A 56322-nucleotide genomic window follows, 5' to 3' on the forward strand; every position below is an offset into this window, starting at 1 on the left:
CAGCGGCGCGGGCCGCGGCGCGAGCGCCCCGCCGCCGCCCCCGCCGCCGGGCCTGCGCGCCGGAGCGGACCAGTCCGCCCCGCCCGCGCCGGTACCGCCCGCCCCGCAGACGCCCCAGGGCGCCCCGGGGGGCGCATCCGGCGCCGCGGTCGCCTACCAGGCGACCCAGCTCGCCCACGGGATCGACCAGCTGCCCGGCGGCCCCGGCCTGCCGCAGCCCGGTCCGGGCATGGCACCGGTCGGCTACGGCTACCCCGGCGCCGCGTCACCCGGCGCGCCGGGCCCGGCCGTCGCACCCGCCGCGATGGCGCCCCTCCCGGCGCCGCCCGCCCCCGTCCCGGGCGTCCCGGTGGTGGGCCCCGGCTACTTCGCCGCGCTCAGCTACCGGGCCCCGGACGGCTCCGAGCAGAAGCTGCTCCAGCGCAGTGAGCCGGGCACCCCGCACCCCGAGTGGAAGATCCTCCAGGAGCTGCGCCGGCTGAACGTGCCGCCGGAGCAGGTGCTGGAGCTCTACACCGAGCTGGAGTCCTGCGACCTGCCGGGCGGCTACTGCGCCCGGATGGTCCGTGCGTCCTGGCCGAACGTCCGCCTCACCCACACCGCGGCCTACGGCCGTGACCAGCAGGCCCGGCAGACCGGCATGGCCCACCTGCTGGACCACCTGGACGAGCTGCACCAGCTGGCCGCCGCCCCGCAGCGCCCGCGCCCCGTCCGGGTGCCGCCGCCAACGCCCGGCAGCATCGCGCCGCTGCCGCCGCTCCCGCCGCAGCAGCTGGCGGCGGAGCTGGGCCAGGCCTTCGGACCGGCCGTGTTCCGCTTCGAGCAGCGGGCCGTCTCCCGGCAGGGCGTGCCGGAGCTGGTCGCCCAGACCCTGATGTGGGCCGGCCTGCCGCGTGACTTCGGACCGTTCTTCTGGGCCCAGGCACAGGAGGGCCGCCCGATCCCGACGCTGGCCGAGCTGGCCGCCGAGCGCGGGATCCACGGCGGACCGGACTTCGGCGGCTACCTGGTGCTCGGCAACGACTACGGACGCCAGCTGTGCGTGCAGTACGGCACGGCGGCCGTGGTCGCGGTCGACCTGGAGGGCGGCGGCGAGCCGCCCCGCTTCGTCAACACCGGGGTGCCGGAGTTCGTCCGCTCGCTGGCCCTGCTGGGCCGGATGTGGCGGCTGCGGTTCTCGCTCACCCCGGACCAGGCGGGCCGTTGGACCACGGACTTCCAGGTGCAGCTGGCCGCGATCGACCCGGCCGCGCTGCAGTCGGCGGACACGTGGTGGGCGGTCCTCCTCGAACAGTTCTGGGACGGTCTGCTCTGAGGGATCGCCGCAGGTGGGAGGGGTCGTCGCGGTCGGCAGGGCGACCCCTCGGGCGGGTCGGTACGGCGGAGCCTCGTTGGGGTTTCGCCACGATCTGCGCAAAATAGGTCAAGAGGATGGGCCTATCCGGGCCGGTTCCCGCACCATGTCCAGAAGCGTCCGCGTCCGGCGTCCGCGCCCGGGCGTCCATGTTCCGAGCCGGCCCGGCTCCGGGCGCCGCAGCCCGTGACACGAGGGGAAGAGCCCATGAGCGATGCCGTCTCCCAGTACGGCTTCACCGCTGCCCGGCGTGGCTACGCGCCCGAGCAGGTCGACCGCACCCTGTCAGCGCTGACCGCGCAGCGGGACGAGTCGTGGGAGCGGCTGAGCGTCCTCGGTGCGGGCCTGCGCGAGATGGAGAAGCGGCTCGCCGAGTTCGTCGAGGCCGCCGCCGACGCACCCGAACCCGACTACGCGCTGCTCAGCGAGCAGGCCGCCGGCCTGGCCGTCAGCGCCGATAACGAGGCCCGCGCCGTGCGCGAGGCCGCCGAACGCTTCGCCGAGGACACCCGCGACGAGGTCTACGAGGCGGGCCAGGCCCTGGCCCGTGCGGCCAAGGAGTACGCCACCGCCGTCCGGGCCGAGGCCGACCAGGCCACCCGGCGCAGCGAGGAACGCACCCGCGCCGAGGCCGAGAAGCTGCGCGGCGAGGCCGACCGCGAGGCCCGCGGGGTCCGGGACGCCGCCACCGCGTACGCCGCCGGAGTGCGGGTCGCCGCCGCCGAGGCCTCCGAGCGGGCCGAGGCGAGGCTGGCCGAGCTGCGCCGCAGCGCGGACGAGGCCTTCGCCGCCGCCGTGGCCGAGGAGGAGGCGAAGGACGCCGCCGTCGCGGTGACGGCCGAGCGCCGGCTCAAGGAGGCCGAGCAGTACCGCGAGACGGTGATCGGCCAGGTCAAGCAGTCCGACGCGGAGGCACAGGCCAAGGCCGACCAGCTGATCGACAAGGCCCGCCGGGAGGCGCAGGCGATCAACGCGGCGAGCGAGAAGGAGCAGGCCGAGTCCGCCGCCCGCCACGAGGTGGTGCAGCAGCACCTGGACCACATCAAGGGCACGCTGGCCTCGCTCACCGGTGCGGCGGTCGGCGCGATCGAGCCCGACCAGACGCCGGTGGACGCGAAGCCGGCCGCGATCGCCCCGCCGGTCGACCCGGACGCGGACACCGGCGAGATCGCCGTGGTCGCCGATGCCGTGCCCGCTCACGCCGTGCCCGGTGACGCCGTGGCCGGTGACGCCGACGTGGCGCCGTCCGACGCCACCACCGTCCTGCGCATCACCGTGCCGGCCGCCCCCGGGCCGGCTCCCGTGCCCGACTTCGTCCCCGGGCCGGTGTCCGCCGCCCCGCCGGCGCCCGTACCGCCCGCCCCGGCTCCCGCCGTGCCCCCGGTGCCCGCTCCCGGCGCCCCGCCGAGGCCGGCCGCCGCGCCGGAGCAGGCGGCGGCTCCTCCGGAGGTGGAGACCCGGATCATCCCGAAGATCGTCATCGTGGACGACGGCTCCGACTACGCCACGCCCCACACCGTCCACCGCCGTACCTGACCTCGGCACCCGGCGGCCGGCGGGGCTACAGCACCTCGACCGTCCCGCCGGTCAGCCGCCGCCGGCAGTCCAGGACGTACCGGGAGTGCGTCGCCACGGCGTCGTAGTCGAACTCGTCGTGGTCGGCGAGCAGCACCACGGCGTCGGCCCCGGCGAGCTCCTGCGGTGTCGCCTCCACCCGCCGGACGGCGGCGAAGGGGTCGCCGTGCAGGTCGTGCTCGGGTGCCCGCTGGCCCGGGACGACGGGCTCCGGGGCGTGCACCCCGACCACCACGTGCGGGTCGGCGGCCCGGACCTCGGCGCCCATCCGGGTCAGCAGTTCGGCGATCCGGGCGGCCGGGGTCTCGCGGGCGTCGCCGGTGTTCTTCTTGTACGCGAGCCCGAGCAGCAGCACCCGGGAGCCCTTGACCGAGCGCTGCCGTTCGTTCAGGGCCTCCGCGAGCCGGCGCACCACGTAGTCGGGCATGTGGCTGTTCACGTCGTTCGCCAGCTCGACGAAGCGGAACGACTGTCCGAGCGCCCGCTCCACCCGCCAGGAGAGGTAGGACGGGTCGATCGGCAGGCAGTGCCCGCCCACCCCGGGACCCGGGGTGAACCGCAGGTAGCCGAACGGCTTGGTGGAGGCGGCGTCGATCGCCTCCCAGACGTCGATGCCGAGGTCGTGCGCGAACATCGCCAGCTCGTTGACCAGCGCGATGTTCACATGCCGGAAGGTGTTCTCCAGCAGCTTGGTCAGCTCGGCCTCCTTGCAGGAGGACACCGGCACCGTCCGCTCCACCAGCTGCCCGTAGAAGGCCTCGACCGCGGCGAGCGCCGCCGGGTCGACGCCCGACACCACCTTCGGGGTGTTCTCCAGCCGCCAGTGCGGGTTCCCGGGGTCGATCCGCTCGGGGCTGTAGCCGAGGTGGAAGTCCGCGCCGGCGGTCAGGCCCGAGCCCTCCTCCAGCAGGGGGGCGACCAGCTCCTCGGTCGTTCCCGGGTAGGTGGTCGACTCCAGCACCACCGTCGCGCCCGGCCGCAGGTGCCGGGCCAGCAGCCCGGCCGAGGCCTCGATGTACGAGAGGTCGGGGGCGCCGTCGCGCAGCGGCGTCGGCACGGTGATCACCGCGACGTCGAAGCCGGCCACGTCCGCCGGGTCGGCCGACGGCAGGTAGGCGCCGCTCTCCAGCAGCGGCCGCAGCCGGGCGGCGGGGATGTCCTCGACGTACGACTCACCGACCGCCAGCCGCTTGATCCGCCGCTCGTCCACGTCGTACCCGACGACCCGGTGCCCCACCTCGGCCGCGCGGACGGCCAGCGGCAGCCCCACGTAACCCTGACCGGCGATGACCACGCGCATGACGAAGTCCCCCCTCCATCGCGTGCCGCCCACGCCAGGTTCGGGGCAGCCCCAACACCGCGTTCACGAACAGCGTAGGGAGCGGGCCGGGTCACCGCCGGGCTTCGCACAAAGAGCCGGACGGCTCGGGCCGGTCCGGACAGCGAAGGGGCCGAGACCCGTGGCGCCCTCCAGGAAAGGGCGCCACGGTTCCCGGCGCTTGGGCGGGCGCCCCCACCCAGGGTCGCCCGGCCTCGCATCCCGACCCCCATCGGGCTGCGACTGTGCCTGCTGCAGCCATCCCCCACGGTTGGGTGCGGCGGGCACATTCACCATGCTGCGCGATCTCCATGGACGGCCAGTGACAGGAGTATGTCCATTTCGTGGCATTCATCAACCTGTCACGAACGAACGACCGGCCGTGCCGGGACGGGTGCGCCGCGTGAGCGTCGGCGGTCCGGCGTACGCTGGAGACCCCCGGTCGCATCGCGTGCCGGGCCGTTCGCGTTGCCCGGCCGGCCCTTCGGCGCCAGGGCACTCCAGCTACGGGACGAAGAAGAGACGCCACATGAGCCTGACCGGACTGCTCGATGTCGTCGCGCGGGACGCCGCCCTCGCCGAGGCGATCGAGGCCGCCACCGCCACCGGCGCCGCTGCCGGAGCACGCCAGCACCTGGACCTGGTCGGCCCGCCCGCCGCCCGCCCGTTCGCCGTCGCCGCCCTGGCCCGCGCGCTGGCCGGCCAGGCCGCCGACGAGCGGGGCCGCCCCGTCCTCGCGGTCACCGCCACCGGCCGCGAGGCCGAGGACCTGGCGGCCTCGCTGCGCTCGCTGCTGCCCGCCGACGCGGTGGCCGAGTTCCCCGCCTGGGAGACGCTGCCGCACGAGCGCCTCTCGCCGCGCTCGGACACCGTCGGGCGCCGGCTGGCCGTGCTGCGCCGGATCGCCCACCCGCGGGCCGACGACCCGGCGGCCGGGCCCGTCCAGGTGATCGTCGCGCCCGTCCGCTCGGTGCTCCAGCCGCAGGTGAAGGGCCTGGCCGAGCTGGAGCCGGTGGCCCTGCGGCGCGGCGGGTCGCACGACCTGTCGGAGGTCGCCCGCCGGCTCGCGGCGGCTGCCTACGCCCGGGTCGAACTCGTCGAGAAGCGCGGCGAGTTCGCCGTCCGCGGCGGCATCCTGGACGTCTTCCCGCCGACCGAGGAGCACCCGCTGCGGGTGGAGTTCTGGGGCGACGAGGTCGAGGAGATCCGCTACTTCAAGGTGGCCGACCAGCGCTCGCTGGAGATCGCCGAGCACGGCCTGTGGGCGCCGCCCTGCCGCGAGCTGCTGCTGACCGACGCCGTCCGGGCGCGGGCCGCCGAGCTGGCGGTGTCGCACCCCGAGCTGGGCGAGATCCTCGACAAGATCGCCCAGGGCATCGCGGTGGAGGGCATGGAGTCGCTGGCCCCCGTCCTGGTGGACGACATGGAGCTGCTGCTCGACGTCCTGCCGCCCGGCAGCATCACCGTGGTCTGCGACCCCGAGCGGGTCCGCACCCGGGCCGCCGACCTGGTCGCGACCAGCCAGGAGTTCCTGCTCGCCTCCTGGGTCGCCGCCGCGGCCGGCGGGGAGCGCCCGATCGAGGTCGAGGCGATCGACGTCTCCGCCGCCTCGCTCTGGTCGCTCGCCGACGTCCGCGAGCACGCGGCCGGCATCGGCCTGCCCTGGTGGTCGGTCAGCCCGTTCGCCACCAGCGACTCCTCCGTGAGCTCCGTCCTTGCCCGCGGCGGAGCCGCTGATGAGTACAGCGACACCAACACCCTCACCCTCGGCATGCACGCGGTGGAGGCCTACCGGGGTGACACCGCCCGCGCCATCGCCGACGCCAAGGAGCGCCTCGCCGCCGACTGGCGGGTCGTCATGGTGACGGAGGGCCACGGCCCGGCCTCCCGGCTCGCCGAGGTGCTCGGCAACGAGGGCATCGCGTCCCGCCTGGTCGCCGACCTCTCCGAGGCCCCCACCCGGGACGTCGTGTACGTGTCCTGCGGCTCGATCGAGCACGGCTTCGTCGACGAGACGCTCAAGCTCACCGTCATCACCGAGACCGACCTGTCCGGCCAGAAGTCCTCCACCAAGGACATGCGCCGGATGCCGTCCCGCCGCCGCAACGCCATCGACCCGCTGGCCCTGGCGGCCGGCGACTTCGTCGTCCACGAGGCGCACGGCGTCGGCCGGTACGTCGAGATGGTGCAGCGCACCGTCCAGGGCGCGACCCGCGAGTACCTGGTGCTGGAGTACGCCCCCGCCAAGCGCGGCCACCCCGGCGACCGCCTCTTCGTGCCGACCGACCAGCTCGACCAGGTCACCAAGTACGTCGGCGGCGAGGCCCCCACCCTGCACCGGCTCGGCGGCGCCGACTGGGCGAAGACCAAGCAGCGCGCCAAGAAGGCCGTCCGCGAGATCGCCGGCGACCTGATCAAGCTGTACTCGGCCCGGATGGCCGCCCCCGGCCACACCTTCGGCCCCGACACCCCCTGGCAGCGCGAGCTGGAGGACGCCTTCCCGTACGCGGAGACGCCCGACCAGCTCACCACCATCGCCGAGGTCAAGGCGGACATGGAGAAGTCCGTCCCGATGGACCGCCTGATCTGCGGCGACGTCGGCTACGGCAAGACCGAGATCGCGGTCCGGGCCGCCTTCAAGGCCGTGCAGGACGGCAAGCAGGTGGCGGTGCTGGTGCCGACCACGCTGCTCGTCCAGCAGCACTTCTCCACCTTCGCCGAGCGGTACGCCAACTTCCCCGTCGTCGTGAAGGCGCTGTCCCGGTTCCAGAGCGACGCCGAGGCGAAGGCCGTCCTGGAGGGCCTGTTCGAGGGCTCGGTGGACGTCGTCATCGGCACCCACCGGCTGTTCTCCTCCGAGACCAGGTTCAAGGACCTCGGTCTGGTCATCGTCGACGAGGAGCAGCGCTTCGGCGTCGAGCACAAGGAGCAGCTGAAGAAGCTCCGCGCCAACGTCGACGTGCTGACCATGTCGGCCACCCCGATCCCGCGCACCCTGGAGATGGCGGTCACCGGCATCCGCGAGATGTCCACCATCACCACCCCGCCGGAGGAGCGGCACCCGGTGCTGACCTTCGTCGGCCCGTACGACGAGAAGCAGATCTCGGCCGCCATCCGGCGTGAACTCCTGCGCGAGGGACAGGTGTTCTACATCCACAACCGGGTCGAGTCGATCGACAGGGCCGCCGCCCGGCTCAAGGACCTCGTCCCCGAGGCCCGGATCGCCACCGCGCACGGCCAGATGGGCGAGAACCTGCTGGAGAAGGTCGTCGTCGACTTCTGGGAGAAGGAGTTCGACGTCCTGGTCTCCACCACCATCGTCGAGTCCGGCATCGACATCTCCAACGCCAACACCCTGATCGTCGAGCGCGGCGACACCTTCGGCCTCTCCCAGCTCCACCAGCTGCGCGGCCGGGTCGGCCGCGGCCGCGAACGCGGCTACGCCTACATGCTCTACCCGCCGGAGAAGCCGCTCACCGAGACCGCCCACGAGCGCCTCGCCACCATCGCCCAGCACACCGAGATGGGCGCCGGCATGTACGTCGCCATGAAGGACCTGGAGATCCGCGGCGCCGGCAACCTGCTCGGCGGGGAGCAGTCCGGGCACATCGCGGGCGTCGGCTTCGACCTCTACATGCGGATGGTCGGCGAGGCCGTCGCCGAGTTCCGCGAGTCGCTCGCGGGCGGCGGCGCGGAGCCGGAGGAGGAGCCGCTCGACGTCAAGATCGAGCTGCCCGTCGACGCCCACGTCCCGCACGACTACGCCCCCGGCGAGCGGCTGCGGCTGCAGGCCTACCGCTCGATCGCGGCGGTCAACTCCGAGGACGACATCGTCCACGTCCGCGAGGAACTCACCGACCGGTACGGCAAGCTGCCCGAGGCCGTCGAGAACCTGCTGCTCGTCGCCGCCCTGCGGCTGTACGCGCGGCGCTGCGGCATCGGCGACATCACCCTGGCCGGCGCCAACATCCGGTTCGGCCCGGTGGAGCTGCGGGAGTCCCAGGAGCTGCGCCTGAACCGCCTCTACCCGCGCAGCCAGGTCAAGGCCACCGCCCAGCAGATCCTGGTGCCCCGCCCGGCCACCGGGCGGATCGGCGGCAAGCCGCTGGTCGGCCGCGAACTGCTCGCCTGGTGCAGCGAGTTCCTGTCGGCGATGTTCGACGACCTGGCGGGCGGCAAGCGCTGACCCGTCCGGCCTCCGGGCCCGCCGTCCCCCCTCTTCGCGCGGGGCGGCGGGCCCGTGCGTTGCGGCTACTCGCCGGTGGAGCCGTCGATGTTCTCGCGCAGCAGGTCGGCATGGCCGTTGTGGCGCGCGTACTCCTCGATCATGTGGGTCAGGACGTAGCGGAGCGTGAACTCGTCCTCCTCGTAGTGCCCGAGGACGTCCAGCGACGGCGCGGCGTCCACGATCGCGCGGGAGCGCGCACACGCCTCCCGCCACACCGCGAACGCCTCGTCCGGGTCGGCCTCGTCCACGGTGAACTCGGCGAAGCCGCCGTCCGGCAGCCGCCCCCAGTAGCTGGGCGCCTCCTCACCGTTCATCCCGTTCCGGAACCAGCCCCGCTCGACCTCCGCCAGGTGCCTGACCAGTCCGAGCAGCGACATCCCGGACGGCGCGACGGCCTGCGCCCGCAACTGGCCGGCGCTCAGCCCGGCACACTTCATCTCCAGCGTCTCGCGCTGGTAGTCCAGGAAGCCGGTCAGCGACTCGCGCTCACCGGCCACACGCGAGGGTTCGGTCCTGCCGATGGGGTCCATCGGGCGATTGTGCCCACCCCGGGCCGGCCGGGCGACCTGATTTCACCTCAGGCCCCGGGGCGGGCCGTGGCCGCCCGGGGCACCTGCGGCCCGCGGTACGGCAGGGTCCGGCTGAGGACGGGGTTGGTGGTGGTGCTCCCGAACCGGGCCAGTGCGTCGACGAGTTCCTCCAGGTGGGACATCGACGTGGCCGCCACCTTCAGGACGTAGCAGTCGTCCCCGGTGGTGCGCAGGCACTCCAGGATCTCCGGGCGCTCCGAGAGCAGGCGGCGCAACGGCTCGTGCCTGGTCCCCGGGTACTTCAGCCGGACCACCGCCAGCACGGCGTACCCGGTCCGCTCCAGGTCCACCTCCGCCCGGTACCCGGTGATCACCCCGGCCGCCTCCAGCCGCCGCACCCGCTCCGTCGTCGCCGACGCGCTCAGGTTCACCCGCCGTGCCAACTCCGTGAACGCGATCCGCCCGTCCTGCTGGAGCTCCGCCAGGATCGCCCAGTCCGTCGCGTCAAGACTCTCGGTCATCCGCCCACATTACCGGCGGATCCACGGCCGAACCGGCCCTGAACAGGCCGGAATCCCTTCTGGCCGCCCGGCCCGCCTCACTAGGCTCACAGTCGTGAAGATCGGCGTGAACATCCTCAACTTCGGCCCCGGCGCGGACCCGGGGGTCCTGCGGGACTGGGCCCGGACGGTGGAGGGCCTGGGCTTCGACCTGCTGATGGTCTCGGACCACATCGCCATCACCCCCGACGTCGCCGAACGGTATCCGGCGCCCTTCTACGAGCCCTTCACCACCCTGTCCTGGCTGGCCGGCCTCACCACCCGGGTCCGGCTCGGCACGACCGTCCTCATCGCCCCCTACCGGCACCCGCTGCTCACCGCCCGGATGGCCGCCAACCTGGACCAGCTCAGCGGCGGCCGGCTGGTCCTGGGCGTGGGGGTGGGCTGGGCACGGCAGGAGTTCGCCGCCCTCGGCATCCCGTTCGAACAGCGGGGACGACTGACCGACGACCACCTGCGGGACATCCGGGCGGCCTGGACGGACACCGCCTCCTACGGCGACCGGAGGATCCCGCTCTGGGTCGGCGGCAATAGCGAGGCCGGGCTTCGGCGGGCCGTCCGGCTCGGCGACGCCTGGCACCCGCTGCGGTGCACCGTGCCGTGGCTGCGCGAAGCCGCGGGCCGACTGCGGGCCGCCGCGGACGAGCAGCAGCTCCCCGTGCCCGCACTGGCCCCCCGGATCGCGCTCAGGCCCACCGCGGCACCCGTCGGCGGCCCGGCCCGGCTGGCCGGCGAGGGCACGATCGACCAGATCATGGACGACCTCGAACAACTGCGGCTGCTGGGCGCCGGGACCGTCGTCCTCGACCCCTACGGCGGCGACCCCGACGAGACCCTCCACCCGCAGGCGGCCTGGCAGGCACTCGCCACCGTCGCCGCGCACTTCTACCCGCCCTGCACCAGAACGGAGCCGTCATGACCACTCCCGACGACCACACCCTCCTCCGCCGGGCCATCGCGCTCGCCGCCGTGGCACGCGCGGGCGGCAACCCGCCGTTCGGATCACTGCTGTCGGGCCCGGACGGAACCGTCCTGGCCGAGGAGCACAACACCACCCTCACCGACCGGGACATCACCGCCCACCCGGAACTCAAGCTCGCCCGGTGGGCCGCACGGGAGCTGGACGCGGCGACCGCGGCCGGGACCATCATGTACACCAGCTGCCAGCCCTGCGGGATGTGCGAGGCGGCGATCCAGCAGGCGGGACTGCGGCGGGTGGTGTTCGCCCTGTCCAACGAACAGCTCCTGGACATCAGGCCCGGCAGCGGCCGCCGGCCCGTGCCGCAGGACGGCCCTGCACTGCTGGACGAGGTACGGGCCGTGGTCGAGGGCTACTACCGCTGACCGCCCGGGTCCATGCGGTGAGAGGGCCTTCGCCACCCGGCAGTACGGTGACAGCGTCATCGGGGTGAAGGGGGAGGGCGTGGGCGGCGAGCTGCGGTTCCGGTTCGACCTGCGGGCCCTGGAGGACGTCCGGCCGTGGGGCGACGCGCGCCGCCCCACACTGCACTGGTTCGCGTTGACGCAGGGGTGGTACTGGATCGAGCTGGGCGGCCACGAGCTGCTGCGCTACTCGGACCGCACGCTGCGGCGGTGGCGTGAGGAGTACGGCGTCGAGGAGCGTCCGTACGTCGACTACTTCGTGGTCCGGATCTGGGAGGACGTCCTGGAGATCCTGGCGGACGTGATGGAGCCGGTGCCGCCGGACCTGGTGCGGTTCGTGTCGAGCGATCTCGCCGGCAGCCCGGTCTGGGACGACGAGGACATCGGCGCGGAGACCGAGGCGGCCGCCGACTGGCACGCGAGGCGCACGATGTACATGGGCCCGCTGGTCAACGCCCCGCAGCTGCGCTGGTGGCGGACGACCTCCGACGGTACCGACCGGATCACCGTCACGTGGGCGCATGAGCCCGGGCACGAGATCGGGTTCGCGGCGCCGGCGACCGGCCGGCTGACCATGGCGACCAGCGCGCTGACGGCGGCCGTCACGGAGCTGGACCGGGCCCTGCTGGCGGCGATGGAGGGGCGGGTGGCCGCCGTGGAGGCCGTCGGCGGGCTGCCCGGCGTGGATCTCGACCCGGAGCGGCTCCGCCGTGAGCACCGGGACCGGGCGGCTCGGGCGGACCGGGCCCGTACGCGTACACCCGTCACGGACTGGGCGGCCGTACGGGCCGGGGCCCGGACGTTTCTCGCGGCCGGGCCGGCTGTCGGCCGGGAACACCTCTGACCCGCTGACCGTCGCGGGGCCGGGCACTGCCGGCGCCCGGTGGACGGGGGCGTTCAGCCGATCTTCCACTGGCCGGTCTGGTCGGCGAAGCCGCTGTCCAGGCCGAACTGGACCTTGTCGAGCTTGGCGGCGACGGGGACCTCGAAGGTGACGAAGCCCTTGCCGCTCTCGCCGGGGGCGATGTTGGTGGGGGTCTGGAAGCTCGGGCCGGCGGTGGTGTCGCCGAAGGTCGGGCCGTAGGACTGGCCTTCGGTGTCCACCACCTTCGCACTGCCCAGCGGGGAGTCGCTGTAGGCCTGGGTGCCGGTGGCCTTGATCTGGAACTGCACCGCGACGTAGCGCTTGCCGTCGGCGGGCTTCAGGTACTCGTTGCCGCTGTCCGCGTTGTCGACGATCTTCACCGCGGTGACGTCGGCGGTGTTGCCCTTCTCCATGCCCTTGAGCGCGATCGTGTCGCCGACCTTGGCGGCTGCGGGGGCCTTCGCGGCCTCGGCCTTCGGGGTTCCGGCCGCGGGCCCGGCGGCGTCGCCGGCGGCCGGGGCGGAGGCGGCGGACGTCTGCTTCGCGTCGGTGGTGACGGTGGCCCCGGGGTTGCAGGCGGTGGCGGTGAGGGTGACGAGTGCGGCGCCGAGGAGGAGGGCGGCGGAGCGGCGGCGGGTCGTGGTGGCGAGGGACATGACGGTCTCCGGTTTCTGCGGGGCCTCGTTCGCGGCGGCTGCCGCTGGAAGCGATGGGTAGATCACACCATTCGCTGTGAACATTGTCAACGGTGAATCATCAAATGGCTCTGTTCACGTGTGAACGTCCACCGAGTTCACGCTGGCTATGCTGTGTGGTCACATGGCCGGGCGCCGGTCACCGCGACAGCCGCAGCGAAGGAGCCCCCATGCCGGACCGCCCCGAGGTGACCGCCGTCGAGATCGCCAGACTCGCCGGGGTCGGCCGGGCGGCCGTCAGCAACTGGCGGCGCCGCCACCCGGACTTCCCGCGTCCGGTCGGCGGCAGCGACAGCAGCCCGACCTTCGCCCTCGCCGACGTCGAGAGCTGGCTGCAGGGCCAGGGCAAGATCGCCGAACTGCCCCTCCTGGAACGGGCCTGGCAACAGCTGGAGACCCTCCGCGACCCGGCGGGCCACCCGGCCGCACCGCTGGTGCCGGCCGGGGCCTTCCTGCTGCTCCTGCACCGCGAGCCGCAGGCCTGGCAGGCCCTGGCCGGGGAGTCCGACACCCGCCTCGCCACCGCCCTGCCGAGGGCCCTCGCCCGGCTCGCCGTGCAGACTTTCGGCGCCGACGGCGCGGCCCGGCTGGGCCTGCCCGGCCTGCTCGGCAGCACCTACCTGGACCTCGTCCGGCTGCTGGCCCGGCTCGCCGCCGAACACGGCCCGGCCGCCGCCTACGAGCAGGTGCTGACCCGGCATGCCGAGGCCAACACCCGCCAGCTCAGCCCGACCCCGCCGGAGGCCGCCGAACTGCTGGCCGCCGTGGCGGGAGAACCGGCCACCGTGCTGGACCCGGCCGTCGGCCTGGCCGCCGTCCTGCTCGCACTGCCCCCGGCCACCGGCCGGTACGGGCAGGACGCCGACCCGGTCGTCGCCGCCCTCGCGCTGCTCCGCCTCGCCCTGCACGCCCCGGCCGCCGAGGCCGGCCCGCTCCCGCTCGACCTGCGGGCCGGCGACTCGCTGCGGGCCGACGCCCACCCCGGCCTCACCGCGGACGCGGTGCTCTGCCAGCCCCCGTACAACGAGCGGGACTGGGGCCACGACGAGTTGCAGTACGACTCCCGCTGGCCCGCCGGGCAGGTGCCGCCGCGCGGCGAGTCCGAACTCGCCTGGGTGCTGCACTGCCTGTCGCACACCCGCCCCGGCGGGCTGGCCGCGCTGCTGCTGCCGCCCACGGTCGCCTCCCGCCGGGCCGGGCGCCGGGTGCGCGCGGAGCTGCTGCGCTCGGGCGCGCTGCGGGCCGTGATCGCGCTGCCGGCCGGCGCGGCCCCGCCGTACGGCGTGCCGCTGCACCTGTGGGTGCTGCGCCGGCCGGCCCCGGGCGACGACTTCCGCCAGGTGCTGCTGCTGGACGCCGCCGCAGGCCGGCCGGCCGGCGAGGGCGGCCGGGAGCGGGTCGACTGGGCCGACCTGCGGGCCACCGTGGTGACGGCCTGGCGCGGGTTCGACCTGGCGGCCGGGGCCGGGCAGCCGCTGCCCGCCGACCGGCCCGGGGTGCACCGGGTGGTGGCCGCGATCGACCTGCTCGACGACGAGACCGACCTGTCGCCGGCCCGCCACGTCCCGCCCGCGGCGCCGGCGGGCGGCGCGGCGGCGCTCGCCCACCTGCGCGGACGGCTGGCCGAACTGCTGGGCCCGCTGGCCGAGCCGGATGCCGTGCTGCCCGGGGTGGCACGACCGGAGCCGTCCGAAGCCCCTGCCCCGGCCGTGGTCACCGTCGGCGAGCTGGTCCGGAGCGGCGCCCTGGAGGTCTTCTCCTCCGGGCCCGGCGTGCCGGCCCGCCCGGCCGCCGACGGCGCGGCCGGCACCCCCGTGCTGACCGACCAGGACGTGGTCGAGGGCGGTACCCCCGGCGCGGTGCTCGACGGCGCCGCGGACGCACCCGTCCTCACCCGCGCGGGTGACGTCCTGGTGCCGGCCCTCGGCGGCGCCGCCCGGGTGGTGCACGCCGGCGGCCCGCTGGAGGGCGCCGCCCTCGGGCGCCAGCTGCACCTGCTGCGGCCGGACCAGGCCCTGCTCGACCCGGAGTTCCTGGCCGGACAGCTCCGTTCGACCGGTCTGACCCGCCGGGCCGCCAGCCACGCGTCCACCACCGCCCGGCTGGACATCCGCCGGGTCGAACTGGCCCGGCTGCCGCTCGCCCGGCAGCGCCTGCTCGGCGCGGCCTTCGCCCGGATCGCCGCGTTCGACGCTGCGCTGCACCAGGCGGCCGCCCTCGGGCGGGCACTGTCCCAGGGCCTGACGGACGGTCTGGCGGACGGCACCCTGGCGCTCGAACCCGGCGAACAGTGAGGCCGGTCGCGGGGGGCCGTCCGCCCCGTAGGGCGGGAAGCCCTCCGGGCCGTCGGCCGGTGGCGGTAGCGTGTGCGGGGGCGTGAACGCCCCACCGACCCACCGTCACCACCCGCTCAGGAGTACAGATGGCAGGGCACTACCCCGGCCGGTACGGGCCGCCGCCCGGTCCGCCCACGCCCGGTGGTGCGTACCGGAAGCCCGCAGGCCCGTACGGGGTGGCAGGGAAGGTGCTCTGCTGCCTGGCGCCACTGCTGACGGCCGGACTGCTCTGCATGGTCCCGTCGCTGGTGCTCGCGGTGCGGCGCAGGCGGGCGTACGACGTGGCCGGCGCCGTCCTCTTCATCGTGCTGTTCGGGGTGTACGTGGTCAGCGCCGTCGTGGCCGGGAGCTCGAAGAGCGGCCACAGCACGGCCGACACCACCGGAATGGTCGCCATGGTGCTGTGCTGGCTCGGATCGCCCCTGCACTTCCTGGCGATGGACTGGCGGGTGGTCTGGGCCGCCGGGGCGCAGCGCGTACCGGCTCATGACCGGCCCGTACCGCCCGTACCGCCCGTACAGCCTGTCCGGTCCGACTGGTACACGGCGACCGCGCCCACCGCCGGCGCGATGCCGGTGGTGCCCTCCCCGCCGGCCGCGCCCGACGCCTTCCCCCTGCTGGCCCGGTACGAGGCGCCGCAGGCCCCTGCGCCGCAGACCCCCGCGCCGCAGGCGCCCGCCTTCCCGCCCGGGCCGGCCCTGCGGCCCGCCGCGACGAACCCCGCTGACGATCTGCAGGAACTCGGTGAACTGCTGCGCCGTCAGGCCGAGCAGGGCCGGCCGTGACCGCAGCACGCGCCGCGGGCGGCCGCCCGCCGGCCGCCCGCGTGATCGGCGGCCGCTACCGGCTGGCGGAGAAGATCGGGCACGGCGGCATGGGCCAGGTCTGGGCGGCGTACGACGAGCGGCTGGACCGCCGGGTCGCCGTCAAACTCCTGCACCCCGACCGGCTGCTGCCGGCCGGCACCGCCGAGCCGCAGCGGCGCAGCCGGGGCGACGAGCTGCGCCGGCGCTTCCTGCGGGAGTGCCGGATCACCGCCGCGCTGGACCACCCCGGCCTGGTCACCGTCTTCGACGCCGGTGAGGACGGCGGCGAGCTGTACCTCGTCATGCAGCGCGTCCCCGGTGTCAGCCTGGCCGACCTGATCGCCGAGGAGGCGCCGCTGCCGGTGGCGGGTGCGGTGGCGGTCGCGGCCCAGGTCTGCGCCGCGCTGGCCGTCGTCCACGCCGTGCCGGTGGTCCACCGGGATCTCAAGCCCAGCAACGTGATGGTCCGCGACGACGGCCGGGTGATCCTGCTCGACCTCGGCATCGCCACCGCGCTGGAGGACGGGGCCACCCGGCTCACCCTCACCGGCGACCTGGTCGGGAGCCCGCCCTACATGGCTCCGGAACAGGCCCTCGCCGCGACCGCCGACGCCCGCAGCGACCTGTACGCGCTGGGCTGCATGCTGCACGAGATGCTCTGCGGCGAGGAGCCGTTCCGTGCCCCGACCGCGCTCGGGGTGCTGCGCCGGCACGTCGACGAGCCGCCGGTGCCGCTGCGCGAGCTGCGCCCGGACGTGCCCGCCGTGCTGGAGGCCCTGGTCCTGGACCTGCTCGCGAAGCAGCCCGCCGACCGCCCCGCCGACGCCCAGCAGGTGCACGCGCGACTGCTGCCGCTGCTCCCGCCGGGCGAGGGCGGACCACAGCCCCGGTACGGCGCGGTGCCCGACCCCACGCGCCCCTTCCGCTTCCCGCACCACCCCCAGCCCGCGCCCGCGCCCGTCGACCGGGCCGCCCCCGCCGCCGGGCCGTTCGCGCCGGCGCCCGCAGCGGCGTGGCCGGAGCCCAGGCCGCTGCTGATGAGCGCCGTGTCCGCCGAGCCCGTCCCCGCCGCGTCCACACCCGCTCCGTACCCGCATCCCGTCCCGTACCTGCCGCCTGCCCCGTCCCCGCCCCGGCCGCAGCAGGCCGGCGACCTGACCCTCGCCTGCGCCGAACTCTCCGACCTGGTCGCCGCGAAGCGCCACGCCGAGGTCATCGACCTGGCGGCGCGGCTGCTGCCCCGTGCCCGCGCCGAGCGCGGGGCGAGCGCCCCGCTGGTCGGCACCATCGGCACCATCTACGCCCGCACCCTGCTGAAGGAACGCCGCTTCCGGGACGCGCTGCCGGAGTACCGGCTGCTGGCCGCCGCCGCCGAGGGCGGTCCGCACGGTCCGCAGGGGCTGGACCACCGCTACCGGGCGGCGGAGTGCCTGGAGCAGCTCGGCCAGGGCGCGGAGGCGCTCGCGGAGTACCACGCGCTGCTCACCGCCCACTCGGCCCGGCTCGACGCCGGACTCGACCCCGACCCGGGGCGCCTCCACGACATCCGCGAGCGGATCGGGCTGCTGCGGGCGGCCGGCGGCGACACCGAGGGCGGCTGGGAGTGGCTGCTCCAGCTGCTCCTCGACCGCGAACGGCTGCTCGGCCCGCACCACGAGGCCGTCCGCCGCCTGCGGCAGAGCCTCGACCAGCTCCAGCAGCACCGGACGGGCAGCGGCACCGGCCACCCGGCCGTCCGGACCCACCCGCAGCCGCCCGCCACCCCGCCCGCACCTGCCGCCCCGCCCGCCTTCGACCCCCGCTCGGGCGGCTGGCCGGCCCCGGGCACGGGCAGCCCGTACCCGCCCGGCCGCTGAGAGCGATCCGCGCCGCGCGCCTCCCCGTTCGGCGCAGGGTCCTCGCTGCCGGGCGGGCGGCGGCCTAGTCTCGGGAGGGTCCAGCAGAGCTGCCGTCCGCACCGCCAGGGAGGGCCGGGATGAACCGCCGAACCGCCCTCGCAGGCGTCCTGCTGTGCCCCGCCGTGCTCCTCACCTCCTGCGGCGGGGCCGTTCAACCGGGGGCGGCGGCGCTGGTCGGCGGTGAGCGGATCAGCCTCGCCACCGTGCAGGCGCGGGCCGCCGGGCTGCGTACGGCGGCTGCCGGGCCGTCGGGTGACGCCGGCACCGGCGCGGGGGCGGATGCCGACGGGCTGGCCCGGCGGGCCCTGTCCGAACTCGTCCGGGACGCGCTGGTGGCCCGGGCGCTGGCGGACCGCGGCCTGCGGGTGACGGCCGGCGAGGTGGCGGGGGCCCGCGCGGCGGACCAGGCGGCGGCGGGCGGTGCGGCGCAGCTCGCCCGGGTGCTGGCCCGCCGGGGCGTCCCGGCGGAGGGCATCGACACGTACTACCGGCAGCAGGCGGGCATCCGCCGCCTCGCGGCCGCGCAGGGACTGGACGCGGGGACGGAGGCGGGGGACGCGGCGGTGCGCCGGGCGCTCGCGGACGCCGCGCTGGCGCTGCACGTCCGGGTCAGCCCCCGGTACGGCAGGTGGGACGTGCAGCAGGTGGCCCTGCTGCCCGATCCGCCCGGCGGTACCGCGCTGGTTCGCTGACGGGCCCCGGGGCTGCACCGTCCCGGGCCTCGCCCCGGACGCCGTCCCGGGCGAGGCGCCGGGGCAGGTAGGTTCGGAGCGTGACCACTTCTGCACCCGCCCCGAAGCTGATCCTGCTCACCACCACCCACCGGGTCGCCCCCGGCCTGCTCTCCTGGCCGGCCTGGGAGGCGCTGCGCGGCGCCGACCGGGTGCTCGCGGCGGACGAGGCGCACCCGCAGCTGCCGGCGGTGCGCCAGGCGGGTGTCGAGGTGGAGCTCGTCGAGCGCGGGACGGCTCCGGCGCTGGCCCGCCTGCTGGTCGGCGGCGACCGGCCGGTCACCGTCTGGCTGGGCAGTCCGGACGGCGATCCTGGGCTGACGGACGCACTGGCCAGGCTCGCCGTCGAGGAGGCGGGGGCGGTGCCGGAGATCGAGCTGCTGCCCGGCTCGTACGACCTGCCGGGCGCGCGGCTGCTCGACCTGGCCTCGGTGATGGACCGGCTGCGTTCGCCCGGCGGCTGCCCCTGGGACGCCGAGCAGACCCACGAGTCGCTGGTGAAGTACCTGGTCGAGGAGTCCTTCGAGCTGGTCGAGGCGATCGAGGAGGGCGATCGGGAGACGCTCCGAGAGGAGCTCGGCGACGTCCTGCTACAGGTGTTCTTCCACTCCCGGATCGCCGAGGAGCACCCGGAGGACCCGTTCTCCGTCGACGACGTGGCGGGGGACATCGTCGAGAAGCTGATGTACCGCCACCCGCACGTGTTCGGCGACGTCGAGGCCGGGGGATCGGCCGAGGTCGAGGCGAACTGGGAGCAGCTGAAGGCCGCCGAGAAGCAGCGCGAGTCGGTCCTGGACGGCGTGCCGGCCGGGCTGCCGGCGCTGGCGTACGCGGCGAAGCTGGTCTCCCGGGTGCGCCGGGCGGGCTTCACCGGCGTGCCGGACGCGCCGTACGAGCTGCCGGCGGAGCTGACCGCGGAGTCGGCGGGCGTGCTGCTGCTCGCGCTGGCGCAGCGGGCGCACGACGCGGGCGTGGACGTGGACGCCGCACTCCGGGCGGCGGCGCGCGGCTACCGCCGCGAGGTGCGGGTGGCGGAGGGCCTGGGCACGGACTGACCGGAGGTCAGGCGACCTGTGCCCGGTCGGCGGAGCGGCGCTGCTGCGGGATGACCTCGCTGATCGCCTCGCCGACGAGGGCGAGCAGCTCGGCGAGGCGGCCGAGCTGGTCGGGGAGGTCGAGGAGGTCGGCGAGCGGGACGATCCGCTCGCCGTCCGGGCCGGCCACGCAGAACAGGTCGATCCGGCCGAGGTGCTTCTCCGCGGTGTCCACCAGGGCGGCCACGTCGCTCGGGCGGTGGATGTCGCCGCACACGCCGACCACGGGGCAGCCCGGGCGGTCCAGCTCGGCCGCGAGGTCCTCGGCCCGGTTGGGGTGCTGGTCGGCGATGAGCACTCCGGCGGCTCCGGCGGCGGTGAACCGGCGGGCCAGATCGGCCCCCGAACCGCCGTCGAGTACCGCGATGACCACCACTGCCCCGGCTACCCGCATGGCGCGCTCCTCCTCTGTGGGCGACTCCGCACCGGCGCCCACCAAAGACATGTCGGAGGATCGTAGGCACGTCACGACCCTCCGCAACAGGGATTACCCACCAGGTGACCAGGCTCACGCCTCCTGGCCACCGGATACCGTCGGGACATGCCTGATCAGCCGTATGCCACCCAGCCGCCCGCCGGCCCGGACGCCCAGTCGGACACCCGTCCGGACGCCTGCCCGAACACCCGTCCGGACGCCCAGCCCCCGCTGTTCACGTGGGAGTTCGCCGCCGACCCGTACCCCGCGTACGCGTGGCTGCGCGAGCACGCGCCCGTGCACCGCACCACGTTGCCGAGCGGGGTGGACGCCTGGCTGGTCACCCGGTACGCGGACGCCCGGCAGGCGCTGGCCGACGGCCGGCTGTCCAAGAATCCGGCCCACCACAGCGAGCAGGCCCACCGGACGGGCCGGGTCGGCATCCCGGGCGAGCGCAGCGCGGACCTGATGACGCACCTGCTGAACATCGACCCGCCGGACCACACCCGCCTGCGGCGGCTGGTCTCCAAGGCGTTCACGCCGCGCCGGGTCGCCGAGTTCGAGCCGAGGGTGCAGCAGCTGACCGACCGGCTGATCGACTCCTTCGCGGCGCGCGGCTCGGCCGACCTGATCCACGAGTTCGCCTTCCCGCTCCCCATCTACGCGATCTGCGACCTGCTGGGGGTGCCGCCGGAGGACCAGGACGACTTCCGGGACTGGGCGGGCATGATGATCCGGCACGGCGGCGGCCCGCGCGGCGGGGTGGCCCGCGCGGTGAAGCGGATGCGCGCCTACCTGCTGGAGCTGATCCACCGCAAGCGGGCGGACCTCGGTGACGACCTGATCTCGGGGCTGATCCGGGCCAGCGACCACGGCGAGCACCTGAACGAGAACGAGGCCGCGGCGATGGCCTTCATCCTGCTCTTCGCGGGCTTCGAGACGACCGTGAACCTGATCGGCAACGGCCTGTACGCCCTGCTCGGGCACCCGGAGCAGCGGGCGCTGCTGCAGGAGTCGGTGGCGGCGGGGGAGACCGCGCTGCTCGGCACCGCGGTGGAGGAGCTGCTGCGGTACGACGGGCCGGTGGAGATGGCCACCTGGCGGTTCGCCACCCGGCCGCTGTCGATCGGCGGCGTGGACATCCCGGTGGGCGATCCCGTCCTGGTGGTGCTGGCGGCGGCCGACCGCGACCCGGCGCGGTTCGCGGACGAGAACGTGCTCGACCTCGCCCGCAAGGACAACCCGCACCTGGGCTTCGGCCACGGTATCCACTACTGCATCGGCGCGCCGCTGGCCCGGCTGGAGGGGCAGGCCGCGCTCGCCACCCTGCTGACCCGGCTGCCCGACCTGCGGCTCGCCGCGGACCCGGCGGAGTTGCGCTGGCGGGGTGGCCTGATCATGCGTGGGCTGCGCGCGCTTCCGGTCGAATTCACGCCCGAGGAGGCTTCGGGAGAGGTGCCGGATCCGGCCGCGACACTCTGACGGCGTGTCGAACATGTCTGATCACAGGTGGTCAGAAGGCGCATCAATGCGGACATATGGGCGTGGTTAGTGGACGAAACAGGGGCTGTCGTAATTTCCGCGTGATGTCTGCGATATGAGCTTGTGATTGATGTGAGGATCTGTCTACTCTCCCTGCAGTTCGCAGCTGCGAGCCCCGAGTGCGGAACGCCGAGTCCTGCCCGCCGCACATCCGGGAAACCGACCAGACCCTCGGGCAGGGGCGGGGGACCCACGATTTTCTGCCGTTTCCCCACGGCTTGGGGTGAAGCCACCGAGGCGGGAAGAAACCTTCCGCCCGACGTGGCCGGGCCATCTCCGGTCCGAACCCGACAGCTCACCTCGCAGGCGTGCGGAGAGGGACATCCTCATGCTGTTCGTTGGTAACGGTCGTCACCGTCGTCGTACCCAGGCCGAGAAGGTCATCGCCGTAGCGGGCGTGGCCGGCGTAGGCCTCGCGATGCCGCTCCTCGCCGCCACCGGCGCCCAGGCCGCGCCGGTCTCCGTCTGGGACAAGGTCGCCCAGTGCGAGAGCGGCGGGAACTGGAGCATCAACTCCGGCAACGGGTACTACGGCGGACTGCAGTTCAGCCAGAGCACCTGGAAGTCCTTCGGCGGCGGCGCGTACGCCGCCCAGGCGCACCAGGCCAGCAAGGGCCAGCAGATCGCCGTCGCGGAGAAGGTCCTCGCCTCGCAGGGGCCGGGCGCCTGGCCGGTCTGCTCGCGCAAGGCCGGTCTGGCGAAGGGCGGCCCGGCCGCCCAGGCCGACACCGCCGACTCCTCGTCCGACTCCTCCTCCGACTTCCGGCCGGCCGCCGCGACCGCGCCGAAGGCGGCGCAGCCCAAGGCGGCCCAGCCGCAGGCCCCGTCGAAGCCCGCCCAGCAGAGCGCGGCGGATCCGGACGAGGAGGCGGGCCGGGCCCCCGACTTCGGCGGCCGGGCCGGCTGGGACGCCGACGACAAGGTGTTCTGGTACCAGGACAACGGCGACTGGTACTGGACCAGCCACCAGAGCGTCTACGAGCAGTTCGCGCCCGCGGCCCGTACCGCGCAGGCCGCCCCTGCCGCCGCCCCTGCCGCGGCCCCGGCCGGTCCGGCCGCCTACACCGTCCGGCCCGGGGACACCCTCGGCACCATCGCCGGCGCCCAGGGCGTGGCCGGCGGCTGGGGCGCGCTCTACGACGGGAACCGCTCCGTCGTCGGCGCCGACCCCGACCTCATCATTCCCGGCCAGGTGCTGAACCTCGGCTGAGCCGCGAGCGGCGGGGCCGTGCCGTGCTTGTCCGGTACGGCCCCTTTCGCTCGTCTCTGGGTGCAATCCGTCGGGCATCCAGGTGAACTACCGGCGAGTAGCGCGGTCACACGCTGAGACGGGACGTAGGTCGACGTGGCCCTGCGAGCCCGGGCGGTTAGGCTCTGGTCGTAACGACTCCGCAATCATCCGCAGACACCACAACAGTCCGCGGGTACCTGCTTCCACTAGGAGATGCCTCGTGCCGTCCATTGATGTCGTCGTAGCCCGTGAGATTCTCGACTCGCGTGGCAACCCCACGGTCGAGGTCGAGGTCGGTCTCGATGACGGCAGCACCGGCCGCGCCGCCGTCCCGTCCGGTGCCTCGACCGGCGCCTTCGAGGCGCTGGAGCTGCGTGACGGTGACAAGAACCGCTACTTCGGCAAGGGCGTCGAGAAGGCCGTCCTCGCCGTCATCGAGCAGATCGGCCCGGAGCTGGTCGGCTACGACGCCACCGAGCAGCGCCTGATCGACCAGGCCATGCTCGACCTGGACGCCACCCCGGACAAGTCCTCGCTCGGCGCCAACGCCATCCTCGGCGTCTCGCTCGCCGTCGCGCACGCCGCCTCCGAGGCCTCGGACCTGCCGCTGTTCCGCTACCTGGGCGGCCCGAACGCGCACGTCCTGCCCGTCCCGATGATGAACATCCTCAACGGCGGCTCGCACGCGGACTCCAACGTCGACATCCAGGAGTTCATGATCGCTCCGATCGGTGCGGAGTCCTTCTCCGAGGCCGTCCGCTGGGGCGTCGAGGTCTACCACACGCTCAAGGGCGTGCTGAAGGAGCGCGGCCTCTCCACCGGCCTGGGCGACGAGGGCGGCTTCGCCCCGAACCTGGACAGCAACCGCGAGGCGCTCGACCTCATCGTCGAGGCCATCAAGAAGGCCGGCTACGTGCCCGGCAAGGACGTCGCGCTGGCGCTGGACGTCGCCGCCTCCGAGTTCTACAAGGACGGCGCCTACCAGTTCGAGGGCAAGGGCCTCACCTCGGCCGAGCTCATCGACTACTACGCCGACCTGGTCGCCTCGTACCCGCTGGTCTCGATCGAGGACCCGCTGGACGAGCAGGACTGGGACGGCTGGAAGGCCATGACCGTCAAGCTCGGCGACAAGGTCCAGCTGGTCGGTGACGACCTGTTCGTCACCAACCCCGTCCGCCTCGCCAAGGGCATCGAGACCGGCACCGCCAACGCGCTGCTGGTCAAGGTCAACCAGATCGGTTCGCTCACCGAGACCCTGGACGCCGTCGAGCTGGCCCAGCGCAACGGCTACCGCTGCATGATGTCGCACCGCTCCGGCGAGACCGAGGACGTCACCATCGCCGACCTCGCCGTCGCCACCAACTGCGGCCAGATCAAGACCGGCGCCCCGGCCCGCTCCGAGCGCGTCGCCAAGTACAACCAGCTGCTGCGCATCGAGGAGATCCTCGACGACGCCGCCGAGTACGCGGGCCGCGGCGCGTTCCCGCGCTTCAAGCACGAGGGCTGAGCCCGCCGCGGGGGCCGAGTCCCCGCCGCATCGCCTGCCTGACCGGTGCCCCGGCTCCCACCCCGTAGGGTGGAGGCCGGGGCACCGGCGCGACCAGGAGGGGTGACGGGACATGGCAGGCTGGAAGATTCCGGGCTTCGCGGGGCGTCCGCGCTTCACGAGCCGGGCGACCGTCCTCGTCCTGGTGCTCTGCTCGCTGGTGGCGATCCTCGCCTATCCCACCCGGCAGTTCATCTCCCAGCGCTCCGAGATCTCCGCCCAGCGGGCCAGGGCCGAACACGCCAGGCAGCAGGTCGAGGAACTCCGCCGGGAGAAGGCCCGCTGGCAGGACCCTGAGTTCGTCAAGGCGCAGGCGCGGGCCCGGCTGCACTACGCGATGCCGGGGGAGACCCCGTACATCTCGGTGGACCCGACGGCGGCCGCCAAGGCCTCGGCCGGTCCGGCCGCCGGCGCCCCGCCCGGTTCGGCGGCCGCCGGCCCGGCGACGCCCGCCAAGCCCTGGTACGCGAGCGTCTGGGACTCCGTCGACGCCGCCGACGCCGCGCCCGCCGGCACCACCGCCCTTGCCCCCGTTGTTGCCCCCGCCCCCGCCCCCGCTAGAGACAGCTCCCCATGACCACTGAGAACACCCCCTCCGCCCCCGGCGTCGCCGACGCCGACGTCGCGGCCATCGCCGCCCAGCTCGGCCGCGTCCCGCGCGGACTGCGCGGGGTCGCCCACCGCTGCCCCTGCGGCAACCCGGACGTCGTCGAGACGGCTCCCCGGCTCGCGGACGGCACGCCGTTCCCGACCCTCTACTACCTGACCTGCCCCAAGGCCGCCTCGCTGATCGGCACCCTGGAGGCGGACGGCGTGATGAAGGAGCAGACGGCCCGGCTCGCCGAGGACCCGGAGCTCGCCGCCGCCTACCAGAAGGCGCACGAGGACTACATCGCCCGCCGCGACGCGATCGAGGTGCTGGAGGGCTTCCCCAGCGCCGGCGGCATGCCGGACCGGGTGAAGTGCCTGCACGTGCTGGTCGGCCACTCGCTGGCGGCCGGCCCGGGCGTCAACCCGCTCGGCGACGAGGCGATCGGCATGCTGGAGGACTGGTGGGCCAAGGGCCCCTGCGTCTCCGCCGCCGAGGTGGCCGAGAGCGCGGCGGCCGTCGCCCAGAAGCGGGCCACCGCCGAGGACCACGCCGCCGTGATCGCGGCCAAGGAGCAGCTGGCCGCCGAACGCGCCGCGAAGAAGCGCGCGGCCGAGGAGGAGGGCCGATGAGCAGCACCCGGGTCGCCGCGATCGACTGCGGCACCAACTCGATCCGCCTGCTGGTCGCCGACCTCGACCCGGAGACGGGCGAGATCACCGACCTCGACCGCCGGATGATCGTCAACCGGCTCGGCCAGGGCGTCGACCGCACCGGCCGGCTCGCCCCCGAGGCGTTGGAGCGGACGTTCGAGGCCTGCCGCGAGTACGCCGGGGTGATCGCCGAGCACGGCGTCGCCCCCGAGCGGATCCGCTTCGTGGCCACCAGCGCCTCGCGGGACGCGGAGAACAGCGACGAGTACACGGAGGGCGTCCGCGCCGTCCTGGGCGTCGCCCCCGAGGTGGTCAGCGGGGAGGAGGAGGCGCAGCTCTCCTTCACCGGTGCCACGAAGGAGCTCACCGGCGGTCAGTTCCCGTCCCCCTACCTGGTGTTCGATCTGGGCGGCGGATCGACCGAGTTCGTCCTCGGTACGGACGACGTGCAGGCCGCCCGGTCGGTGGACATCGGCTGCGTACGGCTGACCGAGCGGCACTTCGCCGGGGCCGAGCTGCCGACGCTGGGCCAGATCTCCGCCGCGAAGGCGCACATCCGGGCCGAGCTGGACAGGGCCGCCGAGGTGGTGCCGCTGAACGGCGCGGCCACCCTGGTCGGCCTGGCCGGCACCGTGACCACGATGTCGGCGATCGCGCTGGAGCTGCCCGTGTACGACTCGGAGCGGATCCACCACTCGCGGATCTCCCGGGACGACGTCGCGGAGATCGCCGGGCGGCTGCTGGCCTCCACGCACGCGGAGCGGGCGGCCATCCCCTCGATGCACCCGGGGCGGGTCGACGTGATCGCGGCCGGGGCGCTGGAGCTGCTGGAGATCATGACGCGGACGGGTGCGGCCGAGGTCGTGGTCAGCGAGCACGACATCCTGGACGGCATCGCCTGGAGCATCGCCTGACGGCTCGCCCGGGGCCGCGGTGCGGCCCGGTGCGGTCCGTGGCTTGTCAGGGGTTCCCCTGCCCGGCAGGTCTTACGTTTTCGGCCCCGGAGCGCCTGTTGGGCGCCCGGGGCCGCGGCGCGCGCGGGGCCGGGCGAGAAACTTCGTGAATTTCTTCACATGGCGATCCGGTCATTCGCCGCTCTTTTGGCACACAGGGTGGCCCTGGGTGTCCGATATCTGGGACTGAAGGTCGTCCAGCGGGGTGGCCCGCTGGATCGCAGGTCGGTCTCGCAGTCCGGCGATGGAATCGAAATAGGCCCTGGGAACCCGGGCGCCCCAAGGATCGTTGCTGCTCACGAGGGTCGCCCGAACGCATGTGCTCACGACGGAGCGGGCCGGACGGTGAGCAGCGAGCCGGCAGACGCCCCGGCCCCCCGGAAGCGGCCGCGAAGTGTAGCACGGGGTGTCCAGACCCCTGTGACGGGCCTCACGAAGAGCAGTCCGAAGGGTGCTGGATACTTTCGGATATGAGCACCACGGAGCGTCCTCGCATCCTCATTGTCGGCGGTGGTTACGTCGGCCTGTATGCCGCGATGCGCATCCTCAAGAAGATGCGCTACGGGGAGGCGACCGTCACGGTCGTCGACCCGCGGTCGTACATGACGTACCTGCCCTTCCTCCCCGAGGCGGCCGGCGGCAACGTCGCGCCTCGCAACCTCGTCGCCCCGCTGCGCAGCGCCCTCAAGAACGCGGAGGTGCTCACCGGTCACGTGACCGATGTGGACCACGCGCGCAAGGTCGCCACCATCGCGCCCGCGGCCGGCGAGTCCTACGAGCTGCCCTTCGACTACCTCGTCGTGGCCACCGGCTCGGTCTCCCGCACCTTCCCGATCCCCGGCCTGGCCGAGCACGGCATCGGCATGAAGACGGTCGAGGAGGCGATCAGCCTCCGCAACCACGTCATGGCGCAGCTGGACAAGGCCGAGTCCACCACGGACGAGGCGATCCGGCGCAAGGCCCTCACCTTCGTGGTCATCGGCGGCGGCTTCGCCGGCGTCGAGACCATCGCCGAGGTCGAGGACATGGCGCGGGACGCGGCGAAGATCTACAAGACCGTCAGCCGCGACGACATGCGCTTCATCCTGGTGGAGGCGGCCAACCGCATCCTCCCGGAGATGGGCCCGGACCTCGGTCTGTGGACCAAGGAGAAGCTCGAAGAGCGCAACATCGAGATCTACATCGAGACCTCGATGGACTCCTGCGTCGACCAGCACGTCGTGCTGAAGAACGGCGTCGAGGCCGACGCCTCCACCATCGTGTGGACGGCCGGCGTCAAGCCCAACCCGGTGCTGAGCCGTTTCGGTCTGCCGCTCGGCCCGCGCGGCCACGTGGACACCGCGACGACCCTCCAGGTCAAGGGCTTCGACAACGTCTGGTCGGCCGGCGACAACGCCCAGGTGCCGGACCTCGCCGTCGGCGAGGGCGCCTGGTGCCCGCCGAACGCGCAGCACGCCGTCCGTCAGGCGATCGTCCTCGCGGACAACGTCATCTCGGGCATGCGCGGCTTCCCGCAGGCCGACTACAAGCACAAGAACCTCGGTGCGGTGGCCGGTCTCGGTCTGCACAAGGGCGTGGCGATCCTCTTCGGCAAGTACAAGCTGAAGGGCCGTCCGGCCTGGTGGTTCCACCGCCTGTACCACGGCAGCCGGGTCCCGACGATGAACCGCAAGGTCCGGGTCTTCACCGACTGGACGCTCGCGATGTTCCTCAAGCGCGAGACCGTCGGCCTGGCCGAGATGGAGAAGCCGTTCGAGGCGTTCCAGGACGCCGCCGCCCCGGCCCCCAGGCCGGTCGAGGCCAAGTCTCCCGAGAAGGAGCTCGCCAGCAGCAAGTGACGACCCGGCCCGGACGCGGAAGCGTCCGGGTATGAGTCGGAGGCCCTCCGCCCGGCAGCGTCGCCGGACCACGACCTCCGTGGTGCTCAGCCGGCCGTGCGACCGGGCGGAGTACAGCAGTAGCGAGAACAGCGAACAGCCGAACAGCAGAGAAGGACCCCGCCGTCCCCCTCCCTCAGGGGGCTCGGCGGGGTCCTTCCCGTTGTGCGGCCGGCTGCGGCTCAGTCCGTCTTGATGCTGTCCAGGATGTCCAGCTTGGACGCCCGGCGGGCGGGCCAGATCGCGGCCACCAGGCCGACCAGGCCGGCCAGCGCCAGGAAGAGCGCCAGCCTGCCGACCGGCATGACGGTGGTGAGGCCGGCGATGCTGGACTTCAGGGTGCCGTTCACCGCCCAGGCCACGAAGCAGCCGAGCAGCACACCGATCACGGCGCCGAAGAGCGAGATCACCACGGACTCCAGCCGGACCATCCGCTTGATCCCGCTGCGGTCCAGGCCGATCGCCCGCAGCATCCCGATCTCCCGCTTGCGCTCGAAGACCGACATCGCCAGCGTGTTGATGACACCGAGGACCGCGACGATCACGGACATCGCCAGCAGGCCGTACATCATGTTCAGCGCGAAGGTGATGATCTGGCTGAACTGGTCCCGGACGTCCTGCTTGGTCTTCACCTCGATCGCCGGGTTGGCACCGGTGGAGTCCTTGAGGGCCTGCTTGAGCGAGACGCTCGCGCCGTCGGCGCCCTTCACCAGGACGTCCGAGACGTACGGGTCCCGGTCGTGCTTCGCGATCTCGCTGTTGGCCAGCACCACCGGGCTGAGCATCTCGTTCTTCTCGAACACGCCGCCCACCGTGAAGCTGCCCGTGGTGTCGTCGGGGAAGGTCACCGCGAGGGCGCTGCCGAGGGCCAGTCCGTTGCTCTTCGCGACGTCGGTGCTCACCAGGATCTCGCCCTTGGCGAGGTTGGCGGCCGAGCCGCCGGTGAAGTCCAGCGAGAGCAGCCGGTCGGCGCTCCCGGCGTCGATGCCGGTGATCTCCTTGCTGTGGCCGCCGAGATCCCAGTAGACGGTGGTCAGCGCCGAGGAGGCGGCCACCCCGGGGGTCTTCGCGATCTCCGCCGGGACCTGCGGGGACAGGCTCATGCCGTTGGCCATCGAGACCGTGTAGTCGGCCTTCATCGCGCTGGTGACGGCCCGGTCGATCGCACCGCCCACCGACGCGCCGAGCACGGTCAGGGCGCTGACCAGGGTCAGGCCGATGGTGAGCGCGGCCGCGGTGGCGGCGGTGCGGCGCGGGTTGCGCACCGCGTTCCTCCGGGCCAGCCTGCCCGGCGTACCGAACAGCCTGCCGAGCAGCGGGCCGACCAGCGCGATCACCGGACGGGACAGCAGCGGCAGCAGGACGAACACGCCGACCAGCGCGAGGGCCGCGCCGATCCCGACCGGGACCCGGCCGGAGTCGTTGCCGGTCGAGGCGCCGTAGGCCACCAGGGCCAGACCGCCGGCCGCCAGGACGGAACCGATCGAGTTGCGGATCACCATGCCCTTCTGGGTGGCGGGCTGCTCGCCGCTGCTCATCGCGGCCACCGGGGCGATCCGCGAGGCCCGCACGGCCGGCAGCAGGGCCGACAGCACCGTCACCAGCACACCGACCACCAGGGCCACCACGATCGTCAGCGGCGCGATCACCAGCGGGCCGGAGGGCATGCCCGCGCCGAGCGCACCGATCAGCGCCTGCATGCCGGCGCCGATGCCGATGCCGGCGACCAGGCCGGCCACCGAGGAGACCGCGCCGATCACCAGTGCCTCGATCAGCACGCTGCGGGTGACCTGCTTGCGGCTCGCACCGACGGCCCGCAGCAGCGCCAGCTCCTTGGTGCGCTGGGCCACCAGCATGGTGAAGGTGTTGGCGATGATGAAGATGCCGACGAAGAGCGAGATGGCCGCGAACGTGAGCAGCATCGTCTTCATGCTGTCGGTGCTGCTGGCGATCTGCTTGGCCTGCTCGTCCTTCAGCTCCTGGCCGGTCTCCGTCTCGAACTGCTCCTCCGCCGGGACCTTCGGCTTCACCTGGGCCAGCAGGGCGCTCTCGCTGGTGCCCGGCTTCGCCTGCACCGCGATGCTGCTGTACTGGCCGGGGGTCAGCAGCAGCTGCTGGGCGGTGGCGTGCTCGAACAGGGTGAGCGTGCCGCCGGACCCGACCTCGGGGTCGTCGGTGGTGAAGATGCCGGTCAGCCTGGCGTCGAGGACCGGACCGTTGGAGGCCACCCGGACGGTGTCGCCGACCTTGTAGCCGCCCTTGTCGGCGGTGGCGCGATCGAGGGCGATCTCCTGCGGCGCCTGCGGGCCGCGGCCCTCGGCCATCGGATAGCGGGAGTCGTTGCCCCCGGCGGCGGGGGCGAAGTTGGCGCCGCGCGCCCGCCAGGCCTCGCCGATCAGGTTGCCCTTCTTGTCGGCGACACCGGTGAAGCCGCCGACCACGCCGCGGGCGCCGGCCGCGCCGGGCAGGGCGGCGAGCTGCTGGACGGTCGCGTCGTTGAGCGAGGACGGGCTCCGCTCGCTCTTCTCCCGGGCGCCGGCGCCCGAGCCCGCCGCCGTGTCGGTGATCTGGACGGAGACGTCGGAGAAGCTCTTGGCGGAGCTGTTGGCCATGGCCTTGCCGAACGTGTCGGAGAAGATCATGGTGCCGGCCACGAAGGCCGTGCCGAGCATGACGGCCAGTGCCGTCATCAGCAGGCGGCCCTTGTGGGCCAGCACATTGCGCAGTGCGGTGCGATACATGGATGCGTCCAGGGTGAAGGAGTCGGTACGGGCCGGGGGAGGAGGGCGGCGGGGCCGCCGGCCCGTCAGCTCGTACGGCCCTTGGCGTCGAACCGGCGCATCCGGTCCAGCACGCTGTCGGCGGTCGGGGAGATCAGCTCGTCGACGATCCGGCCGTCGGCGAGGAAGACCACGCGGTCGGCGTAGGCGGCGGCGACCGGGTCGTGAGTGACCATCACCACGGTCTGGCCCAGCTCGCGCACCGAGTTGCGCAGGAAGGAGAGGATCTCCGCGCCGGAGCGGGAGTCGAGGTTGCCGGTGGGCTCGTCGGCGAAGATGATGTCCGGCTTGCTCGCCAGCGCTCGGGCGCAGGCCACGCGCTGCTGCTGGCCGCCGGAGAGCTGGGACGGGCGGTGCGAGAGGCGGCCGGAGAGCCCCACCGTCTCCACCACGCGGTCCAGCCACTCCTTGTCGGCCCGGCGGCCGGCGATGTCCATGGGGAGGGTGATGTTCTCCAGCGCGGTGAGCGTCGGCAGCAGGTTGAAGGCCTGGAAGATGAAGCCGATGTGGTCCCGGCGGAGCTGGGTCAGCTGCTTGTCCTTCAGCCCCACCAGCTCGGTGTCGCCGATCATCGATGAGCCGGAGGAGACGGTGTCCAGCCCGGCCATGCAGTGCATCAGGGTCGACTTGCCGGAGCCCGACGGGCCCATGATCGCGGTGTACTCCCCCTGCGGGAAGACCACGCTGACGTTGTCGAGCGCGACCACCCGGGTCTCGCCCTCCCCGTAGACCTTGTTCAGGCCGGTGGCGCGGGCGGCCGCCTGGCCGGTACGGACGGCGGTTGCGGTCGTCGTGGTCACGGGGACTCCTAGCGATGAGGGGGTGTCGGGCGCTCGGCGGGCGACAGCCCACGCGCTACCTCAATGCTCCGCTGTGTGATCATGGTTTCTCGTCGCTCCGGGGGACGGTTGGCCCCACCGCCGCTGGGCGTACGTCCTGGTGGGCCGCCTCATCCTGCGGTATGACACCGACCCTGACGCAGGACGCTGGCCGGATCGCGTGCCTGCGGTGGCCGGATCGCGGACTGTTCGTCAGATGGCAAGGAAACATGACATGTTCCCTGGGCAGGAACATGCGAAAGAGGGAGCCGGGCGACTAGGCTCAGGGCGTGGCCCACACCGCACGGAGCACTCCGTCCGCGGTCGGGGTCACATCGCTGTAAGCCCGGATGGTGGAACGCAGACACGGGCAGCTTAAAACTGCTTGGCCGCGAGGCCGTGCCGGTTCGAGTCCGGCTCCGGGCACCCCACCGCATACCCTCGCCGCCCTGCGAGAAGCCTGCGGAACGAGCGTCGCGATCTGTCACCCTGGGAACACGGTGGGAGCACGCGACGCCTTCTTGCGTCCGCGGCGCACGTCACGGCCAGGGCCTCGGGCCGGTCGTCGATCAGTGCGCCGACCTCCCCGAGCTGTCGTCCACCTCTGCCGGGGCGACGACCCCGTCGGTCATCAGCTCCATGCCGAGTGGTGCCAGGACCGCGCGGCAGCCGAGGGCCTGACGGTCGTTGAGACCGTTCTCGACGCCGATGCCCTGGTGCCGCCGGCCGGCCGGACCGGGCGGCGGCGTGTCACCGGGCTGGCCGCCGTCGGGCACATCGCCGCGATCGTCACGCTGAACCGCAGGCGCGCACCTCACCGCCGGCGGCAAGCGGGTCTGGGCCGAGCTCGTGCTGCCGACCCCGGTGGCCGTGCCCGAGGTCTCCCGCGCGGTGCACCGTGAGCCGGTTCCGGCAGGGCCCGGCGGGCGCCCCCGCGCAGTGGCTCCGGCGGAATCCTCCTTGCGGCGTACTGGGCTTTCTTTGCCAAGCCATTACCCTGGGCGTGTGGGCAGCGCTGTGCCGCCCCGGAGGGAATGAGCAATGAGAAGCAGCAACCCGGTCTTCTCGCGGGAGGGGTCCTTCACCCGCGACTCCGGCTACGCGGGGTTCGGCACCACGCAGCAGGCGCCGCAGGCCGGCGGCCCGCACGCCAACAACCCTTACGGCAACAACCCGTACGGCAACAACCCGTACGCCCAGCAGCAGGCCCCCGGGCAGCAGCCGCTGACCGACGACCAGCTCGTCGAGATGTACCGGGCACCGTCGGCCGGCCCGGCCGCGACCGGCCGGATGACGCTGGACGACGTGGTCGCCCGGACGGCGATGACGCTGCTGACCCTCGTCGCGGCCGGCGCCGTGGCCTGGTTCGCGCTGCCGGACGCCAACTACGGCGTCGCGATCGGCGCGGCCTTCGCGGCGTTCGTCGTCGGCATGGTCGTCTCCTTCAAGCGGAGCGTCAGCCCGCCGCTGATCCTGGCCTACGCGGCTCTGGAGGGCTTCTTCCTCGGCGCCGTCACCCGGGTCTTCAACGAGATCTGGCCGGGGATCGCGATCCAGGCCGTGCTCGGTACGGCGGCGGTCTTCGCCGCGATGCTGATCGCCTACAAGAGCGGCCGGATCCGGGTCACCCCCCGCTACACGCGGATCGGGATCGCCATCGCGATGGGCTTCCTCGGCCTGCTGCTGATCAACATGATCGCCTCGATGTTCGGCGCCGACATGGGCCTGCGGTCCGGTCCGCTCGGCATCGCGGTCGGCCTGGTCGGCATCGCGCTCGGCGCGTTCTTCCTGTCTCTGGACTTCGCCGCCATCGAGGAGGCGATCCGTCAGGGCGCCCCGCAGAAGGAGGCCTGGCGGGCCGCCTTCGGGCTCACCCTGTCGCTGGTGTGGATCTACATCGAGATGCTGCGCCTGATCGCGATCCTGCGCGGCGACGACTAGCAGCCCCGGCGGTATCGGCGAGCGGCCCGCGATCGGCCGCTCGCGGGCCGCAGTGACCGACCGGACCTCGGAGCCCCGCTCCGGGGTCCGTCGGCGTCCAGGGGCCCGCGCAAGGCCGTTAGGGTCGCGGTATGCCCGAACCGAAGACCCTCGTCGAAGCCGTCGACCGCCTGGCGGATCGTTTCCGCGCGATGCCGCAGACCCGGCTGCTGGGCGCCGTCCCAGGCCACCCCTCCCGGGCGGCGGCCGCGCTGGCGCTGGCCCGGCGGCTGGCGGCCGTCGCGCTGGCCGTGGAGGGTGCCCGCCCCCGGGACTTCCCGGACGCGGGCGCCTTCGCGGCGGGCGACCAGCTTGCGGTCGCCGGGCACGAGCTGGCGGCCGCCCTCACCGCCCTCGACGCCCTCATCGTCCCGGCCGTCTACGGGGGCGTCATGGTGACCCTGCCGGTCGCCCTGGGCGCCCACCCGGCGGGGAGCGCGGTCATTGCCGACGCCCTGCTGGGCGTGGCGCTCGCGGAGGTGGCGGCCACGGCGGACCTCTGCCGCTGAGAGTCGGCGCACCGGCGCGGGCACGCGAAGAGGCCGGCCGAGTCATAACCCCGTGGCCCGGCCGGCCTCTTCGTCCCGCTGCTGCGGATGTTGCTGTGAACGGTGGTGCGGACGGCGCCGCGGACGGTCTGTCAGATGTGCGTCAGGTCACAGGCGTCGCGCGCGGGTCAGATGCTGGCCACGACCCGGTCGGCGAGCACGTACACGGTCTCCTCGTCGGTGGAGAAGGTCAGCGAGTACGAGCCGGAGAAGCGGGAGCCGCCGAGCAGGCGGACGTCCTCGCCGGCCCGGACGGCGTCGATCAGCCGGTAGGCCGCCTCGCGGTCGCCGGGGGCGACGCAGAGGGTGGTGCCGTCGGCGAAGGCGTAGACGTCGAGGGTGCCGAGCGGGCCGGGGCGGACGTCGGTGAGGGCGATGCACTCCTCGGCCAGGGCGGTCAGCCGGGTGTCGGTCCACTCCCGGGACGGGGCCTGGCTGGGCACGAAGTCGGGGTGGGACGGGTGCCGCCGCGGGTCGGGCGCGGCCACCGGCTCGGCCTCGGCCTCGACGGCGGGTTCGGTGTCGAGCAGTCCGGCCTCCAGGCCGGTGGCGAGCAGGTCGGCCTCGCGGCGGGCCTTGGCGTCGCCGCCGCTCTCGCCGGCCGCCATCGCGGCCGGGTGGCCGCCGCCGGGGTGGCCCGGGTGGCCGGGGCGCAGCGAGGTGCCGCCGAGGCCGTCGTCGGCCGCGTCGCCGGCGGGTTCGCCGCCCTCGTTGATGAGGTCCTCCAGCGCGGAGCGCAGGGCCTCGCCGAATTCCGGGTCCATGGTGCCGGCGTTGTCCGCGGCCTCCAGCGGCCCGGTCGGACGGGGGAAGAACAGCGGCCACTCGGCCGCGACGCCGATGACGCCGGTGCCGGCGGGGTTGTCGAACAGTGGCGCGTCCTCGGCCGCGCGGGCCTCCTGCTCGGCCCAGAAAGCCCGGGCCTCGGTGATCTCCCGTTCGCGGTCGGCGGCGAGCGCCTCGGTGACGGCCCGGCGTATCGCGCTCTCGTCGAGCGGGGCGGGGGTGGTGGCGGTCGGCCGTGCGGCCAGGCGGCGGGAGATGCCGCGGAGCTGGAGCAGCACAGAGGTCGACACGACGATGAGGATCAGCAGCAGGACGGTGTAGACGGCGCTCACGGAACGTACTCCTAGCGAGGAGTGGAACGGGGTTACGTCTCCACACTGCCGCATGGGGGCGAGTTACCGCAGGGGCAGATGTCCGATATGTCCATGACTTTCGTACTTGTCCTCAAATTGTTAGTTAACGCCGCTCTACGCAGTGGAGTTGATCCGCTTCGGAGTGTCGATTTTCGGGCCCGATCCGGGTATGTCGAGGGCCGGATCACGATGGAAATGTGATCCGGCCCTCAATTACTCTCCGTCACGCCGAACGGGTGGTGCTCAGCTGAGCCGCTCGATCACCATGGCCATGCCCTGGCCGCCGCCGACGCACATCGTCTCCAGACCGAACTGCTTGTCGTGCCACTGGAGGGAGTTGATCAGCGTGGTGGTGAGGCGGGCGCCGGTCATGCCGAACGGGTGGCCGACCGCGATGGCGCCGCCGTTGACGTTCAGGCGGTCGATGTCGATGCCGAGGTCGCGGTAGGAGGGGATGACCTGGGCGGCGAAGGCCTCGTTGATCTCGACGAGGTCGATGTCGCCGATGGACAGGCCGGCCCGCTTGAGCGCCTGGCGGGAGGCCTCGACGGGGCCGTAGCCCATGATCTCGGGGGACAGGCCGCTGACGCCGGTGGAGACGACCCGGGCGAGGGGCGTGATGCCCAGCTCACGGGCCTTGGTGTCGGACATGATCACCAGCGCGGCGGCGCCGTCGTTGAGCGGGCAGCAGTTACCAGCGGTAACGGTGCCGTCGGGGCGGAACACCGGCTTGAGGCCGGAGACGGCCTCCAGCGTGACGCCGGCCCGGGGGCCGTCGTCACCGGAGACCACGGTGCCGTCGGGCGTGGTGACGGGGGTGATCTCGCGGGCCCAGAAGCCGGATGTGATGGCCGCCTCGGCGAGGTTCTGCGAGCGGACGCCGAACTCGTCCTGGTCGGCGCGGGTGACGCCCTTGAGGGCGGCGAGGTTCTCGGCGGTCTGGCCCATCGCGATGTACGCGTCGGGGACGAGGCCGTCGGCGCGCGGGTCGTGCCACTCGCCGCCGCCCTCCTCGGCGCGCTTGGCGGTGCGGGCCAGCGCGTCGTCGAAGAAGGGGTTGAGGGTGCCGGGGATGCCGTCGGAGGTGCCGTTGACGCTGCGCGAGACGGTCTCGACGCCGGCCGAGATGAAGACGTCGCCCTCGCCGGCCTTGATCGCGTGCAGTGCCATCCGGGTGGTCTGCAGGGACGAGGAGCAGTACCGGGTGATGGTGGCGCCGGGCAGGTAGTCCATGCCCATCTGCACGGCGACGATGCGGGCCAGGTTGTGGCCCTGTTCGCCGCCGGGCAGGCCGCAGCCGAGCATCAGGTCGTCGATGTCCCGCGGGTCGAGCTGCGGGACCTTGGCGAGCGCGGTGGCGATGATCTGGGCGGTCAGGTCGTCCGGGCGGACGTCCTTGAGCGAGCCCTTGAAGGCCCGGCCGATCGGCGAACGGGCGGCGCTGACGATGACGGCTTCGGGCATGACGGCTCCTCGTTGAGTGACCTTCGGCAGGCTGGCCTGGCATCCTGGCGGCCGGCCCGGCCGGACGGACGCCCGGGAGGAAAGTTACCGCTTAGTAGCTCAGGCGTCACCTGCCCCGGCGTGTGAGTTGGCCGACGCGGCGCCGGCCTGCGGCGCGGGCTCCGCCGGGCCCGCCGCGGGCCCGTCCGGGCCCTGGGCCGCCGCCTCCGGTGCGGCGTCCGGATCGGCCTCGGGGGCGGGCAGGCCGAGCCGCAGCCGGTGGCGGATCAGCGCCCAGCGCCGCGCGCCGCCGTCCGGCCCGACCGCCGCCACCTCGGAGCCGGAGTACCCGGCGGCCGCCGCGGCCGCCACCGCCACCGGCAGGACGGCCTCGTCCTCGCCCGCGCCGTCGGCCGCCTCGTCCGCGACCGGCCACAGGTCGAGTGCGGCGCAGAGCGAGGGCAGCATGGCCATCGCGGCCGTCGCGTAGCCCTGGGCGGAGGGGTGGTAGCGGTCCGAGGCGAACATCTCCGGGCGGGCGGCGAACTCCGGCCCGAGCAGGGAGCCGAGCGAGACCGTCCGCCCGCCGGCCTCCACCACCGCGATGGTCTGCGCCGCCGCGAGCTGGCGGCTGAGCCGGCGGGCCACCCAGCGCAGCGGCGGCCGGACGGGCTTGATCGTCCCCAGGTCCGGACAGGTGCCGACGACCACCTGGCAGCCGGCGGCCTGCAGCGCCTCGACGGCCTCACCGAGCTGGCGGACGGACTGCGCGGCCGGGCTGTGCCGGGTGACGTCGTTCGCGCCCACCATGATCACCGCGAGGTCGGGCCGCTGCGGCAGGGCCAGGTCCACCTGGCGGGCCAGGTCGGCGGAGCGGGCGCCCGACTTGGCCACGTTCAGCAGCCGTACCCGCTGCTCGGCGACCGAGGCCAGCCCGGCCGCCAGCAGGGCGCCCGGGGTCTCGCGCCCGCGCAGGACGCCCAGGCCGGCGGCGGTGGAGTCGCCCAGGAACGCCAGCGTCAGCGGCAGCGCGTCCGCCTCCGGCCCGTCCGCGTCCGGCCCGCCGCCTCCCGGGGCGGCGGCCGGCAGGGCGAAGGCCTCCCCGTACACCCCGTCGGCCTTGGGCGGATCGCCGTCCAGTATCCCGACGGCCCGTACGGCCAGCTTGCTCTCGGTCAGCAGCAGGCCGACCAGCCCCACGCCCAGCAGGCCGATGCCGCCGCCGCCGTACGCGGCCGCTGTGGCGATCCGCCGGGCCACCCGGGCCCTCGACTGCGTAGCCCCTGGCATCCGGTACCCCCTTCGCGTCCTCACGTCGCCCCGGACGGGGCCGATCCAGTGTCTGCGTACTCCTGGTACCCGCCTTGGCCGCGCGCTATCGGCGGGCGTGGGCCATCCGTGGCCATAGTCTTCTGAGTACCGAAAACCTGCAGGGCCACAGACCGGGAGGACCCCCGTGAAGTACTACAACTCGATCATCGACCTGGTCGGCAACACGCCGCTGGTCAAGCTGAACAAGGTCACCGACGGAATCAGCGCGACCGTGCTGGCGAAGGTCGAGTACTTCAACCCCGGTGGTTCGGTGAAGGACCGGATCGCGATGCGCATGATCGAGGCCGCCGAGGCCTCCGGCGCGCTCAAGCCGGGCGGCACCATCGTCGAGCCGACCTCCGGCAACACCGGCATCGGGCTGGCGATCGTGGCGCAGCAGAAGGGCTACCACTGCATCTTCGTCTGTCCGGACAAGGTCTCGACCGACAAGATCAACACGCTGCGCGCGTACGGCGCCGAGGTCGTGGTCTGCCCGACCGCCGTGGCGCCGGAGCACCCGGACTCGTACTACAACGTCTCCGACCGCCTCGTCCGCGAGACCCCGAACGCCTGGAAGCCGGACCAGTACTCCAACCCCGACAACCCGGCCTCGCACTACCACTCCACCGGCCCGGAGCTGTGGGAGCAGACGGACGGGAAGATCACCCACTTCGTGGCGGGGGTCGGCACCGGCGGCACCATCTCCGGCACGGGCAACTTCCTGAAGGAGGCGTCCGGCGGCGCCGTCAAGGTCATCGGCGCCGACCCGGAGGGCTCGGTCTACTCGGGCGGCACCGGCCGGCCGTACCTCGTCGAGGGTGTCGGTGAGGACTTCTGGCCGACCGCGTACGACCGGTCGGTCGCCGACGAGATCGTCGCGGTGTCCGACAAGGACTCCTTCCAGATGACCCGCCGCCTCGCCAAGGAGGAGGGCCTGCTGGTCGGCGGCTCCTGCGGGATGGCCGTGGTGGCCGCCCTGGAGGTCGCCAGGCGGCTCGGCCCGGACGACGTCGTCGTGGTGCTGCTGCCGGACGGCGGCCGCGGCTACCTGTCCAAGATCTTCAACGACGACTGGATGGCCGACTACGGGTTCCTGCCGTCCTCGACCGACGAGTCCTCGATCGGCGAGGTGCTGGCCCGCAAGGACGCCATCGAGCACGAGGGCATCCCGCAGTTCGTCCACATGCACCCGCACGAGACGGTCGCCGAGGCCGTCCGGGTGCTCCAGGAGTACGGCGTCTCGCAGATGCCCGTGGTCTCCCCGGGGGCCGGCCACCCCGACATCATGGCGGGCGAGGTGATCGGCTCGGTGGCCGAGAAGCTCCTGCTGGAGGGCCTGTTCGCGAAGACGACCGACCTCGGCGACCCGCTGGAGAAGGTCATGTCCAAGCCGCTGCCGGTGGTCGGCTCGGGCGAGACCGTGACCAGCCTGATGACGGTGCTGGAGAAGGCCGACGCGGCCGTCGTGCTGGTGGACGGCAAGCCGCAGGGCATCGTCACCCGGCAGGACCTGCTGGGGTTCCTGACCAGCCGTACCGGCCACTGAGCCGGTATCAGGGCGCTTCGTCCGGCGGGGGACTGAAACTTCGTCCACCCGGTGAAGTGGTACACCGACGTCACCTCGGCGCAGCATTCGGTTAACACCGGTCGTGCAATGTATGAGTCACGGCAAGACGCCGAGCGAGATGACAGCAACCGTCGGGAGCGGCTCCCCGGCAACCGCGGTCATCTGGGACACGTCGGTCGGCCCTGACCCGGCCCGCCGTGTCTGCCCGTGGGGGACGCCGTCGTCCCGCCCCTGTCCGGTACTGCCGGTCACAGGGTGCGGCGGCTCCCGCGGCATCCACCGCGCCGAAAGGCGCGTCTCCGCGGCTCCCGGGTGGGGGAGCCCAGGCGGAGGCGAGAAGGCCGGTCCCTCTTCGGAGGGGCCGGCCTTCCCGCGTGCGGGCCCGGTCCTGTCCGCACGCGCGTGTGTTCCCGTACCCTCGCACGCATGACCAGCACCGAACCGACCGGCCAGGACGCCCCGCGCTACGTCCGGCTCAGCATCGAACTCATCGCCGAGATCACCGATGAGAAGGCCCTCAAGGCCGCCGCGCTCTCCCAGGTGGAGGACGACGAGTACCTCGACGACGACGAGCGGGCGCAGTCCGTCGAGGCCATCGAGGTGGACCCGTCGGGTTCGCTCGCCCACTTCATCGACCCGGTCGCCCTGCTCGGCGACATCCCGGGTGTCGAGCTCGCCTCGGCGACCTGGGAGTCGGCACAGACCGAGTTCGACCCGGAGGGGGAGGGCTGGGACGAGTACACGGTGGACGAGTCCGCCGAGTGACGTTCCGCCGGGTGGAACACCACTGAGCTGCTGTGACGGCCGCCCGCCCCGTGTGTGCCCCGCGCATACACAGGGTGGGCGGTTTGTCCATATTTGGCACGAAGATAAGTGATCTCATACGATCGCAAGCCATTGCAGGTGCAACCGCAGACGAACGGATCGCATCTCTCCATCCGTAGGGTCCGCGAGGGCGAGCAGCAGGGAGACACGACGTGACCGCACGAGACCGGCGAAACCGGCCCACGGGGGGCAACTGGAGTCGGCGCGGCGTCCTCGCCGGCCTGCTCGGGGCCCCGGTGCTGCTGATCGCCGCCTGCAACGACTCGGACAGCGGCAGCAACGGCGCCACCGGCACTCCGGGTGGCACGGGCACGGGCACGGGCGAGGGGGCCACCGGCGCCGCCTCCGCGTCCCCCTCCGGCAGCCCGTCGCCGAAGACCTCCGTCGCCACGATCACCGTGGTGCCCGCCGACGAGGCCGCCAACGCCAGCTTCAGCGAGCCCGTCAAGGTCACCGTCGCCGCCGGCACCCTCACCTCCGTGAAGGTCGCCGACTCCACCGGCAAGGCCGTCGACGGGCAGATGTCCGCCGACTCGACCAGCTGGACGAGCACCGGCACGCTGACCAGCGGCACCAAGTACACCGTCGCGGTCGCGGCCACCGACGGCGACAAGCTGGAGGCGGACGCCAACACCACCTTCACCACCACGACCCCCGCCAACACCTTCGTCGGGTACTTCACCCCGGAGGACGGCTCGGTCGTCGGCGTCGGCATGCCGGTCTCGATCAACTTCAACAAGCCGATCACCGACCGCAAGGCCGTCCAGCAGGCGATAACCGTGATAGCCCGGCCGGGGGTCGAGATAGTCGGGCACTGGTTCTCCAGCACCCGGCTCGACTTCCGGCCCGAGGACTACTGGGCGGCCGGCACCAAGGTCACCCTCAAGCTCCGGCTCAAGGACGTCGAGGGCGCCAAGGGCTACTACGGCACCCAGTCCAAGGACGTGAACTTCACCGTCGGCCGCAGCCAGACCAGCGTCGCCGACCTCTCCGCCAAGACGCTCACCGTCACGACCGACGGCCAGGTCAGCGCGACGTACCCGATCTCCGGCGGCTCCCCCGAGCACACGACCTGGGCCGGGAAGATGGTCATCTCCGAGCAGTTCCAGCAGACCAAGATGGACTCCACCACGGTCGGCCTCGGCGACGAGTACAACATCCCCGACGTGCCGCACGCCCAGCGCCTGACCACCTCCGGCACCTTCATCCACGGGAACTACTGGTCCAGCCCGGCCATCTTCGGCAAGGTCAACGGCAGCCACGGCTGCGTCGGGCTCCAGGACGCCAAGGGCGGCGAGGACCCGGCCATGAACGGCTACAAGTTCTACAAGAGCTCGATGATCGGCGACGTGGTCGAGGTTGTGAACTCCGGCGACAAGACCGTCGAACCGTCCAACGGCCTGAACGGCTGGAACATGGCCTGGACGGCCTGGAAGGCCGGCAGCGCCGTCTGACCCCCCGCCCCCGCCGTCCGTCCGGACACGACGGCAGGCCGGCCGGCGGGTGCTCCACCGGCCGGCCGACGCTCCGGGCGGGCTCAGCCCTCGGTGCGGGCGACGCCGATCGGGCAGCTTGCGCCGGTGCCGCCCAGACCGCAGTAGCCGCCCGGGTTCTTGGCGTCCGAGAGGTACTGCTGGTGGTACGGCTCCGCCGGGTAGAACGGGCCGGCGGGCGCGATCTCGGTGGTGATCGGGCCGAGCCGGATGGCGCTCAGGGCGGGCTGGAAAGCCTCCCTGGTGGCCTCGGCGGTGGCGGCCTGGGCGGGCGAGTGGGTGTAGACGGCGGAGCGGTACTGGGTGCCCACGTCGTTGCCCTGGCGGTTGCCCTGGGTCGGGTCGTGCGCCTCCCAGAAGGTCTTGAGCAGCGCCTCGTAGCTGATCACCGCCGGGTCGTAGACCACCCGGACGGCCTCGGTGTGGCCGGTCCGGCCGCTGCACACCTCCTCGTACGTCGGGTTCTCGGTGTGCCCGCCCTGGTAGCCGACCAGGGTCGTCCAGACGCCGGGCAGCTTCCAGAAGGTGCGCTCGGCGCCCCAGAAACAGCCGAGGCCGAAGTCGGCGACCTCCAGGCCGGCCGGGTACGGGCCGGTGAGCGGGGTGCCGAGGACGGTGTGCGGCTCGGTCAGGGTGAACCGCGCGGCCGCCCGGCCGGGCAGCGCCTGGTCGGCGGAGACGAGCTCGTTCTTGTGGCGGTTGAACAGCACGGCCTGCTCCAGCTGTCGAGGGGACGCTTGCGGACAGTCCAACGCCCGCCGGCGGCCGCGGATTCCGCAGCGGCGGCGGGCGGCGCCGGGCGGCCCTGGCGGCCGGGCTCGCGGCGGTGGGATGCTGGGGCCGGGGCACTCGCGCAGGCAATCTGCTTTGACCGGACTTCACGGCATTTGCCCACTAGTCTCGTTGGTATGACCGAGCACCAGCTTCCCCACGGCTTCGAGACCCTTGCCATCCATGCGGGTCAGGAAGCAGATCCCCGAACCGGGGCCGTCGTCACGCCGATCTACCAGGTGTCCACCTACAAGCAGGACGGGGTGGGCGGCCTCCGCGAAGGCTACGAGTACAGCCGATCCGCCAACCCGACCCGCACCGCGCTGGAGGAGTGCCTCGCCGCCCTGGAGGGGGGCAGCCGCGGGCTGGCCTTCGCGTCCGGGCTCGCCGCCGAGGACACCCTGCTGCGCACCGTGCTCAAGCCGGGCGACCACATCGTCATCCCGAACGACGCCTACGGCGGCACCTTCCGGCTGTTCGCCAAGGTGCTGACCCGCTGGGGCGTGGAGTTCTCGGTGGCCGACACCCAGAACCTGTCCACCGTCCGGGAGGCGCTGCGTCCCAACACCCGCGCGGTCTGGGTGGAGACGCCGTCCAACCCGCTGCTGGGCATCACCGACCTCGCGGCGCTCGCCGAGATCGCGCACGGCGCGGGCGCGCTGCTGGTGGTGGACAACACCTTCGCCAGCCCCTACCTCCAGCAGCCGATCTCGCTGGGCGCCGACGTGGTGGTGCACTCCACCACCAAGTACATGGGCGGCCACTCGGACGTGGTCGGCGGCGCGCTGGTCGCGGCCTCGGCCGGGCTCGGCGAGGAGATCGCGTACCACCAGAACGCGATGGGCGCCGTCGCGGGCCCGTTCGACGCCTGGCTGGTGCTGCGCGGCATCAAGACGCTCGGCGTCCGGATGGACCGGCACAGCTCCAACGCGGAGAAGATCGTCGAGCTGCTGACCCGGCACCCGAAGGTCAGCCAGGTGCTGTACCCGGGCCTGCCCGGGCACGCGGGCCACGACATCGCCGCCAAGCAGATGAAGGCGTTCGGCGGCATGGTGTCGTTCCGGGTCGCCGGCGGCGAGCAGGCGGCGGTCGACGTGTGCAACCGCGCGCAGCTGTTCACCCTCGGCGAGTCGCTGGGCGGCGTCGAGTCGCTGATCGAGCACCCGGGCCGGATGACCCACGCCTCGGTGGCCGGTTCGGCCCTGGAGGTGCCCTCGGACCTCGTCCGGGTGTCGGTCGGCATCGAGTCGGCCGACGACCTGCTCGCCGACCTGCAGCAGGCGCTCGGCTAGGAGCTCCGCTCCTCCCCCTCCTCCTGTGCCAGACCTGCCGTGTACGACTCCAGGCAGCCGTTGAAGCGGGCCAGCAGGGCGCAGAACGCCCGCTGCTCGTCGGCCGGCCAGCCGTCCACCAGGCGGCGGATCAGCTCCTCCCGCCCGGCCCGGACCGCGGCGAGCCGTTCGGTGCCGAGCGGGGTGAGGGCGAGGCGTACGGCGCGCCGGTCGGCCGGGTTGCGCACCCGGCCGACCAGGGCGGCGTCGACCAGCGGGGCGGCCTGCCTGGTCACCGTCGAGGAGTCGATGCCCAGGGCGTCGGCCAGCGCCTTGATGTTGGCCGGGCCGTGCCGGTCGAGGCGGTCGAGCAGCAGGTAGGCCGCGCGGTCCAGGGCGCCGAGGCCGTCGGAGCTGCGGACCTGTTCCAGCCGGCGGGCGAACACCGCCACCTGGTACTGGAGCCGGTTGTGCAGGGAGTCGGTGCGGCTGGTGGCCAGGGGCGAGGTCGTCGTCATCGCGGCTCACGATCGGTGTGCGGTGAGGGAGGCTCAGACCGAGCAGCGTACGCGCGCCGGGCGGGCCCGGGAACAGGGTGAACAGCGGGAACGGGTACGGACGTCCCCGGCCCGCGGGCCGGCCCGCCGTACGCTGGCGGCATGCAGAGCCGGCAGATCACCCTCGACGACGTCCGCGGTGCCCACAAGATGCTCGCCGGGGTGGCCCGGGTCACCCCGATGGAGGGCAGCCGCCACCTCTCCGAACTGGTCGGCGCCCCGGTCCGGCTGAAGTGCGAGAACCTCCAGCGGACCGGGTCGTTCAAGCTGCGCGGCGCGTACGTGCGGATCGCCGGGCTGTCGCCGGTGGAGCGGGCGGCCGGCGTGGTGGCGGCGAGCGCCGGCAACCACGCGCAGGGGGTGGCGCTGGCGGCCTCGCTGCTGGGAGTGCGCTCGACGGTGTTCATGCCGGTGGCGGCGCCGCTGCCGAAGGTCGCGGCCACCCGGGACTACGGCGCCGAGGTCCGGCTGTACGGCGCGAACGTGGACGAGGCGCTGCAGGCCGCGCAGCGGTACTCGGACGCCACCGGCGCGGTGTTCATCCACCCGTTCGACCACTGGGACGTCATCACCGGCCAGGCCACCGTGGGCCTGGAGATCCTGGACCAGTGCCCCGAGGTGCGGACCATCCTGGTCGGCGTGGGCGGCGGCGGGCTGCTGGCCGGCATCGCGGCGGCGGTCAAGCCGCTGCGGCCCGACGTGCAGGTGATCGGCGTCCAGGCGGCGGGCGCGGCCGCCTACCCGCCCTCGCTCGCGGCGGGCCGCCCGATGTCGCTGGAGCACGTCGCCACGATGGCCGACGGGATCATGGTCGGCCGCCCGGGGGACATCCCGTTCGAGGTGATCAACACGCTGGCGGACGGCATCAGGACGGTGTCCGAGGACTCCCTCTCCCGGGCCCTGCTGCTGAGCCTGGAGCGCCTGAAGCTGGTCGTGGAGCCGGCCGGGGCCAGCCCGGTCGCGGCGCTGCTGGAGCAGCCGCACTCCTTCCAGGGCCCGGTGGTGGCGGTGCTCTCCGGTGGCAACATCGACCCCCAGCTGATGCAGCGGGTGCTGCGGCACGGCCTGGCGGCGGCCGGCCGCTACCTGTCGCTGCGGGTGCGGCTGACCGACCGGCCGGGCTCGCTGGCGGACCTGCTGGGCGTGCTGACCCGGGTGGACGCGAACGTCCTGGACGTGGCGCACGTCCGGATCGACCCGCGGCTCGGGCTGACCGAGGTGGAGGTCGACCTGCACCTGGAGACCAAGGGGCCCGAGCACTGCGACCTGGTGGCGAGTGAGCTGCGCGACGCGGGCTACGTCGTGTCGCACTGACGTTCCGTCGGCGGCCGGCCGGGCGTCGCACGGATATCCGGGTGCCGTTGTCGGTGGCGCCTGCCAGGATGGCAGGGCCCGGCACCTTGACGCGATATATCGCAAGCTGCCATTCTCGCGATGTATCGCGTTCCTAGCCGATCGCCAGTGCGAATACAGGCATGAACACCCGGCTGCTCGGGTAGCCCTATGTGGGCACAAAGTGGGACAAAAGCACCCCATGTACTCGTGAAGTACACCGTCAGAGGAGATGAGGCAGGCCCATGGCGCCAGCCATCCAAGCCGAGAACCTGGTGAAGACCTTCGGTGACGTACGAGCCCTGGACGGCGTCAGCCTCGACGTCCCCGAGGGCACGGTGCTCGGCCTGCTCGGCCCGAACGGCGCCGGCAAGACCACCACCGTCCGCGTCCTCACCACCCTGCTCCGCCCCGACTCCGGCCACGCGGTGGTCGCCGGGGTCGACGTGCTCAAGCACCCCAACAAGGTCCGCAGCCTGATCGGGCTCTCCGGCCAGTACGCCGCCGTCGACGAGTACCTGACCGGCCGTGAGAACCTCCAGATGGTCGGCGAGCTCTACCAGATGACCGTCCGGGACTCCAAGGCCCGCGCCCGCGAGCTGCTGGAGTGGTTCAACCTCACCGAGGCCGCCGACCGCACCGCGAAGACCTACTCCGGCGGCATGCGCCGCCGGCTCGACCTCGCGGCCGCCCTCGTCGTCCGGCCGCCGGTGATGTTCCTGGACGAGCCCACCACCGGACTGGACCCGCGCAACCGGCTCGCCCTCTGGGAGGTGATCGAGACCCTGGTCGAGCAGGGCACCACGCTGCTGCTCACCACCCAGTACCTGGAGGAGGCCGACCGCCTCGCCCACGACATCGCGGTGGTCGACCACGGCAAGGTGATCGCCCGGGGCACCGCCGACCAGCTCAAGGCACAGATCGGCGGCGAGCGGATCGAGGTCGTCGTGCACGACCGCGGCCTGGTCGGCGAGGCCGTCGCGGCCCTCGCGCCGTACGCCAAGGGCGACCCGGCGGTCGAGAAGAACACCCGCCGGATCACCGTGCCGGTCAGCGGCGGCGCCAAGGTGCTCGCCGACGTGATCCGCGAACTCGACGCCCGCTCGATCGAGATCGACGACATCGGCCTGCGCCGCCCCACCCTCGACGACGTCTTCCTGTCCCTCACCGGGCACGCCACCACCGCCGAGGACGCGGAGAACGGCGGCGACGGGCCGGCCGCGAAGCGCGGCCGGGACGGGCACTCCGGCGACACGCCGGACAAGCAGGCCGTCACGGCCGGAAAGGACGTCTGAGATGTCCGCGTCCACGGCCACCGAACACGCCATCGGCGGCGCCGTACCCCAGCAGCGGCACGGCGTGGCGGCGACCATGCACGACTCCTGGGTGGTCGCCAAGCGCAACCTGCGCCGGATGACCCGCATCCCGGAGATCGTGGTCTTCGGCCTGATGCAGCCGGTGATGTTCGTCCTGCTGTTCTCGTACGTCATGGGCGGGGCGATCCAGATCCCCGGGACGGAGTCCAGCTCCTCCACCTACACCCAGTTCCTGATGGCGGGCATCTTCGCCCAGACCGTCACCTTCGCGGTGGCCGGCGCCTCGGCCGGTATCGCGGAGGACATGACCAAGGGCCTGGTGGACCGCTTCCGCTCGCTGCCGATGGCCCGCTCGGCCGTGCTGGTCGGCCGCACCCTCGCCGACCTCGTGCAGACGGCGTTCATCCTGCTGGTGCTCGCCCTGGTGGCGCTGGCGGTCGGCTGGCGCATCCACGAGGGCTTCCTGAAGGCCCTCGGCGCGTTCGGGCTGCTGCTCCTGCTCGGCTACGCCTTCTCCTGGATCGGCGCGCTGATCGGCCTGCTGGTGCGCAGTCCGGAGGCCGCCACCTCGGCCGGCCTGATCTGGCTGTTCCCGCTGACGTTCATCTCCAACGCGTTCGTCCCGATCAGCAGCATGCCCGACTGGCTCCAGCCGGTCGCCTACTGGAACCCGTTCAGTGCCACCGTGCAGGCGTGCCGCGACCTCTTCGGCAACCAGGTCGGCCCGGTCGACGACGCCTGGCCGATGCAGCACGCGACGCTGGTGTCGGTGGTCTGGTCGCTGATCATCACGGCGGTCTTCTCCTGGCTCGCGGTGCGCAAGTACCGCTCCGCGGTCGGGTAGCGCCGGGCGGCCCGGGCCGGTCGGCCCGGGGCCGGGCACACGTGAAGGGCGGCCGTGGAGGGATCCACGGCCGCCCTTCACGTGTGCGCGCTGCTCAGCCGGTGTACGGCTTGACCTCGGTGATCCGCACCGTGGCCCGCTTGCCGTTCGGCAGCTCGTACGTGGCGTCCTCGCCGATCTTCTTGCCGTCGATGGCGCGGCCGAGCGGCGACTGCGGCGAGTAGATGTCCAGGTCGCCGGCCGCCTCGCGGGAGCCGAGCAGGAAGACCATGGTGTCGTCCGGGTCGCCGTCGAACGCGACCGTCACGACCATGCCGGGGGCCACCACACCGGTGTCGGTGGGGGCCTCGCCGACCTTGGCGCGCTCCAGGAGCTGGGTGAGCTGGCGGACGCGGAGTTCGCCCTTGCCCTGCTCCTCCTTGGCCGCGTGGTAGCCGGCGTTCTCCTTGAGGTCGCCCTCTTCGCGTGCCGCCTCGATCTTCTGGGCGATCTCGACGCGCCACGGGCCGGTCAGGTTCTCCAGCTCGGCCTTGAGCTGGTTGTAGCCGGACTGAGTGAGCCAGGTCACGTTTTCGCTGGTCTGGGTCACGGGTGCTCCTCGTAGGTACTGGGCTGCGCCGGGTGCTGAGGTCGCCGGCACGGGTGGTGGTGATATCGGTCTTAAGTACAGAAGGTCGGTCTTAACTACAAAGCAACGCCCACTCCCGGACCATCCGGCGCGGAAGGGGCGAAACCCCGAGCCTAACAATTTCCGCCAGCGGACGGGAGAGGCATCGGCGCGCTGTTGACCACAAGGTTGCGCGAAAGTGACCGGGTTCCGCCGGGCACCTTGGACGGATTCCCGCGCCCCGGATCGAATATGCGCCTGAAAGGGTGAGTTCCGCGCCGCCCGGTGGCGGCGGGCGGGTCTATTTCGCGGGGGTACAGCCCAGCAGCTGGGCGGTGGTGCCGCGGGCGGTCGTCCTCAGGGTCAGCAGCGCCTGGTAGCTGGTGCCCGCCGCCGGCACCTGGAAGTCGGACAGGCCGACCACCGCGCCGTCCGCCGACTGCGAGCGGACGGTGCACGTACCGGCGGTGCCGTCGCTCTTGCTCACCTGGAGGTTGATCTGCATCTCGGAGTCCGAGACGGCCTGGAAGGTCGGCACCAGGCCGTTCATCTTCGTCTCGCGCAGCAGGTACGAGGCGCCGAACCAGCCGACCACCAGCAGCAGGACGACGGCGCAGGCCGCTCCGACGGCCTTCAGCCTGCGGTCCGCCTCACGGTCGCCGGTCCGGCCGTACCGGCCCTCGGGCAGCTGCGGGGTGCTGGTACCGACGCTCATGCTGGCTCAGTCCTCTCCGGGGAGGGGCCGGCGGGGTGATGCGGGGAATGTAAGGCTCCTCCAGTCCGTCACTATAGGAGGGGCACGCCCGCGGCCGGTCCAGCGGGGGCGGGGGGCCTGCCCTGCCGACGCGTGTCGGCGGTGGGCCCCACGGTGGTGCGGCCCTGACACTGCGCAGCCCGGACGGTGGGCGGCACAGAACAATGGTGGAAGGAAACCAGGCGTTGACTGAGCAGTTGCGACTGATGGCGGTGCACGCCCACCCGGACGACGAGTCCAGCAAGGGCGCGGCCTCCATGGCCATGTACATCGACCAGGGGGTGGACGTGCTCGTGGCCACCTGCACCGGCGGAGAGCGCGGGTCGGTCCTCAACCCGAAGCTCCAGGGGGACCCGTTCGTCGAGGAGAACATCCACGAGGTGCGCCGCAAGGAGATGGACGCGGCCCGCGAGATCCTCGGGGTCAAGCAGGCCTGGCTGGGCTTCGTCGACTCCGGGCTGCCCGAGGGCGACCCGCTGCCGCCGCTGCCCGAGGGCTGCTTCGCCCTCGTGGACCTGGCCGAGGCGGCCGAGCCGCTGGTGCGGCTGATCCGCGAGTTCAAGCCGCAGGTCATCACGACCTACGACGAGAACGGCGGCTACCCGCACCCGGACCACATCATGACCCACAAGATCACCATGCTCGCCTTCGACGCCGCCGGGGACCCGGACGCGTACCCGGAGGCCGGTGACCCCTGGCAGCCGCTGAAGCTCTACTACAACCACGGCTTCCCGATGGGCCGGATCCGCGAGCTGCACAAGTACCTCACCGAGCACGGGCAGGACTCGCCGTACGGCGAGTGGATCGAGGGCTGGGAGAAGAGCGGCCGCAAGGAGCGCGAGATCACCACCCGCGTGGAGTGCGCGGACTGGTTCGAGACCCGGGACCGCGCGCTGATCGCCCACGCCACCCAGATCGACCCGGACGGCCCGTGGTTCCGCGTCCCGCTGGACGTCCAGCGCGAGGTGTGGCCGACCGAGGACTACGAGCTCGCCCGCTCCCTCATCGACACCGACCTCCCCGAGGACGACCTCTTCGCCGGCCTGCGCACCCGCAGCCTGGCGGCCGAGCCGGGGGCCTGACCCGGGGCCCGGCCCACCGGTTCTCCGACACGCACCACCCCGGTGACCCGGCCCGCACCGGGCCGGGTCACCATGGAGAGATGAGCACCCCCGTGAACCTCACCGACCTGGCCACCGGGCTCGCCCTGGACGAGACCAAGGTGACCCCCGGCCTGCTGGGCTTCGTGGTCTTCGCCGCGCTCGCGGTCGCCACCTGGTTCCTGGTGAAGTCGATGAACAAGCAGTTCAAGCGCGTGGACTTCGTCGAGGAGCCGGAAACCGCCGCGAAGGAGTGAGCCCGGATGAAGATCGCCGTCGATGACCTCTCCGGCCCCGAGATCGCCGCGTTCCTGGAGTCGCACGTCCAGGAGATGCGGTCCGTCACGCCCCTGGAGAGCAAGCACGCCCTCGACCTGGCGGGCCTGCGCCGGCCCGAGGTCACCTTCTGGACGGCCCGCGACGACGACGGCGCCCTGCTCGGCTGCGGCGCGATCAAGCGGCTGGACGGTGGCCACGCGGAGATCAAGTCGATGCGCACCGCCCCGGCCCGCAAACGCGGCGGGGTGGCTTCCGCCCTGCTGGCGCACATCGTCGCCGAGGCCACCTCGGCCGGTTACACCCGGCTGAGCCTGGAGACCGGCTCGGCCGACTTCTTCGCGCCGGCCCGCGCGCTGTACGCGAAGTTCGGCTTCGAGCACTGCGAGCCCTTCGCCGACTACCGCGAGGACCCGCACAGTGCCTTCATGACCAGGCCGCTGCCGGGCCGGCCGCGCTAGCGGCGACAGGGCCCCGCCGGCCGCGACGCCCCGGACGGCGTCGAACGGCCGCTCGGCGGTGACGTCCTTGAGCGGGCGCCCCGCCCCCGCCCTCGGCCGGGGGCGGGGCGCAGTCGTGCCGGGTCGGGGACGGATTTGACGCCGCGGTGCGCAAGGATGGGGGCATGCCGAACCGTCTTGCCGACGCCACCTCGCCGTATCTGCTGCAGCACGCCGACAACCCGGTGGACTGGTGGCCCTGGGGGCCCGAAGCGTTCGCGGAGGCCGAGCGACGCGGCGTGCCGGTGCTGCTGTCCGTCGGGTACGCGGCCTGCCACTGGTGCCACGTGATGGCGCACGAGTCGTTCGAGGACGAGAAGACCGCCGAGTACGTCAACGAGCACTTCGTCGCCGTGAAGGTCGACCGCGAGGAGCGGCCGGACGTCGACGCCGTCTACATGGAGGCGGTGCAGGCCGCCACCGGCCAGGGCGGCTGGCCGATGACGGTGTTCCTGACGCCCGAGAAGGACCCGTTCTACTTCGGGACGTACTTCCCGCCCGAGCCCCGGCACGGGATGCCGTCCTTCCCGCAGGTGCTGGAAGGCGTGGACGCGGCCTGGCGCGAACGGCGCGAGGAGGTCGGCGAGGTGGCCGCCCGGATCAGGGCCGACCTCGCCGAGCGGGCGGCCGTCTACTCGCTGGGCTCCGGCGTCGCCGCGCCGCCCGCCGAGGCGGACCTGCGACAGGCGGTGGCCGGCCTCGGCCGCAGCTTCGACCCGGTGCACGGGGGCTTCGGCGGGGCGCCCAAGTTCCCGCCGTCGATGGCCGTCGAGTTCCTGCTCCGCCACCACGCCCGGACGGGCACCGAGGCCGCACTGGAGATGGCCGGCCGCACCTGCGAGGCGATGGCCCGGGGCGGCATCTACGACCAGCTCGGCGGCGGCTTCGCCCGCTACTCGGTGGACGCCGAGTGGGTGGTGCCGCACTTCGAGAAGATGCTCTACGACAACGCGCTGCTGCTGCGCACCTACCTGCACCTGTGGCGGGCCACCGGCGACGTCCTCGCGCGCCGCGTCGCACTGGAGAGCGCCGACTTCCTGCTGCGCGAACTGCGCACCCCCGAGGGCGGGTTCGCCTCGGCGCTGGACGCGGACAGCCTCGACGCGGCCACCGGGAAGTCCGTCGAGGGCGCCTACTACGCCTGGACGCCGCAGCAGTTGGCGGACGTGCTCGGCCCCGAGGACGGCGCGGCCGCCGCCCGGCTCTTCGCGGTCACCCCGCAGGGGACCTTCGAGCACGGCGCCTCCGTGCTCCAACTGCCCGCCGACCCGGCCGACCCGGAGGACTACGAGCGCCTCCGGGCCCTGCTGTTCGCCGCCCGCGCGGAGCGGCCCGCCCCGGCCCGCGACGACAAGGTGGTGGCCGCCTGGAACGGCCTGGCGATCGCCGCCCTGGCCGAGACCGGCGCGCTGCTGGAGCGGCCCGACCTGGTGGAGGCCGCCGCCGCTGCCGCCGACCTGCTGATCGAGATCCACCTGCTGCCCGACGGACGGCTGCTGCGCACCTCCCGCGACGGGCGCGGCAACAGCTCCAACGCCGGTGTCCTGGAGGACTACGCGGACACCGCCGAGGGCTTCCTCGCACTGTTCGCGGTCACCGGCGACAGCGCGTGGCTCGACCTGGCCGCCGTCCTGCTGGACACCGTGCTGGCACACTTCACGGACGAGGCGTCAGGGGCGCTGTACGACACGGCGGACGACGCCGAACAGCTGATCCGCCGCCCGCAGGACCCGACCGACAACGCCACCCCGTCCGGCTGGACGGCCGCCGCGAACGCCCTGCTCGGCTACGCCGCCTACACCGGCTCGGAGCGCCACCGCACCGCCGCCGAACGGGCCCTGGCCATCGTCGGCGCACTCGCCTCGCGCGCGCCGCGCTTCATCGGCTGGGGCCTGGCCGCCGCCGAGGCCTGGACGGACGGCCCGCGCGAGGTCGCCGTCGTCGGTCCGGCAGGCGACCCGGCGACCGCCGCCCTGCACCGCACGGCGCTGCTGGCCACCGCCCCCGGCGCGGTGGTCGCGGTCGGCGAGCCCGGCCCCACGGACGTACCGCTGCTGGCCGACAGGCCGCTGCTGGGCGGCGAGCCGGCCGCCTACGTCTGCCGCCACTTCACCTGCGACGCCCCGACGGCGGACACCGCGGTGCTGGCCCAGCGGCTGGGGGTCGTCGTCCGCTGACCGGTCGGGGTGCCGGGAACCGTGCTGCTGGCGGTGATCGAACGGCTCGGCTCGGCTCGGACGGGCCCCGGGCCTTCGGGGAGGTGCCGCCCCGGTTCGGATGGTGGCGGACCGGCCCCGGCGCGCCGGTCGAGGGCGCCTACCTCCGGGCGCCGCCGTACGACCCGCGCCTCGGCCGGATCCCGGCGGCGGCCGGAGCGGCCCCGGCCGGCCCGGAGGTTCGGCGCTCAGTCCCAGTCCCAGCGGACGCCCAGCAGGCACGGGCCCAGGCCGGAGGCGAACACGTGCACCCCGTGGTGCCCGTCCAGGGTCAGCTCCTCGGACTCGTACGGCTCCTCGCCGGGGGAGTGGCAGGCGAAACGGTGGCAGCGCACCGGGAGCGCGGCCGGGTCGAAGGTCACCTGGAGGACGTACTGGCCCGTCCCGGAGTTGAAGCCCCGGACGTACTCGCGGGCGGGCTCCGGGGCCGGGGCGTCGTCGAAGCCGTAGCCGAGCAGGTGGGCGTCGCCGGTGCGCAGGCGGCGGTCCAGCAGCAGTTCGGCGACCAGCAGGTCGGCGGCCTGGTCCCGGCGGATCCGGCCCGGGCGGCAGTTCTCCTCGGCCCGCACGACGACCCGGGAGATGTCGGCGCCCGGGTCGCCCTGGTGGAGGGCGAGGTAGCGGTCGACGCCGTCGCGGTGTGCCCGGACGGCGTGCAGGGAGTCCCGCCGCCGGAGCCGGCGGTCCGGGCCGAGCCGGACGCGCTCGATGTGGGTGACGGTGTGCAGGCCGGTGTCGGGCGGCCCGGGGAGGGCGGCCAGCAGGTCGTCCACCGCCGCCGCCGGGCTGATCAAGTCCCGGTACGGGCGCACCGACGGGCCGTCCGCCGGGGCGGGCCCGGGCGACCGGCGGGGGCCGAGCAGCCGGGTGAGCGAGTGCGCCGGGAGTTCCAGCACGTCCTCCAGCACCCTGACCGCCCGCAGTGACTCCGGCCGCTCGGGCCGTCTCCTGCCCTGCTGCCAGTAGCTGAGGCTGGTCACTCCGACCTGCACGCCGCGTTGCGCGAGGTGCAGGCGCACCCGGTGCAGGGCGAGCCCGCGGGCGGCGATGGCGGTGCGCAGGGCGAGGTGGAACGGCCCGGTGCGCAGGGCGGTGGCGAGGTCGGGGGGTGGTGCGGTCCGCTGCATGTCCGACTCCTCCGGATCGCCGGCGGTGCTGCCCGGGCGGGCGTGAATATTCACACGGGCCGGCCCCGGTTGTCACCGGTGGGCGCCCGCACGGCCGGGCCGGGGGCCGGCCCGTTCACATCCGGGCGCCGCCGTTCACACCCCGGGCGGGCCCGCGCCGAGCCCGTTGACCACTCTGCGTCAACGGGCGGATGCTCTGTCGCAGCGTCCGGACGCGCCCCCACAGCAACTCCTCCGCAGGTGCAAGGAGGCATTCCCCCATGGCAGTTCAACCCCCACCGCCGAGAGCACGGCTGCGCCGCACGGTCGCGGCGCTCGCCCTCGGCGTGCTCGCTCCGGCGCTCACCGTCGCCGCCACCACCCCGGCCCGGGCCGCCGCCCCCGAGGCCGCCCCCGAGAGCGCCCGGGCGGCCCAGGCCGCCCCCGTCCGGCCCGCGGCCGGCAGCGCCACGGACCTGGCCGGCACGTCCAGGAAGCTCGGCATCACCATGCAGCAGCAGCAGAACACCAACTGGTGCTGGGCGGCGAGCGGCAACACCATCGCCACCTGGTTCGGCTACGGCTACAGCCAGAACCAGTTCTGCAACGCCGCGTTCGGCCGCTCGGCCGACTCCGCCTGCCCCAACAGCCAAGCCACGCTGGGTGATGTGCAGAACGGCCTGAGCCGGATCGGCATCAACCCCGGCTCCTACGTGACGGGTTACCTCCGCTACGCCACCGTGCAGGGCGAGGTGAACGCCGACCGGCCGGTCGAGACCCGGATCCAGTGGAGCTCCGGCGGCGGGCACATGCACGTGCTGTACGGCTACGACACGGCCGCGAACTGGGTCTACTGGGGTGACCCGTGGCCGTCCAACTACCGCTACAACTGGGCCGACTACTCGTACTACGTGAGCAACGGCTCGTTCTCCTGGACCCACTCCCTCTACCGGATAGGCGCGTGAGGCGACTATGACGGACCTCAGGAAGGCCGCCGCCACCGCCCTGCTCGCGCTCGGCCTCGGCCTGGCCGTGACCCCGCCCGCCCACGCGGCCGGCGACCCGGTGCCCGCGCCGGTCGGCGCCGCCGAACTGGCGAAGGCCCGCGAAGCCGCGCAGAGCCCGGCCGTGCTGGACCAGCTCGGCCGGTTCTTCGCCCGCGAGGGCGCCGGGCAGAGCGGTCGGCCGGCCCTCGAAGCGGCCCCGGCCGGCCCGGGCGCGGCGCGCCTGGCCGGTGACACCGTCGCCGTCTACACCCTCGACGAGGGCTTCGTGGCGGGTGCGGCGGGTGCGCCCGTCGCCCGCGCCGACTTCGTGGCCAGCCGCGCGGTGTCGGCGGACGGCAGGGTCGCCTCGGTGTGGACCGTCCAGGAGGAGGGCCGTTGGCGGGTGGTCAACATCGCCTCCGGCGGCGACGAGGGCGACTACGCGGCGAAGGCCGCGAGCGGCGGCGGTACGGCGTTCCGCGAGCCGCAGCTGAACGCCTGGTACGTGCTGCGCGAGGGCCGGGTGCTGCCGCTCGACGACGAGGCCCGCCGCTCGGTCGGCGCCGGCGGGGTGACCCTCGCGGCCTACCAGCGGCTGGTGCA

General features: G+C 73.3%; 49 protein-coding genes, 1 tRNA gene and 1 riboswitch (1 of these 51 only partly in view). Of the genes, 34 read left to right on the forward strand and 16 right to left on the reverse strand.

What is annotated here, in order from left to right; all coding sequences use genetic code 11:
- On the forward strand, positions 1-1315 hold a 1315-nt coding region (locus ACFUK0_RS10980; protein WP_380248487.1), incomplete at its 5' end, for an SUKH-4 family immunity protein.
- 246 nt (positions 1316-1561) lie between these two features.
- A complete protein-coding gene (locus ACFUK0_RS10985; RefSeq protein ID WP_380248489.1) occupies positions 1562-2890 on the forward strand; it encodes a hypothetical protein in 1329 nt (442 codons plus the stop codon).
- A 25-nt stretch (positions 2891-2915) separates the two neighbouring features.
- Here ACFUK0_RS10985 and ACFUK0_RS10990 read toward each other — a convergent pair whose 3' ends face one another.
- Positions 2916-4229, reverse strand: coding sequence for a nucleotide sugar dehydrogenase (locus ACFUK0_RS10990; RefSeq protein WP_380248491.1), 1314 nt, complete (start codon positions 4227-4229; stop codon positions 2916-2918).
- A gap of 547 nt (positions 4230-4776) precedes the next feature.
- Here ACFUK0_RS10990 and mfd point away from each other — a divergent pair.
- Complete coding sequence (mfd, locus tag ACFUK0_RS10995) at positions 4777-8433, forward strand: transcription-repair coupling factor (RefSeq protein ID WP_380248493.1); 3657 nt, start codon at positions 4777-4779, stop codon at positions 8431-8433.
- 65 nt (positions 8434-8498) lie between these two features.
- Here the strand turns inward: mfd and ACFUK0_RS11000 are convergent, their stop codons facing one another.
- A complete protein-coding gene (locus ACFUK0_RS11000) occupies positions 8499-9005 on the reverse strand; it encodes a DinB family protein (RefSeq protein ID WP_380248495.1) in 507 nt (168 codons plus the stop codon).
- 47 nt (positions 9006-9052) lie between these two features.
- Positions 9053-9526, reverse strand: a complete 474-nt coding sequence (locus tag ACFUK0_RS11005; RefSeq protein WP_380248497.1) for an Lrp/AsnC family transcriptional regulator — start codon at positions 9524-9526, stop codon at positions 9053-9055.
- A gap of 94 nt (positions 9527-9620) precedes the next feature.
- Here ACFUK0_RS11005 and ACFUK0_RS11010 point away from each other — a divergent pair, with 94 nt between their 5' ends.
- From ACFUK0_RS11010 to ACFUK0_RS11020, 3 genes are all read left to right on the forward strand, one after another.
- A complete protein-coding gene (locus tag ACFUK0_RS11010; RefSeq protein ID WP_380248499.1) occupies positions 9621-10484 on the forward strand; it encodes a TIGR03619 family F420-dependent LLM class oxidoreductase in 864 nt (287 codons plus the stop codon).
- Positions 10481-10909: a nucleoside deaminase gene (locus tag ACFUK0_RS11015; RefSeq protein ID WP_380248501.1), complete on the forward strand. Its 429-nt coding sequence runs from the start codon at positions 10481-10483 to the stop codon at positions 10907-10909. The genes ACFUK0_RS11010 and ACFUK0_RS11015 overlap by 4 nt, the downstream gene beginning before the upstream one ends.
- 64 nt (positions 10910-10973) lie before the next feature.
- A complete protein-coding gene (locus tag ACFUK0_RS11020; RefSeq protein WP_380248503.1) occupies positions 10974-11792 on the forward strand; it encodes a DUF5984 family protein in 819 nt (272 codons plus the stop codon).
- A gap of 53 nt (positions 11793-11845) precedes the next feature.
- On the opposite strand, the gene ACFUK0_RS11025 is transcribed toward ACFUK0_RS11020, so the two are convergent.
- The gene (locus tag ACFUK0_RS11025; RefSeq protein WP_380248505.1) at positions 11846-12469 is read right to left on the reverse strand and encodes a DUF4352 domain-containing protein; all 624 of its coding nucleotides are present in this window, start codon (positions 12467-12469) and stop codon (positions 11846-11848) included.
- 209 nt (positions 12470-12678) lie between these two features.
- On the opposite strand from ACFUK0_RS11025, the gene ACFUK0_RS11030 reads away from it, so the two are divergent.
- The 5 genes from ACFUK0_RS11030 to ACFUK0_RS11050 all read left to right on the forward strand — a co-directional run bounded on the left by ACFUK0_RS11030 (position 12679) and on the right by ACFUK0_RS11050 (position 19334).
- Positions 12679-14802, forward strand: coding sequence for an N-6 DNA methylase (locus ACFUK0_RS11030; protein ID WP_380248507.1), 2124 nt, complete (start codon positions 12679-12681; stop codon positions 14800-14802).
- A gap of 128 nt (positions 14803-14930) precedes the next feature.
- Positions 14931-15629: a hypothetical protein gene (locus tag ACFUK0_RS11035; protein ID WP_380248509.1), complete on the forward strand. Its 699-nt coding sequence runs from the start codon at positions 14931-14933 to the stop codon at positions 15627-15629.
- Complete coding sequence (locus ACFUK0_RS11040) at positions 15626-17506, forward strand: protein kinase (protein WP_380248511.1); 1881 nt, start codon at positions 15626-15628, stop codon at positions 17504-17506. Before ACFUK0_RS11035 ends, ACFUK0_RS11040 begins: the two co-directional genes overlap by 4 nt.
- Before the next feature lie 119 nt (positions 17507-17625).
- Entirely contained in the window at positions 17626-18240 is a 615-nt protein-coding gene (locus tag ACFUK0_RS11045) for a SurA N-terminal domain-containing protein (protein WP_380248513.1), read from the forward strand.
- An 80-nt stretch (positions 18241-18320) separates the two neighbouring features.
- Positions 18321-19334: a MazG family protein gene (locus tag ACFUK0_RS11050; RefSeq protein WP_380248515.1), complete on the forward strand. Its 1014-nt coding sequence runs from the start codon at positions 18321-18323 to the stop codon at positions 19332-19334.
- A gap of 7 nt (positions 19335-19341) precedes the next feature.
- Here the strand turns inward: ACFUK0_RS11050 and ACFUK0_RS11055 are convergent, their stop codons facing one another.
- The gene (locus ACFUK0_RS11055) at positions 19342-19818 is read right to left on the reverse strand and encodes an SDR family NAD(P)-dependent oxidoreductase (RefSeq protein WP_380248517.1); all 477 of its coding nucleotides are present in this window, start codon (positions 19816-19818) and stop codon (positions 19342-19344) included.
- A gap of 96 nt (positions 19819-19914) precedes the next feature.
- Here ACFUK0_RS11055 and ACFUK0_RS11060 point away from each other — a divergent pair, with 96 nt between their 5' ends.
- The 7 genes from ACFUK0_RS11060 to ACFUK0_RS11090 all read left to right on the forward strand — a co-directional run bounded on the left by ACFUK0_RS11060 (position 19915) and on the right by ACFUK0_RS11090 (position 28140).
- Complete coding sequence (locus tag ACFUK0_RS11060; protein ID WP_380248519.1) at positions 19915-21270, forward strand: cytochrome P450; 1356 nt, start codon at positions 19915-19917, stop codon at positions 21268-21270.
- A gap of 210 nt (positions 21271-21480) precedes the next feature.
- Positions 21481-21653, forward strand: a riboswitch (cyclic di-AMP (ydaO/yuaA leader).
- A 5-nt stretch (positions 21654-21658) separates the two neighbouring features.
- Complete coding sequence (locus ACFUK0_RS11065) at positions 21659-22540, forward strand: transglycosylase family protein (RefSeq protein WP_380248521.1); 882 nt, start codon at positions 21659-21661, stop codon at positions 22538-22540.
- A gap of 241 nt (positions 22541-22781) precedes the next feature.
- The gene (eno, locus tag ACFUK0_RS11070; RefSeq protein WP_380248523.1) at positions 22782-24068 is read left to right on the forward strand and encodes a phosphopyruvate hydratase; all 1287 of its coding nucleotides are present in this window, start codon (positions 22782-22784) and stop codon (positions 24066-24068) included.
- Between the two features lie 112 nt (positions 24069-24180).
- Positions 24181-24684, forward strand: a complete 504-nt coding sequence (locus ACFUK0_RS11075) for a septum formation initiator family protein (RefSeq protein WP_380248525.1) — start codon at positions 24181-24183, stop codon at positions 24682-24684.
- Positions 24681-25328 carry a DUF501 domain-containing protein gene (locus ACFUK0_RS11080; protein ID WP_380248527.1) on the forward strand — a complete coding sequence of 216 codons (648 nt, stop codon included), beginning with the start codon at positions 24681-24683 and terminating at the stop codon, positions 25326-25328. The genes ACFUK0_RS11075 and ACFUK0_RS11080 overlap by 4 nt, the downstream gene beginning before the upstream one ends.
- Positions 25325-26263 carry an exopolyphosphatase gene (locus ACFUK0_RS11085; RefSeq protein WP_380248529.1) on the forward strand — a complete coding sequence of 313 codons (939 nt, stop codon included), beginning with the start codon at positions 25325-25327 and terminating at the stop codon, positions 26261-26263. The genes ACFUK0_RS11080 and ACFUK0_RS11085 overlap by 4 nt, the downstream gene beginning before the upstream one ends.
- A 509-nt stretch (positions 26264-26772) precedes the next feature.
- Entirely contained in the window at positions 26773-28140 is a 1368-nt protein-coding gene (locus tag ACFUK0_RS11090; RefSeq protein ID WP_380248531.1) for an NAD(P)/FAD-dependent oxidoreductase, read from the forward strand.
- A 221-nt stretch (positions 28141-28361) separates the two neighbouring features.
- Here the strand turns inward: ACFUK0_RS11090 and ACFUK0_RS11095 are convergent, their stop codons facing one another.
- On the reverse strand, positions 28362-30920 hold the full coding sequence (locus ACFUK0_RS11095) for an ABC transporter permease (protein ID WP_380248532.1): 2559 nt from the start codon (positions 30918-30920) through the stop codon (positions 28362-28364).
- A gap of 65 nt (positions 30921-30985) precedes the next feature.
- Positions 30986-31759, reverse strand: coding sequence for an ABC transporter ATP-binding protein (locus ACFUK0_RS11100; protein WP_380248534.1), 774 nt, complete (start codon positions 31757-31759; stop codon positions 30986-30988).
- Between the two features lie 362 nt (positions 31760-32121).
- On the opposite strand from ACFUK0_RS11100, the gene ACFUK0_RS11105 reads away from it, so the two are divergent.
- Positions 32122-32203: transfer RNA gene (locus tag ACFUK0_RS11105), tRNA-Leu, on the forward strand.
- A gap of 143 nt (positions 32204-32346) precedes the next feature.
- Here the strand turns inward: ACFUK0_RS11105 and ACFUK0_RS11110 are convergent.
- Complete coding sequence (locus ACFUK0_RS11110; protein ID WP_380248536.1) at positions 32347-32553, reverse strand: hypothetical protein; 207 nt, start codon at positions 32551-32553, stop codon at positions 32347-32349.
- 265 nt (positions 32554-32818) lie between these two features.
- Here ACFUK0_RS11110 and ACFUK0_RS11115 point away from each other — a divergent pair, with 265 nt between their 5' ends.
- Together ACFUK0_RS11115 and ACFUK0_RS11120 are read left to right on the forward strand one after the other, a co-directional pair.
- Positions 32819-33718 (forward strand): Bax inhibitor-1/YccA family protein, encoded by a 900-nt coding sequence (locus ACFUK0_RS11115; RefSeq protein ID WP_380248538.1) that lies wholly within the window; start codon positions 32819-32821, stop codon positions 33716-33718.
- A 131-nt stretch (positions 33719-33849) separates the two neighbouring features.
- Entirely contained in the window at positions 33850-34266 is a 417-nt protein-coding gene (locus tag ACFUK0_RS11120) for a hypothetical protein (RefSeq protein WP_380248540.1), read from the forward strand.
- 167 nt (positions 34267-34433) lie between these two features.
- Here the strand turns inward: ACFUK0_RS11120 and ACFUK0_RS11125 are convergent, their stop codons facing one another.
- The 3 genes from ACFUK0_RS11125 to ACFUK0_RS11135 all read right to left on the reverse strand — a co-directional run bounded on the left by ACFUK0_RS11125 (position 34434) and on the right by ACFUK0_RS11135 (position 38177).
- A complete protein-coding gene (locus tag ACFUK0_RS11125) occupies positions 34434-35423 on the reverse strand; it encodes a hypothetical protein (RefSeq protein WP_380248542.1) in 990 nt (329 codons plus the stop codon).
- Between the two features lie 264 nt (positions 35424-35687).
- Entirely contained in the window at positions 35688-36908 is a 1221-nt protein-coding gene (locus ACFUK0_RS11130) for an acetyl-CoA C-acetyltransferase (RefSeq protein WP_380248544.1), read from the reverse strand.
- A 99-nt stretch (positions 36909-37007) separates the two neighbouring features.
- Positions 37008-38177, reverse strand: coding sequence for an SGNH/GDSL hydrolase family protein (locus tag ACFUK0_RS11135; protein ID WP_380248546.1), 1170 nt, complete (start codon positions 38175-38177; stop codon positions 37008-37010).
- Between the two features lie 166 nt (positions 38178-38343).
- Here ACFUK0_RS11135 and ACFUK0_RS11140 point away from each other — a divergent pair, with 166 nt between their 5' ends.
- From ACFUK0_RS11140 to ACFUK0_RS11150, 3 genes are all read left to right on the forward strand, one after another.
- Positions 38344-39744 carry a cystathionine beta-synthase gene (locus ACFUK0_RS11140; RefSeq protein WP_380248547.1) on the forward strand — a complete coding sequence of 467 codons (1401 nt, stop codon included), beginning with the start codon at positions 38344-38346 and terminating at the stop codon, positions 39742-39744.
- 447 nt (positions 39745-40191) lie between these two features.
- Positions 40192-40530: a hypothetical protein gene (locus ACFUK0_RS11145; RefSeq protein WP_380248549.1), complete on the forward strand. Its 339-nt coding sequence runs from the start codon at positions 40192-40194 to the stop codon at positions 40528-40530.
- A 212-nt stretch (positions 40531-40742) separates the two neighbouring features.
- Entirely contained in the window at positions 40743-42044 is a 1302-nt protein-coding gene (locus ACFUK0_RS11150; RefSeq protein ID WP_380248551.1) for an Ig-like domain-containing protein, read from the forward strand.
- 83 nt (positions 42045-42127) lie between these two features.
- On the opposite strand, the gene msrA is transcribed toward ACFUK0_RS11150, so the two are convergent.
- Positions 42128-42793, reverse strand: a complete 666-nt coding sequence (msrA, locus tag ACFUK0_RS11155) for a peptide-methionine (S)-S-oxide reductase MsrA (RefSeq protein ID WP_380248553.1) — start codon at positions 42791-42793, stop codon at positions 42128-42130.
- A 198-nt stretch (positions 42794-42991) separates the two neighbouring features.
- On the opposite strand from msrA, the gene ACFUK0_RS11160 reads away from it, so the two are divergent.
- On the forward strand, positions 42992-44146 hold the full coding sequence (locus ACFUK0_RS11160) for a cystathionine gamma-synthase (protein ID WP_380248555.1): 1155 nt from the start codon (positions 42992-42994) through the stop codon (positions 44144-44146).
- Here the strand turns inward: ACFUK0_RS11160 and ACFUK0_RS11165 are convergent.
- A complete protein-coding gene (locus tag ACFUK0_RS11165) occupies positions 44143-44643 on the reverse strand; it encodes a MarR family winged helix-turn-helix transcriptional regulator (protein ID WP_380248557.1) in 501 nt (166 codons plus the stop codon). The genes ACFUK0_RS11160 and ACFUK0_RS11165 overlap by 4 nt on opposite strands.
- Positions 44644-44784: 141 nt before the next feature.
- Here ACFUK0_RS11165 and ilvA point away from each other — a divergent pair, with 141 nt between their 5' ends.
- From ilvA to ACFUK0_RS11180, 3 genes are all read left to right on the forward strand, one after another.
- A complete protein-coding gene (gene ilvA, locus ACFUK0_RS11170) occupies positions 44785-45996 on the forward strand; it encodes a threonine ammonia-lyase (protein WP_380248559.1) in 1212 nt (403 codons plus the stop codon).
- A 263-nt stretch (positions 45997-46259) separates the two neighbouring features.
- Positions 46260-47309 (forward strand): ATP-binding cassette domain-containing protein, encoded by a 1050-nt coding sequence (locus ACFUK0_RS11175; protein WP_380248561.1) that lies wholly within the window; start codon positions 46260-46262, stop codon positions 47307-47309.
- Between the two features lies 1 nt (position 47310).
- Complete coding sequence (locus ACFUK0_RS11180) at positions 47311-48174, forward strand: ABC transporter permease (RefSeq protein WP_380248563.1); 864 nt, start codon at positions 47311-47313, stop codon at positions 48172-48174.
- A 94-nt stretch (positions 48175-48268) separates the two neighbouring features.
- Here ACFUK0_RS11180 and greA read toward each other — a convergent pair whose 3' ends face one another.
- Positions 48269-48763: a transcription elongation factor GreA gene (gene greA, locus ACFUK0_RS11185; protein WP_380248565.1), complete on the reverse strand. Its 495-nt coding sequence runs from the start codon at positions 48761-48763 to the stop codon at positions 48269-48271.
- A 319-nt stretch (positions 48764-49082) separates the two neighbouring features.
- Positions 49083-49496 (reverse strand): DUF4307 domain-containing protein, encoded by a 414-nt coding sequence (locus ACFUK0_RS11190; RefSeq protein ID WP_380248567.1) that lies wholly within the window; start codon positions 49494-49496, stop codon positions 49083-49085.
- Positions 49497-49720: 224 nt separating this feature from the next.
- Between ACFUK0_RS11190 and mca the strand changes: the two genes are divergently transcribed.
- The 4 genes from mca (at position 49721) to ACFUK0_RS11210 (ending at position 53588) form a co-directional block, all read left to right on the forward strand.
- Positions 49721-50617 carry a mycothiol conjugate amidase Mca gene (gene mca, locus ACFUK0_RS11195; protein ID WP_380248569.1) on the forward strand — a complete coding sequence of 299 codons (897 nt, stop codon included), beginning with the start codon at positions 49721-49723 and terminating at the stop codon, positions 50615-50617.
- A gap of 80 nt (positions 50618-50697) precedes the next feature.
- Positions 50698-50892, forward strand: coding sequence for a hypothetical protein (locus tag ACFUK0_RS11200; protein ID WP_380248571.1), 195 nt, complete (start codon positions 50698-50700; stop codon positions 50890-50892).
- A 6-nt stretch (positions 50893-50898) separates the two neighbouring features.
- Positions 50899-51372, forward strand: a complete 474-nt coding sequence (locus ACFUK0_RS11205) for a GNAT family N-acetyltransferase (protein ID WP_380248573.1) — start codon at positions 50899-50901, stop codon at positions 51370-51372.
- A gap of 164 nt (positions 51373-51536) precedes the next feature.
- A complete protein-coding gene (locus ACFUK0_RS11210) occupies positions 51537-53588 on the forward strand; it encodes a thioredoxin domain-containing protein (protein ID WP_380248575.1) in 2052 nt (683 codons plus the stop codon).
- 227 nt (positions 53589-53815) lie between these two features.
- On the opposite strand, the gene ACFUK0_RS11215 is transcribed toward ACFUK0_RS11210, so the two are convergent.
- Positions 53816-54754 (reverse strand): hypothetical protein, encoded by a 939-nt coding sequence (locus ACFUK0_RS11215; protein WP_380248577.1) that lies wholly within the window; start codon positions 54752-54754, stop codon positions 53816-53818.
- Positions 54755-55014: 260 nt separating this feature from the next.
- Between ACFUK0_RS11215 and ACFUK0_RS11220 the strand changes: the two genes are divergently transcribed.
- The gene (locus ACFUK0_RS11220) at positions 55015-55698 is read left to right on the forward strand and encodes a papain-like cysteine protease family protein (protein WP_380248579.1); all 684 of its coding nucleotides are present in this window, start codon (positions 55015-55017) and stop codon (positions 55696-55698) included.
- Positions 55699-55705: 7 nt separating this feature from the next.
- A protein-coding gene (locus tag ACFUK0_RS11225; protein ID WP_380248581.1) for a hypothetical protein crosses the window boundary here: on the forward strand, positions 55706-56322 show its 5' portion. The gene runs 214 nt beyond the window's last position; only the first 617 of its 831 coding nucleotides appear in the window; its start codon is at positions 55706-55708; its stop codon lies beyond the right edge, outside the window.

The sequence above is a fragment of the Kitasatospora sp. NPDC057223 genome (genome assembly GCF_042669755.1).
Classification (GTDB): domain Bacteria; phylum Actinomycetota; class Actinomycetes; order Streptomycetales; family Streptomycetaceae; genus Kitasatospora.

Bases quoted from the DNA above. Each gene is read 5' to 3' on its own strand.
- ACFUK0_RS10985 (WP_380248489.1), top strand. From the start codon at position 1,562: ATGAGCGATGCCGTCTCCCAGTACGGCTTCACCGCTGCCCGGCGTGGC.
- ACFUK0_RS10990 (WP_380248491.1), bottom strand. From the start codon at position 4,229: ATGCGCGTGGTCATCGCCGGTCAGGGTTACGTGGGGCTGCCGCTGGCC.
- mfd (WP_380248493.1), top strand. From the start codon at position 4,777: ATGAGCCTGACCGGACTGCTCGATGTCGTCGCGCGGGACGCCGCCCTC.
- ACFUK0_RS11000 (WP_380248495.1), bottom strand. From the start codon at position 9,005: ATGGACCCCATCGGCAGGACCGAACCCTCGCGTGTGGCCGGTGAGCGC.
- ACFUK0_RS11005 (WP_380248497.1), bottom strand. From the start codon at position 9,526: ATGACCGAGAGTCTTGACGCGACGGACTGGGCGATCCTGGCGGAGCTC.
- ACFUK0_RS11015 (WP_380248501.1), top strand. From the start codon at position 10,481: ATGACCACTCCCGACGACCACACCCTCCTCCGCCGGGCCATCGCGCTC.
- ACFUK0_RS11025 (WP_380248505.1), bottom strand. From the start codon at position 12,469: ATGTCCCTCGCCACCACGACCCGCCGCCGCTCCGCCGCCCTCCTCCTC.
- ACFUK0_RS11030 (WP_380248507.1), top strand. From the start codon at position 12,679: ATGCCGGACCGCCCCGAGGTGACCGCCGTCGAGATCGCCAGACTCGCC.
- ACFUK0_RS11035 (WP_380248509.1), top strand. From the start codon at position 14,931: ATGGCAGGGCACTACCCCGGCCGGTACGGGCCGCCGCCCGGTCCGCCC.
- ACFUK0_RS11045 (WP_380248513.1), top strand. From the start codon at position 17,626: ATGAACCGCCGAACCGCCCTCGCAGGCGTCCTGCTGTGCCCCGCCGTG.
- ACFUK0_RS11055 (WP_380248517.1), bottom strand. From the start codon at position 19,818: ATGTCTTTGGTGGGCGCCGGTGCGGAGTCGCCCACAGAGGAGGAGCGC.
- ACFUK0_RS11060 (WP_380248519.1), top strand. From the start codon at position 19,915: ATGCCTGATCAGCCGTATGCCACCCAGCCGCCCGCCGGCCCGGACGCC.
- ACFUK0_RS11065 (WP_380248521.1), top strand. From the start codon at position 21,659: ATGCTGTTCGTTGGTAACGGTCGTCACCGTCGTCGTACCCAGGCCGAG.
- ACFUK0_RS11075 (WP_380248525.1), top strand. From the start codon at position 24,181: ATGGCAGGCTGGAAGATTCCGGGCTTCGCGGGGCGTCCGCGCTTCACG.
- ACFUK0_RS11080 (WP_380248527.1), top strand. From the start codon at position 24,681: ATGACCACTGAGAACACCCCCTCCGCCCCCGGCGTCGCCGACGCCGAC.
- ACFUK0_RS11085 (WP_380248529.1), top strand. From the start codon at position 25,325: ATGAGCAGCACCCGGGTCGCCGCGATCGACTGCGGCACCAACTCGATC.
- ACFUK0_RS11090 (WP_380248531.1), top strand. From the start codon at position 26,773: ATGAGCACCACGGAGCGTCCTCGCATCCTCATTGTCGGCGGTGGTTAC.
- ACFUK0_RS11095 (WP_380248532.1), bottom strand. From the start codon at position 30,920: ATGTATCGCACCGCACTGCGCAATGTGCTGGCCCACAAGGGCCGCCTG.
- ACFUK0_RS11115 (WP_380248538.1), top strand. From the start codon at position 32,819: ATGAGAAGCAGCAACCCGGTCTTCTCGCGGGAGGGGTCCTTCACCCGC.
- ACFUK0_RS11120 (WP_380248540.1), top strand. From the start codon at position 33,850: ATGCCCGAACCGAAGACCCTCGTCGAAGCCGTCGACCGCCTGGCGGAT.
- ACFUK0_RS11130 (WP_380248544.1), bottom strand. From the start codon at position 36,908: ATGCCCGAAGCCGTCATCGTCAGCGCCGCCCGTTCGCCGATCGGCCGG.
- ACFUK0_RS11135 (WP_380248546.1), bottom strand. From the start codon at position 38,177: ATGCCAGGGGCTACGCAGTCGAGGGCCCGGGTGGCCCGGCGGATCGCC.
- ACFUK0_RS11145 (WP_380248549.1), top strand. From the start codon at position 40,192: ATGACCAGCACCGAACCGACCGGCCAGGACGCCCCGCGCTACGTCCGG.
- ACFUK0_RS11160 (WP_380248555.1), top strand. From the start codon at position 42,992: ATGACCGAGCACCAGCTTCCCCACGGCTTCGAGACCCTTGCCATCCAT.
- ACFUK0_RS11165 (WP_380248557.1), bottom strand. From the start codon at position 44,643: ATGACGACGACCTCGCCCCTGGCCACCAGCCGCACCGACTCCCTGCAC.
- ilvA (WP_380248559.1), top strand. From the start codon at position 44,785: ATGCAGAGCCGGCAGATCACCCTCGACGACGTCCGCGGTGCCCACAAG.
- ACFUK0_RS11175 (WP_380248561.1), top strand. From the start codon at position 46,260: ATGGCGCCAGCCATCCAAGCCGAGAACCTGGTGAAGACCTTCGGTGAC.
- ACFUK0_RS11180 (WP_380248563.1), top strand. From the start codon at position 47,311: ATGTCCGCGTCCACGGCCACCGAACACGCCATCGGCGGCGCCGTACCC.
- ACFUK0_RS11190 (WP_380248567.1), bottom strand. From the start codon at position 49,496: ATGAGCGTCGGTACCAGCACCCCGCAGCTGCCCGAGGGCCGGTACGGC.
- ACFUK0_RS11200 (WP_380248571.1), top strand. From the start codon at position 50,698: ATGAGCACCCCCGTGAACCTCACCGACCTGGCCACCGGGCTCGCCCTG.
- ACFUK0_RS11205 (WP_380248573.1), top strand. From the start codon at position 50,899: ATGAAGATCGCCGTCGATGACCTCTCCGGCCCCGAGATCGCCGCGTTC.
- ACFUK0_RS11210 (WP_380248575.1), top strand. From the start codon at position 51,537: ATGCCGAACCGTCTTGCCGACGCCACCTCGCCGTATCTGCTGCAGCAC.
- ACFUK0_RS11215 (WP_380248577.1), bottom strand. From the start codon at position 54,754: ATGCAGCGGACCGCACCACCCCCCGACCTCGCCACCGCCCTGCGCACC.
- ACFUK0_RS11220 (WP_380248579.1), top strand. From the start codon at position 55,015: ATGGCAGTTCAACCCCCACCGCCGAGAGCACGGCTGCGCCGCACGGTC.